60 protein-coding genes and 1 pseudogene (2 of these 61 running past the window's edge) are annotated in these 54,761 nt (G+C 67.8%); 27 read left to right on the forward strand and 34 right to left on the reverse strand.

Going from position 1 to position 54,761, the window contains the following annotated elements; translation table 11 throughout:
- Positions 1-349, reverse strand: the 5' end (the start) of a protein-coding gene (locus tag ACFXHA_RS12045) for a GlxA family transcriptional regulator (RefSeq protein ID WP_379355714.1). The gene continues 659 nt to the left of window position 1, outside the view; only the first 349 of its 1,008 coding nucleotides appear in the window; the start codon lies at positions 347-349; its stop codon lies beyond the left edge, outside the window.
- A gap of 200 nt (positions 350-549) precedes the next feature.
- Between ACFXHA_RS12045 and ACFXHA_RS12050 the strand changes: the two genes are divergently transcribed.
- Complete coding sequence (locus tag ACFXHA_RS12050) at positions 550-1,953, forward strand: MFS transporter (protein WP_379355716.1); 1,404 nt, start codon at positions 550-552, stop codon at positions 1,951-1,953.
- A gap of 69 nt (positions 1,954-2,022) precedes the next feature.
- Here the strand turns inward: ACFXHA_RS12050 and ACFXHA_RS12055 are convergent, their stop codons facing one another.
- The gene (locus ACFXHA_RS12055) at positions 2,023-2,604 is read right to left on the reverse strand and encodes a hypothetical protein (RefSeq protein ID WP_379356649.1); all 582 of its coding nucleotides are present in this window, start codon (positions 2,602-2,604) and stop codon (positions 2,023-2,025) included.
- 322 nt (positions 2,605-2,926) lie between these two features.
- Positions 2,927-4,483, reverse strand: a complete 1,557-nt coding sequence (miaB, locus tag ACFXHA_RS12060) for a tRNA (N6-isopentenyl adenosine(37)-C2)-methylthiotransferase MiaB (protein ID WP_379356651.1) — start codon at positions 4,481-4,483, stop codon at positions 2,927-2,929.
- Between the two features lie 216 nt (positions 4,484-4,699).
- On the opposite strand from miaB, the gene ACFXHA_RS12065 reads away from it, so the two are divergent.
- From ACFXHA_RS12065 to ACFXHA_RS12085, 5 genes are all read left to right on the forward strand, one after another.
- Positions 4,700-5,428 carry an amino acid ABC transporter ATP-binding protein gene (locus ACFXHA_RS12065; RefSeq protein ID WP_379356653.1) on the forward strand — a complete coding sequence of 243 codons (729 nt, stop codon included), beginning with the start codon at positions 4,700-4,702 and terminating at the stop codon, positions 5,426-5,428.
- Positions 5,429-5,444: 16 nt separating this feature from the next.
- A complete protein-coding gene (locus ACFXHA_RS12070; RefSeq protein WP_379355718.1) occupies positions 5,445-6,284 on the forward strand; it encodes a glutamate ABC transporter substrate-binding protein in 840 nt (279 codons plus the stop codon).
- A gap of 79 nt (positions 6,285-6,363) precedes the next feature.
- Complete coding sequence (locus ACFXHA_RS12075; RefSeq protein WP_379355720.1) at positions 6,364-7,044, forward strand: amino acid ABC transporter permease; 681 nt, start codon at positions 6,364-6,366, stop codon at positions 7,042-7,044.
- A complete protein-coding gene (locus ACFXHA_RS12080; RefSeq protein ID WP_379355722.1) occupies positions 7,041-7,985 on the forward strand; it encodes an amino acid ABC transporter permease in 945 nt (314 codons plus the stop codon). The genes ACFXHA_RS12075 and ACFXHA_RS12080 overlap by 4 nt, the downstream gene beginning before the upstream one ends.
- A 107-nt stretch (positions 7,986-8,092) precedes the next feature.
- Positions 8,093-8,377: a hypothetical protein gene (locus tag ACFXHA_RS12085; RefSeq protein WP_379355724.1), complete on the forward strand. Its 285-nt coding sequence runs from the start codon at positions 8,093-8,095 to the stop codon at positions 8,375-8,377.
- 147 nt (positions 8,378-8,524) lie between these two features.
- On the opposite strand, the gene ACFXHA_RS12090 is transcribed toward ACFXHA_RS12085, so the two are convergent.
- The 5 genes and pseudogenes from ACFXHA_RS12090 to ACFXHA_RS12110 all read right to left on the reverse strand — a co-directional run bounded on the left by ACFXHA_RS12090 (position 8,525) and on the right by ACFXHA_RS12110 (position 13,806).
- On the reverse strand, positions 8,525-9,172 hold the full coding sequence (locus ACFXHA_RS12090; protein ID WP_379355726.1) for a hypothetical protein: 648 nt from the start codon (positions 9,170-9,172) through the stop codon (positions 8,525-8,527).
- Positions 9,173-9,195: 23 nt separating this feature from the next.
- Positions 9,196-9,750 (reverse strand): hypothetical protein, encoded by a 555-nt coding sequence (locus ACFXHA_RS12095; RefSeq protein ID WP_379356655.1) that lies wholly within the window; start codon positions 9,748-9,750, stop codon positions 9,196-9,198.
- Positions 9,751-9,852: 102 nt separating this feature from the next.
- Positions 9,853-10,326, reverse strand: a pseudogene (locus ACFXHA_RS12100) (regulatory protein RecX); the annotation flags it as partial.
- A 1,230-nt stretch (positions 10,327-11,556) separates the two neighbouring features.
- On the reverse strand, positions 11,557-12,594 hold the full coding sequence (gene recA, locus ACFXHA_RS12105; RefSeq protein WP_379355728.1) for a recombinase RecA: 1,038 nt from the start codon (positions 12,592-12,594) through the stop codon (positions 11,557-11,559).
- A gap of 189 nt (positions 12,595-12,783) precedes the next feature.
- Positions 12,784-13,806, reverse strand: coding sequence for an Lrp/AsnC family transcriptional regulator (locus ACFXHA_RS12110; RefSeq protein WP_379355730.1), 1,023 nt, complete (start codon positions 13,804-13,806; stop codon positions 12,784-12,786).
- A 95-nt stretch (positions 13,807-13,901) separates the two neighbouring features.
- On the opposite strand from ACFXHA_RS12110, the gene ACFXHA_RS12115 reads away from it, so the two are divergent.
- On the forward strand, positions 13,902-15,170 hold the full coding sequence (locus ACFXHA_RS12115) for an MFS transporter (protein ID WP_379355732.1): 1,269 nt from the start codon (positions 13,902-13,904) through the stop codon (positions 15,168-15,170).
- A 375-nt stretch (positions 15,171-15,545) separates the two neighbouring features.
- Here the strand turns inward: ACFXHA_RS12115 and ACFXHA_RS12120 are convergent, their stop codons facing one another.
- The 3 genes from ACFXHA_RS12120 to ACFXHA_RS12130 all read right to left on the reverse strand — a co-directional run bounded on the left by ACFXHA_RS12120 (position 15,546) and on the right by ACFXHA_RS12130 (position 17,450).
- Positions 15,546-16,001, reverse strand: coding sequence for a nuclear transport factor 2 family protein (locus tag ACFXHA_RS12120; RefSeq protein ID WP_379355734.1), 456 nt, complete (start codon positions 15,999-16,001; stop codon positions 15,546-15,548).
- Positions 16,002-16,024: 23 nt separating this feature from the next.
- The gene (locus tag ACFXHA_RS12125; RefSeq protein ID WP_379355736.1) at positions 16,025-16,924 is read right to left on the reverse strand and encodes a pyridoxamine 5'-phosphate oxidase family protein; all 900 of its coding nucleotides are present in this window, start codon (positions 16,922-16,924) and stop codon (positions 16,025-16,027) included.
- A gap of 73 nt (positions 16,925-16,997) precedes the next feature.
- Positions 16,998-17,450, reverse strand: a complete 453-nt coding sequence (locus ACFXHA_RS12130; RefSeq protein WP_379355738.1) for a VOC family protein — start codon at positions 17,448-17,450, stop codon at positions 16,998-17,000.
- 154 nt (positions 17,451-17,604) lie between these two features.
- Here ACFXHA_RS12130 and ACFXHA_RS12135 point away from each other — a divergent pair, with 154 nt between their 5' ends.
- Positions 17,605-18,135 carry a CGNR zinc finger domain-containing protein gene (locus ACFXHA_RS12135; protein WP_379355740.1) on the forward strand — a complete coding sequence of 177 codons (531 nt, stop codon included), beginning with the start codon at positions 17,605-17,607 and terminating at the stop codon, positions 18,133-18,135.
- A gap of 18 nt (positions 18,136-18,153) precedes the next feature.
- On the opposite strand, the gene ACFXHA_RS12140 is transcribed toward ACFXHA_RS12135, so the two are convergent.
- The 14 genes from ACFXHA_RS12140 to pgsA all read right to left on the reverse strand — a co-directional run bounded on the left by ACFXHA_RS12140 (position 18,154) and on the right by pgsA (position 30,910).
- Positions 18,154-18,345, reverse strand: a complete 192-nt coding sequence (locus tag ACFXHA_RS12140) for a DUF3046 domain-containing protein (RefSeq protein ID WP_379355742.1) — start codon at positions 18,343-18,345, stop codon at positions 18,154-18,156.
- A 30-nt stretch (positions 18,346-18,375) separates the two neighbouring features.
- Positions 18,376-19,539, reverse strand: a complete 1,164-nt coding sequence (locus ACFXHA_RS12145) for a nucleotide disphospho-sugar-binding domain-containing protein (RefSeq protein ID WP_379356657.1) — start codon at positions 19,537-19,539, stop codon at positions 18,376-18,378.
- 328 nt (positions 19,540-19,867) lie between these two features.
- A complete protein-coding gene (locus tag ACFXHA_RS12150; protein WP_379355744.1) occupies positions 19,868-20,581 on the reverse strand; it encodes a PIG-L deacetylase family protein in 714 nt (237 codons plus the stop codon).
- Between the two features lie 223 nt (positions 20,582-20,804).
- Positions 20,805-21,956, reverse strand: a complete 1,152-nt coding sequence (locus tag ACFXHA_RS12155) for an ROK family protein (protein ID WP_379355746.1) — start codon at positions 21,954-21,956, stop codon at positions 20,805-20,807.
- Between the two features lie 117 nt (positions 21,957-22,073).
- Positions 22,074-23,495: a sugar ABC transporter permease gene (locus ACFXHA_RS12160; protein WP_379355748.1), complete on the reverse strand. Its 1,422-nt coding sequence runs from the start codon at positions 23,493-23,495 to the stop codon at positions 22,074-22,076.
- A gap of 54 nt (positions 23,496-23,549) precedes the next feature.
- On the reverse strand, positions 23,550-24,323 hold the full coding sequence (locus ACFXHA_RS12165) for an ATP-binding cassette domain-containing protein (RefSeq protein WP_379355750.1): 774 nt from the start codon (positions 24,321-24,323) through the stop codon (positions 23,550-23,552).
- 11 nt (positions 24,324-24,334) lie between these two features.
- On the reverse strand, positions 24,335-25,447 hold the full coding sequence (locus ACFXHA_RS12170; RefSeq protein WP_379355752.1) for a sugar ABC transporter substrate-binding protein: 1,113 nt from the start codon (positions 25,445-25,447) through the stop codon (positions 24,335-24,337).
- Between the two features lie 122 nt (positions 25,448-25,569).
- Positions 25,570-26,514 carry a zinc-binding alcohol dehydrogenase family protein gene (locus tag ACFXHA_RS12175; protein ID WP_379355754.1) on the reverse strand — a complete coding sequence of 315 codons (945 nt, stop codon included), beginning with the start codon at positions 26,512-26,514 and terminating at the stop codon, positions 25,570-25,572.
- Positions 26,515-26,601: 87 nt separating this feature from the next.
- Positions 26,602-26,778, reverse strand: a complete 177-nt coding sequence (locus ACFXHA_RS12180) for a hypothetical protein (protein WP_379355756.1) — start codon at positions 26,776-26,778, stop codon at positions 26,602-26,604.
- Between the two features lie 152 nt (positions 26,779-26,930).
- Positions 26,931-28,214, reverse strand: a complete 1,284-nt coding sequence (locus ACFXHA_RS12185; RefSeq protein ID WP_379355758.1) for a hypothetical protein — start codon at positions 28,212-28,214, stop codon at positions 26,931-26,933.
- Between the two features lie 24 nt (positions 28,215-28,238).
- Positions 28,239-29,078, reverse strand: a complete 840-nt coding sequence (pspA, locus tag ACFXHA_RS12190) for a phage shock protein PspA (protein ID WP_379355759.1) — start codon at positions 29,076-29,078, stop codon at positions 28,239-28,241.
- 199 nt (positions 29,079-29,277) lie between these two features.
- Complete coding sequence (locus ACFXHA_RS12195) at positions 29,278-29,724, reverse strand: helix-turn-helix domain-containing protein (protein WP_379355761.1); 447 nt, start codon at positions 29,722-29,724, stop codon at positions 29,278-29,280.
- Positions 29,725-29,805: 81 nt separating this feature from the next.
- Positions 29,806-30,300 carry a CinA family protein gene (locus ACFXHA_RS12200; RefSeq protein WP_379356659.1) on the reverse strand — a complete coding sequence of 165 codons (495 nt, stop codon included), beginning with the start codon at positions 30,298-30,300 and terminating at the stop codon, positions 29,806-29,808.
- Between the two features lie 52 nt (positions 30,301-30,352).
- Positions 30,353-30,910, reverse strand: a complete 558-nt coding sequence (gene pgsA, locus ACFXHA_RS12205) for a CDP-diacylglycerol--glycerol-3-phosphate 3-phosphatidyltransferase (RefSeq protein ID WP_379356661.1) — start codon at positions 30,908-30,910, stop codon at positions 30,353-30,355.
- A 240-nt stretch (positions 30,911-31,150) separates the two neighbouring features.
- Here pgsA and ACFXHA_RS12210 point away from each other — a divergent pair, with 240 nt between their 5' ends.
- Both ACFXHA_RS12210 and ACFXHA_RS12215 read left to right on the forward strand, forming a co-directional pair.
- Positions 31,151-31,693: an amino-acid N-acetyltransferase gene (locus tag ACFXHA_RS12210; RefSeq protein WP_379355763.1), complete on the forward strand. Its 543-nt coding sequence runs from the start codon at positions 31,151-31,153 to the stop codon at positions 31,691-31,693.
- Positions 31,694-31,727: 34 nt separating this feature from the next.
- Positions 31,728-32,012, forward strand: coding sequence for a YciI family protein (locus ACFXHA_RS12215; protein WP_379355765.1), 285 nt, complete (start codon positions 31,728-31,730; stop codon positions 32,010-32,012).
- Between the two features lie 210 nt (positions 32,013-32,222).
- Here the strand turns inward: ACFXHA_RS12215 and ACFXHA_RS12220 are convergent, their stop codons facing one another.
- A complete protein-coding gene (locus tag ACFXHA_RS12220) occupies positions 32,223-33,350 on the reverse strand; it encodes a Gfo/Idh/MocA family protein (protein WP_379355767.1) in 1,128 nt (375 codons plus the stop codon).
- Between the two features lie 104 nt (positions 33,351-33,454).
- Here ACFXHA_RS12220 and ACFXHA_RS12225 point away from each other — a divergent pair, with 104 nt between their 5' ends.
- From ACFXHA_RS12225 to ACFXHA_RS12235, 3 genes are all read left to right on the forward strand, one after another.
- Complete coding sequence (locus ACFXHA_RS12225) at positions 33,455-34,048, forward strand: TetR/AcrR family transcriptional regulator (protein ID WP_379355769.1); 594 nt, start codon at positions 33,455-33,457, stop codon at positions 34,046-34,048.
- Between the two features lie 102 nt (positions 34,049-34,150).
- Positions 34,151-35,308: an asparaginase gene (locus tag ACFXHA_RS12230; protein ID WP_379355771.1), complete on the forward strand. Its 1,158-nt coding sequence runs from the start codon at positions 34,151-34,153 to the stop codon at positions 35,306-35,308.
- Positions 35,309-35,366: 58 nt separating this feature from the next.
- Positions 35,367-35,798, forward strand: coding sequence for a TIGR03668 family PPOX class F420-dependent oxidoreductase (locus ACFXHA_RS12235; RefSeq protein ID WP_379355773.1), 432 nt, complete (start codon positions 35,367-35,369; stop codon positions 35,796-35,798).
- 1 nt (position 35,799) lies between these two features.
- On the opposite strand, the gene ACFXHA_RS12240 is transcribed toward ACFXHA_RS12235, so the two are convergent.
- The 4 genes from ACFXHA_RS12240 to ACFXHA_RS12255 all read right to left on the reverse strand — a co-directional run bounded on the left by ACFXHA_RS12240 (position 35,800) and on the right by ACFXHA_RS12255 (position 39,469).
- The gene (locus tag ACFXHA_RS12240) at positions 35,800-36,285 is read right to left on the reverse strand and encodes a peptidylprolyl isomerase (protein ID WP_379355774.1); all 486 of its coding nucleotides are present in this window, start codon (positions 36,283-36,285) and stop codon (positions 35,800-35,802) included.
- Positions 36,269-37,714 (reverse strand): glycosyltransferase 87 family protein, encoded by a 1,446-nt coding sequence (locus tag ACFXHA_RS12245; RefSeq protein WP_379355776.1) that lies wholly within the window; start codon positions 37,712-37,714, stop codon positions 36,269-36,271. Before ACFXHA_RS12245 ends, ACFXHA_RS12240 begins: the two co-directional genes overlap by 17 nt.
- Positions 37,715-37,771: 57 nt before the next feature.
- The gene (locus ACFXHA_RS12250) at positions 37,772-38,863 is read right to left on the reverse strand and encodes an FAD-dependent monooxygenase (RefSeq protein ID WP_379355778.1); all 1,092 of its coding nucleotides are present in this window, start codon (positions 38,861-38,863) and stop codon (positions 37,772-37,774) included.
- A gap of 117 nt (positions 38,864-38,980) precedes the next feature.
- Positions 38,981-39,469 carry a hypothetical protein gene (locus ACFXHA_RS12255; RefSeq protein ID WP_379355780.1) on the reverse strand — a complete coding sequence of 163 codons (489 nt, stop codon included), beginning with the start codon at positions 39,467-39,469 and terminating at the stop codon, positions 38,981-38,983.
- A 444-nt stretch (positions 39,470-39,913) separates the two neighbouring features.
- Between ACFXHA_RS12255 and ACFXHA_RS12260 the strand changes: the two genes are divergently transcribed.
- From ACFXHA_RS12260 to ACFXHA_RS12275, 4 genes are all read left to right on the forward strand, one after another.
- Complete coding sequence (locus tag ACFXHA_RS12260; protein ID WP_379355782.1) at positions 39,914-40,915, forward strand: Gfo/Idh/MocA family protein; 1,002 nt, start codon at positions 39,914-39,916, stop codon at positions 40,913-40,915.
- Between the two features lie 61 nt (positions 40,916-40,976).
- Positions 40,977-41,585 carry an ArsR/SmtB family transcription factor gene (locus tag ACFXHA_RS12265; protein ID WP_379355784.1) on the forward strand — a complete coding sequence of 203 codons (609 nt, stop codon included), beginning with the start codon at positions 40,977-40,979 and terminating at the stop codon, positions 41,583-41,585.
- Positions 41,582-42,316, forward strand: a complete 735-nt coding sequence (locus ACFXHA_RS12270) for an SRPBCC domain-containing protein (RefSeq protein WP_379355786.1) — start codon at positions 41,582-41,584, stop codon at positions 42,314-42,316. Before ACFXHA_RS12265 ends, ACFXHA_RS12270 begins: the two co-directional genes overlap by 4 nt.
- A 20-nt stretch (positions 42,317-42,336) precedes the next feature.
- Entirely contained in the window at positions 42,337-42,909 is a 573-nt protein-coding gene (locus ACFXHA_RS12275) for a dihydrofolate reductase family protein (RefSeq protein WP_379355788.1), read from the forward strand.
- Positions 42,910-42,988: 79 nt separating this feature from the next.
- Here the strand turns inward: ACFXHA_RS12275 and ACFXHA_RS12280 are convergent, their stop codons facing one another.
- From ACFXHA_RS12280 to ACFXHA_RS12295, 4 genes are all read right to left on the reverse strand, one after another.
- Positions 42,989-43,210 (reverse strand): hypothetical protein, encoded by a 222-nt coding sequence (locus tag ACFXHA_RS12280; RefSeq protein WP_379355789.1) that lies wholly within the window; start codon positions 43,208-43,210, stop codon positions 42,989-42,991.
- Between the two features lie 144 nt (positions 43,211-43,354).
- Complete coding sequence (locus tag ACFXHA_RS12285) at positions 43,355-44,302, reverse strand: diguanylate cyclase domain-containing protein (protein ID WP_379355791.1); 948 nt, start codon at positions 44,300-44,302, stop codon at positions 43,355-43,357.
- Positions 44,302-45,159 carry an SAM-dependent methyltransferase gene (locus tag ACFXHA_RS12290; RefSeq protein ID WP_379355793.1) on the reverse strand — a complete coding sequence of 286 codons (858 nt, stop codon included), beginning with the start codon at positions 45,157-45,159 and terminating at the stop codon, positions 44,302-44,304. The genes ACFXHA_RS12285 and ACFXHA_RS12290 overlap by 1 nt, the downstream gene beginning before the upstream one ends.
- Before the next feature lie 207 nt (positions 45,160-45,366).
- Positions 45,367-45,570, reverse strand: coding sequence for a cold-shock protein (locus ACFXHA_RS12295; protein ID WP_120736761.1), 204 nt, complete (start codon positions 45,568-45,570; stop codon positions 45,367-45,369).
- A gap of 274 nt (positions 45,571-45,844) precedes the next feature.
- On the opposite strand from ACFXHA_RS12295, the gene ACFXHA_RS12300 reads away from it, so the two are divergent.
- From ACFXHA_RS12300 to ACFXHA_RS12345, 10 genes are all read left to right on the forward strand, one after another.
- Entirely contained in the window at positions 45,845-46,696 is an 852-nt protein-coding gene (locus ACFXHA_RS12300) for an MlaE family ABC transporter permease (protein ID WP_379355795.1), read from the forward strand.
- Positions 46,696-47,562: an ABC transporter permease gene (locus ACFXHA_RS12305; RefSeq protein ID WP_379355797.1), complete on the forward strand. Its 867-nt coding sequence runs from the start codon at positions 46,696-46,698 to the stop codon at positions 47,560-47,562. The genes ACFXHA_RS12300 and ACFXHA_RS12305 overlap by 1 nt, the downstream gene beginning before the upstream one ends.
- A gap of 3 nt (positions 47,563-47,565) precedes the next feature.
- Positions 47,566-48,615 carry an MlaD family protein gene (locus ACFXHA_RS12310; RefSeq protein ID WP_379355799.1) on the forward strand — a complete coding sequence of 350 codons (1,050 nt, stop codon included), beginning with the start codon at positions 47,566-47,568 and terminating at the stop codon, positions 48,613-48,615.
- Positions 48,612-49,634 (forward strand): MlaD family protein, encoded by a 1,023-nt coding sequence (locus ACFXHA_RS12315; protein WP_379355801.1) that lies wholly within the window; start codon positions 48,612-48,614, stop codon positions 49,632-49,634. The genes ACFXHA_RS12310 and ACFXHA_RS12315 overlap by 4 nt, the downstream gene beginning before the upstream one ends.
- Positions 49,622-50,593, forward strand: coding sequence for an MlaD family protein (locus tag ACFXHA_RS12320; RefSeq protein ID WP_379355803.1), 972 nt, complete (start codon positions 49,622-49,624; stop codon positions 50,591-50,593). Before ACFXHA_RS12315 ends, ACFXHA_RS12320 begins: the two co-directional genes overlap by 13 nt.
- 3 nt (positions 50,594-50,596) lie before the next feature.
- On the forward strand, positions 50,597-51,697 hold the full coding sequence (locus tag ACFXHA_RS12325) for an MlaD family protein (RefSeq protein WP_379355805.1): 1,101 nt from the start codon (positions 50,597-50,599) through the stop codon (positions 51,695-51,697).
- Positions 51,694-52,755, forward strand: coding sequence for an MlaD family protein (locus ACFXHA_RS12330; RefSeq protein ID WP_379355807.1), 1,062 nt, complete (start codon positions 51,694-51,696; stop codon positions 52,753-52,755). Before ACFXHA_RS12325 ends, ACFXHA_RS12330 begins: the two co-directional genes overlap by 4 nt.
- Positions 52,752-53,723 carry an MlaD family protein gene (locus tag ACFXHA_RS12335; protein ID WP_379355809.1) on the forward strand — a complete coding sequence of 324 codons (972 nt, stop codon included), beginning with the start codon at positions 52,752-52,754 and terminating at the stop codon, positions 53,721-53,723. The genes ACFXHA_RS12330 and ACFXHA_RS12335 overlap by 4 nt, the downstream gene beginning before the upstream one ends.
- Before the next feature lie 27 nt (positions 53,724-53,750).
- Positions 53,751-54,320 carry a hypothetical protein gene (locus ACFXHA_RS12340; protein ID WP_379355811.1) on the forward strand — a complete coding sequence of 190 codons (570 nt, stop codon included), beginning with the start codon at positions 53,751-53,753 and terminating at the stop codon, positions 54,318-54,320.
- A 91-nt stretch (positions 54,321-54,411) separates the two neighbouring features.
- Positions 54,412-54,761, forward strand: the 5' portion of a protein-coding gene (locus ACFXHA_RS12345; protein ID WP_379355813.1) for a DoxX family protein. The gene runs 106 nt beyond the window's last position; the window shows 350 of its 456 coding nt (coding positions 1-350); its start codon is at positions 54,412-54,414; its stop codon lies beyond the right edge, outside the window.

The raw sequence follows: 54,761 nt of genomic DNA on the forward strand, positions 1-54,761 counted from the left end.
CGAACGCGCCGGTGCACAGGGAGGCGACGCGGGCACCTCGCTCGTAGGCGGCGCGGACGGCCTCCACGAGGTCGGCGGGCGGATCCTCACGAACGCTGGGCGTGGACGGGACGATCACGGTGTCGGCGCTGATCAGGTCGTCGTAGTCGTAGTCGGTCAAGGCCACGAAGGGATCCCGCAGGGTGGCGTGGCGGGTGTCGCGGGGGCCGCAGAGCCGGAAGTCGTACCAGTTGCCGGGGTCGACGCCGAGCGGCGGCTCGGAGAACACCTGGTACGGAATGGCCACCTCGAAGATGGGCATGCCGGGCGCGACTGCGACGGCAAGCGTGCCGGGACCGTTCGAATCCATGACTGCGACCTCTCTCCGCCGACTACGACCTCACTCCGTGCGACAACCACCGCCGCTATCACCAGCAAGCACCTGCACCCAGCAAGCACCTGCGCTCTGACGGTCGACTCCAACCTACCGCCGGGTGGTGTCAGAAATCTAGCGCAGTATGGCATTCCTGCCACTCGTGGCGGGTGCCGCACCCTCGGATAGTCGAAGACATGACCACGACGACCGAACGCACTCCCCCGGTCCCCCAACTCGATTCGGTTCCCGACGCGCGCCGCTGGCGGGTGCTGGCCATTGCGGGAATCGCCCAATACCTCGCGATCCTGGACCTTTTCGCGGTCATCGTCGCTTTCCCCGCGCTACAGCAATCCTTCGGAGGCGCCTCCACCAGCGCGGTGTCGTGGACGTTGAACGCCTACACCATCGTGATGGCCGCGCTGCTGGTTCCGGCCGGTCGGTTCGCCGACGATACCGGCCGCAAACGCGGATTCCTGCTCGGCATCGCACTTTTCGGCCTCGCGTCCATCGCCTGCGGCCTCGCCCCCAACCTGGCGGTCCTCATCGTCGCCCGCATCCTGCAGGCCGCGGCCGCCGCCCTGCTCATCCCGACCGGGCTGGGCCTGGTGCTGCCGGTGTTCCCGAAACGCGAGCACACCACCGTCATGGGCATCTGGACCGCCATCGCCGCGGCGGGCGGAGCCAGCGGACCGGTGATCGGCGGACTGCTGCTGCAGGCCGGATGGCGGTGGATCTTCCTGCTCAATGTGCCGTTCACGGTGGTGGCCTTCGTCTTCGGGCTGCGCATCCTGCCCGATATCCAGCAGCGCGCCAACCGCCGCCTCGATCTGCTCGGCGCGGCCCTCATCCTCGGCGCGACCGCCGCGTTCACCACCGTGTTCGTACAGGCCACCGACTGGGGCTTCACCGCGCCCGCCACCCTGGGCTGCCTGCTCGCGGCCGTCATCCTGACGGGGCTGTTCGTCTGGCACGTGCGCCATCACCCCGACCCGGTAGTGAGCCCGATCGTATTGCGGCACAAGCTGTTCCGCACCGCCACCGTCGGCGTGTTCTGCTACTACCTGGCCTTCGCCGCCATGATCCTGGAGGCGACGCTGTTCATGACCGAGGAATGGCATTACTCGACGCTGCGGGCCAGTCTCGGGGTGGCCGCCATGCCGATCACCTGCCTGCTGCTGTCGCCGTTCTCCGGCCGGTTCGTCGCATTGGTCGGGGCCCGCGCCTCGGCGGCGCTGGGCGGGGCGACCATCGCGCTCGGCTGCGCCTGGTGGGTGTTGGCCAGCAGCTTCTCGGATTCCTATGCGCTGGTGATGATTCCGGGCGCAATCCTCGCCGGGGCGAGTACAGCCCTGCTGCAGCCGCCGCTGTTCGGGGCCTCGACGCTGCTGCCCGCCGACCAGATCTCCCTGGGATCGGGCACGCTGATGATGGCGCGGCAGACCAGTTCCGCGCTCGGCATCGCCATCCTCACCGCGCTGCTGGGGGACGCGGCGACCCGGACCATGACGGAATTCCGGGCGGGCTGGATCTACATGGTGGTCGCGGGCCTGGCGGCCATGGCCGCCGGACTCGCCTACCGGCCGGACCGCGCAGCCTGATCGCACCCGCGTACGAAAAAGGCCCGGCGGCAATCGCATTCGATTGCCGCCGGGCCTTCCCACAGAAACTCAGTCGTCGCCGAACAAGCGGCGGCGCTGCTGCTCGTCGGCCTTCGCGGCGGCCAGGCGGCGCTGCTCCTCGGCGGCCAGGTGCACATTCGTGCGGGCCCACACGACACGGACCCAGTGGAAAGTCAGCACGATGATGGCGATGGTGGCGACGATCAAGCCGATGCCCGGTCCGGCACCGTGATAGTTGCCGATGCCCGGCGTCTGGCGATGCCAGATCGACAGCACGCCGAACACACTGCCGATCGCCGAGCCCGCGACCGCGATCCAGGCCAGCAGCCAGCGGCGGGTGATCAGGGCCAGCATGGAGAAACCGATACCGAAGATCACCACGAACCAGACGAACAGCCGAGACGGCAAGCCGATGTGATCGCCCTGGGCGACGGTGTCGTACAGCAGCACATCGAAGCCGCGGGTCTTACCCGCATGCGGCAGCACCAGCGAGGCCAGCAGCACGAACACCGCACCCGCGACCACCATGGCGCGCACGCCCGGGTCGATCTCCCCGGCGATCTTGCGTTCGACCGCCTCGAGGTCCGCGCGGAACTGCTCGAAGTCCTGATTGTTCTCCGCGGCCTTCATGCTCTCCTCGTTCGCCTCGGTCGGTTCTGCCTGTGCTGCTTGCTCTTCCGGCTGCGCAGGGTTCTCCGGATGCTCCGGCTCGGCATTCTCGCCGGCGCCGGTGGGCTGCTGCTCGGTCATTCCGCTCGCGGTCCTCGCTCACGCACCACGCTCACGCGGTACTGAATTGGTCGGCGGCGTGCGGTCGAAAGTTCCCGGCTACCGGCGAATTCTCACCACACGTACCCCAGGCATCCTGCCCTATGACGCTGCGTAGTTGACAGCGACCCCGCCGTTCCCGGCGTCCTCACCCGCGGCGAGGACGGGACAGGTCCGGGTGGGGCTAGTCGCCGCAGGTGGAACCGCAACCCGCGGCCGCGGCCTCGACCACTACGGGCGCGCCGATGCTGGGCAGGCCCAGGCCGACGCCGATGGGGGCGGTCTTGGGGGTGATGCCGCGCTCGTGGGCGTCGCCGGCGCGGGTGCGGCGGTGGGTCAGCACCTCGCCGTCGGCGATCAGATAGTGCGGGGCCGCGCCGGTGACGTCGACGGTGATGACGTCGCCGGGGCGAATCTCGCTGCCGGGGGCCGGGTTCGGGGTCGGGCGGAAGTGCACCAGGCGGCCGTCGCGGGCGCGGCCGGACATGCGGGCGGTCTTGTCGTTCTTCTTGCCCGCGCCGTCGGCGACCAGCAGCTCGACCGTGGTGCCGAGGAGCGCCTGATTGCCCTCGAGGGAAATCTGTTCCTGCAGTGCGATGAGCCGGTCGTAGCGCTCCTGCACGACCTCCTTGGGCAGCTGATCGGGCATGGTCGCGGCGGGCGTGCCGGGCCGGATCGAGTACTGGAAGGTGAAGGCGCTGGTGAATCGGGCCTGCCGCACCACATCCAGGGTGGCCTGGAAGTCCTCCTCGGTCTCGCCGGGGAAGCCGACGATGATGTCGGTGGTGATGGCGGCGTGCGGCATGGCCGCGCGCACCTTCTCGATGATGCCCAGGAACTTGGCGCTGCGGTAGGAGCGGCGCATGGCCTTGAGCACGCGGTCGGAACCGGACTGCAGCGGCATGTGCAGCTGCGGGCACACATTCGGCGTCGCGGCCATGGCCTCGATGACGTCGTCGGTGAATTCGGCCGGGTGCGGGGAGGTGAAGCGGACCCGTTCGAGGCCCTCGATGGTGCCGGTGGCGCGCAGCAGTTTCGCGAACGCGCCGCGGTCGCGTTCCTCGGTCGGGTCGGCGAAGGAGACGCCGTAGGAGTTCACGTTCTGACCCAGCAGTGTGACCTCGAGCACGCCCTGATCGACCAGCGCCTGCATCTCGGCGAGCACGTCACCGGGACGGCGGTCGACCTCCTTGCCGCGCAGCGCCGGCACGATGCAGAAGGTGCAGGTGTTGTTGCAGCCCACCGAGATCGACACCCAGCCCGCGTAGGCGGACTCGCGCTTGGCGGGCAGCGTCGACGGAAACGCTTCCAGCGCTTCGATGATCTCGACCTGGGCTTCCTCATTGTGGCGGGCCCGCTCCAGCAGCACCGGCAGCGAACCGATGTTGTGGGTGCCGAACACCACGTCCACCCAGGGGGCCTTCTTCACGACGGTGTCGCGATCCTTCTGCGCCAGACAGCCGCCGACCGCGATCTGCATCCCCGGCCGCCCGGCCTTGATCGGCGCGAGATGACCGAGGGTGCCGTACAGCTTGTTGTCGGCGTTCTCGCGGACCGCGCAGGTATTGAAGACGATCAGATCAGCGGTCGCCCCGCTGTCCGCCTTCACGTATCCGGCATCCTCGAGCAGCCCGGAGAGGCGTTCGGAGTCGTGCACGTTCATCTGGCAGCCGAAGGTACGGACCTCATAGGTCCGCGCATCGTCCTGGACTGCCTCATCACGTGCCGAAACCTGCGCCAACGAATTCACCCAACCAGGGTAATGGCTGACCTCGAACGACCCTAAAACGCGTCCAGATCTCGCAGCCGATCCGCAGGCTGTTCCCAGGGTTACGGGAGGATGTCGAATTCCCTCGGCACACCCATGTGCCGACCAAAGGCGAGCAAATCGGGCACGGTGTGGATAGGGTCACTGGTCATGACCGATGCTGCCGATTCCATCAGCACGTCCGCGCCGATGATCTCGATGCGGAATGTGGACAAGCACTTCGGCTCGCTGCACGTGTTGCGTGACATCAATCTCGAGGTGCCCCGGGGGCAGGTCGTGATCGTGGTGGGACCCTCGGGCTCCGGCAAGTCGACGCTGTGCCGAACCATCAACCGGCTCGAAACCATCGACTCCGGCGATATCGCCGTCGACGGAGTCACACTGCCCGCGGAAGGCAAGGCGCTGGCTCAGCTGCGCGCCGACGTGGGCATGGTGTTCCAGTCGTTCAACCTGTTCGCGCACAAGACCATTCTCGAGAACGTGATGCTCGCACCCGTGAAGGTGCGCCGCATCGACAAGAGCAAGGCGCGCGCCCGGGCGCTGGAACTGCTCGACCGGGTCGGCATCGCCAACCAGGCCGACAAGTATCCGGCGCAGCTCTCGGGCGGACAGCAGCAGCGCGTCGCCATCGCGCGGGCGCTGGCCATGGATCCGAAGGTGATGCTCTTCGACGAGCCCACCTCCGCACTCGATCCCGAAATGGTGTCCGAGGTCCTCGATGTCATGGTGCAGCTAGCCAAGGACGGGATGACCATGCTGGTCGTCACGCACGAGATGGGCTTCGCGCGGCGCGCGGGCAATCGCGTGTTGTTCATGGCCGACGGGCAGATCGTCGAGGACACCGAACCCGAATCCTTCTTCACCGCACCGAAATCGGATCGCGCCAGGGACTTCCTGGGCAAGATCCTCTCCCACTGAGAGAACAGGACGTTCGATGAGGATCAACCACGCGATCCGGATCGCCGCCGGAGTGGCTGCCCTGGCGCTCACCGTCACCGCCTGCGGCGGCAGCAGCAACAAGACCGCCACCCAGCACGCCGCCGACGGCAAGCTCACCATCGGCATCAAGTACGACCAGCCGGGTCTGGGGCTGCAGAACAAGGACGGCAGCTTCAGCGGCTTCGACGTCGACGTGGCCAAGTACGTGGCCGACAAGATGGGCGTGAAGCCGGAGAACATCACCTTCAAGGAATCGCCGTCGGCGCAGCGCGAGACGCTGATCCAGAACGGGCAGGTCGACTTCATCGTCGCCACCTACTCGATCACCGATGCGCGCAAGGAGAAGGTCGACTTCGCCGGGCCGTACTTCCTGACCGGGCAGTCGCTGCTGGTGCGGTCGGACAATACCGATATCACCGGGCCGGATTCGCTCAACGGCAACAAGAAGCTGTGCTCGGTGAAGGGCTCGACTCCCGCGCAGAACATCAAGGACAAGTACGTGTCCGCGCACGAGGTGCAGCTGCAGACCTACGACACCTACTCGCTGTGCGTGGAGGCGCTGAAGTCCGGCGCGGTCGACGCGGTCACCACCGACGACATCATCCTGCGCGGTTACGCGGCGCAGTCGCCGGGCGCGCTCAAGGTGGTCGGCAACCAGTTCACCGTCGAGAAGTACGGCATCGGCGTGAAGAAGGGCGACACCGAATCGCGCGGCAAGATCAACGACGCTATCGACGCCATGATCTCCTCGGGTGCGTGGAAGGCGGCGCTGGAGAAGGAATTCGGCTCCACCGGCTACCAGGTCCCGGATGCGCCGAAGGTCGACCGGTACTGATTCGCGACGCGTGCCGGGGTGATTTCCCGCTGAAATCCCCCGGCACGCTTCGTTTTCCGATCGGAGGGATGGGGCAGTCGTGTTCGACTTGATCTCCAACTATCACACCAAACTGCTCGATGCGTTCTGGGTGACCATCAAACTCACGCTGTACTCGGGATTCTGGGCGTTGATCCTCGGCACCCTGATCACGGCCATGCGGGTGTCACCGATTCCGATCGCCCGCGCGATCGGGACGCTCTACGTCAACATCATTCGCAATACGCCGCTGACGCTGATCATCGTGTTCTGCTCGATCGGCCTGTACTCGACGCTGGGGCTGCGGCTCGCGGCGGAGGGTCCGGACAGTATCTCGGAGAACAACTTTCGCTTCGCCATCATCGGATTGAGCGTCTACACGGCGGCTTTCGTGTGCGAATCGCTGCGCTCGGGCATCAATACGGTGCCGTTCGGGCAGTCGGAGGCGGGGCGGTCGCTCGGGTTCACCTTCGGGCAGAATCTGCGTTATGTGGTGCTGCCGCAGGCGTTTCGGGCGGTGATCGCGCCGCTGGGCAGTGTGCTCATCGCGCTCACCAAGAACTCCACCATCGCCTCGGCCATCGGTGTGGGTGAAGCCGCGCTGCTCATGGCGGAGATGAACGAGAACGAGGCGGCGGTGCTGAACATCGGTGCGATCTTCGCGCTCGGGTTCGTGATCCTGACCCTGCCGACCGGCCTGTTCTTCGGGTGGCTGGCCAAGCGATATGAGGTGGCGCGATGACGGCGACACTGTTCTCGAGAACGGCAACAGCGTCTGTGCTCTACGACGCGCCGGGACCCCGCGCGCGGCTGCGGTATCGCATCTACTCCGTGATCGCGGTCCTGCTGGCAGCGGTCGCGGCGTGGTTCGTGATCAAAGGGCTCGCCGACAAGGGGCAATTCAGCTCCGAGAAGTGGAAGCCGTTCACCGACGCCGAAGTGTGGAAGACCTACCTGCTGCCGGGTCTGCGCGGCACGCTGGAGGCGGCGGCGCTGTCGATCGTGCTGGCGCTGGTACTGGGCATGGTGTTCGGCATTCTGCGGATGTCGGATCATCGAGTGGTCCGGTGGGTCGCGGGAGCCATCGTGGAAGTCTCGCGGGCCATTCCCGTGCTGGTTCTGATGATCTTCCTGTTCAATCTCTTCGCCCAGAACAATATTTTCCCCTCCGACCAGCTGGCGCTGGCGGCCGTCGTACTGGCCTTGACCATCTACAACGGATCGGTCATCGCCGAGATCGTGCGCTCGGGCATCAAATCGATACCCAAGGGACAATCCGAGGCCGCGATCGCGCTGGGGATGCGCAAGACGCAGATGATGGTCACCATCCTGCTCCCGCAGGCGATCACCGCCATGCTGCCCGCATTGATCTCGCAGATGGTGGTGGCGCTCAAAGACTCGGCGCTGGGTTATCAGATCACCTACCTGGAGATCGTCCGCAAGGGCACGCAACTCGGTGCGGCCGAACAGAATCCGATTCCCTCGCTGATCGTGGTGGCGGTCATCATGATCGCCCTCAACTACGCGCTGACCATGATCGCCACCTTCGTGGAGAAGTGGCTGCGCACCCGCAAGCGGGGCGGCGGGACCGCGCTGCCCGCGGGTACGGTCGCCGCGCCCCCGGGCATGGACATCGTCATGACGGGCCAAACCAACGGCGGGATGGGGTCACAGGCAATGTGACCGCGCGACCGGTTCGGGAGCCGCGACTCCCGAACCGGGACCGGGCATTCCAAGAATGCTGCACGACCCGCAGACAATTCTCATGTCCACCTCGCATACTGAATTTCATGAACGAAGACGACAGCGCTCGAAGAGAATTCGTCTTCGGGCTTTTCCTCATCACCGTCCTCACCCCACTGGCCGCCGGCCTCACCGCCTTCGCCGCCGCCCTCGGCGCAGTCCGCGCCGCCGCGGGCCTGGCCCGCCTGCGCGAGGGCAGCCGCCGCACCACACCGCCCGACGGCGCCGCACCCGCCGCCCACATGGCCGCCTCACGCCCCCGCCGCCCCATCGGCCACCGCCACACCCGCCGAGCCCTCTCCACCCGCCGGCCAGGCGGTGTCCTGCACTGATTCCCCGGCAGCTACCTGACCAGGCGAGCACCCGACGGACCCTGGCGAGCGGCCTTTCCCCTACTCCTGGTAGCTCAGCGCTACTACCGCCACCGCTACCTCCGTGCGTTGAAAGACCTCTCACCGTGTACGCAGCAGGGCTGACAATCAGAGCGAGGCGAGATCGTGGGCGCGGGCGAACGCGTCGGACCATTCCGGATCCTCATGGTGGCGTTCGTAGGCTCGCAACAACCTGTTCCGCAACGATTTCCGGCCGATCCACGCACGTACCTCGGGGGCCAAGCGGCCGGAGAACGGGGCGCCGTTGACGAACTCGGCGAGATGGCGGTCGGCGGCCTCGCCGTGCGTGGAATCCCAGACCGTCAGAAATCCGTCCACGGGTACGGTCGCGGTCGCGACAGCCGCGAGGAAATCCGCAGGATCGGTGAAAGCGCCTATTCGGGACGGGAATTCCGACAGCAGCGCCAGCCATATCGCATCGATGACCGTGTCCACCGCCAGCCGCTCCGGTGGCGGCCACGACAGCCAATCCTGCTGTGCCAGCTTGCCCAGGACGATGCCGCCGTCGAGCTCGTCGGTGGTCACGAGGCGCTCGAACAACAGGGGTAGGAAGGCTTTGACGTCCGAAATGTCGCCGACGGTATTGCCGAGTTTGAGGCTCAACCAGAACAGATCGACCTCCGCTACCCGCACCGGCGGACCGCAATGCGGGCATCGTTGCAGGACCGGGCGCTGCGGATAGTGTTCGAATGCCGACGCGAGACCCCGTAGTGCGGCGGCGATCTCCTCGGTCATCCCCCGATTCTGTCAGGGGGCAACTATCGCCGATCCGCGAGCTCGGTCTGCACCACGGAGTAGGCGATGGACGGGGAGAAACCGCGGCGGGCGAGAAGGCCGACGAGACGGTTCATCGCTTTGGCGTGGTCCAGATTTTGGGGCAGGGTGCGGAGTTTGGCGCGGACCAGCTCGGTGGCGCGGGACTGCTCATCGTCCTCGGAGTGGTCGTCCGCGATGTCGGCCACGCCTGTATCGCGACCGTCGGGACTGTCACCGCTGCCCTCGGGACTACCGACTGGACCGGTGTCATGACTGGGAGTGGAACTCGAACGGCGAGTCAGGGATGAGTTCGTGCGCACGGAGGGCGGTTGGTCGTGATCGGCAGACTCGGCTGTTCGGAGTGCGGCTGCCGCTTCGAGTTCCGCCGACACCACGCGGTAGGCGATGCCCGCGTTGAAGCCGCGGCGGGCGAGTAGGCCGACCAGGCGGCGGGTGGCGGTGTCGCGGTCGAGAGTCGGGGAGAGGGTACGGAGCTTGGCACGGACCAGGTCGGCGGCAGAATCGGTGTCGTCAGAGGCGAATTCGCGTCGCTTCACGGCGTGGGTCGACTGCCGAGAACGGCCGGATGAGAGCGCGGGGCCGGATGCGTGTTCACCGTCGAGCAGCTCGTCCTGGGCCGGGTTCTGGCGGCGCTCCGCGGCGGCGGCGAGTTCGGCGGTGGCGACGGCATAGGCGGTGCCGGGGGTGTAGCCGCGGCGGGCGAGCAGGCCGGCGAGGCGGCTGATTACCTTGTCGCGGTCGAGGTCCGGGGCGAGAGTGGCCAGTTTTCGGCGAGCCAGCTCGGCGGCGCGGGCGGCTTCGGCTTCGGGAGTGATCGCCTCGAGAGCCGGTTCGGCGTCCTCCGGGGCGATGCCCTTGCGGCGCAGCTCCTCGGCAAGCACCTTCTTGCCCTTACCCGAGTACGTGTGCCGCGAATGCACCCACTGCTGCGCGAACGCCGCATCATCGACGAGCCCCACCTCGGCAAGCCGATCCAGCGCCCGCTTCGCCACCGCGGCCGCGAACCCCTTGTCCGCCAACCGGTCTGCCATCTCGGCCCGGCTCCGCGCCCGATCCGCCAACATCCGCAAACAAACTTCCTTCGCCTGCGCCTCGGTCCCCCCACCAATCACCCCGGCGGGCTGCGCCTCCTCCCCCGACCCACCCCGCCCCCGCCGCCCACCCCGACGACCTCGTCGCTCCCCCGAATCCCCGGCAGCATCAGCGTTTTCGTCGAGCGAACGGTGGTCGCCACCGTACTTACGACCGCCGCCACCGTAGGCGCGACCGCGCGATCGACGCACACCATCCCTATCCCGGGATTCGACGCCCTCACCGACTGAGGCGCGATCCTCCCCATCCCGCACATACCGACCTCGACGAGTTTCCCGCCGTGAGGTCTCGGTGGCGCCGTCGTCGAACCCGCCCTCGTCCGAATAGTCCCCCACCACCTTCGAATTCACGTCGCCCAGGCCACTGCTGCGGCGAGCGCGCGGAGCGATATCGTCCGTGACCGCACTCGGCTCGCGATCGGCCGAATCCAAGTCATGCCCGCGACGAAGGTCTGTCGTGCGATTGGTCTGTCGACCACGCCGATTCACACCCGGCGCAACCTCGTCCTCCGCGTGGGCGAGTTCGGCGGACCCCCGTTGGATCGCTACCGAGTCCGACACCCGCGCCCTGCGGCGGCCACGTGTCTCCGAATTCTGTGCATCTCCAGCAGCTTTCGCCGCTGCGGTCGCTTCGGCCAGGGCCGCCCGAGCCGCCCGCAACTTCTCCTCGCGACTGGCGGTGGGAGAAATCGGCGTGATGCCCGGATGATCCGTGGTCGGCGCGGGGCCCGTGCCGCCGTCGCCGGGGGCAGTGGGCGCTTCCTCTCGCCACTGCCCCGGCGTGCGGCGTTGCCCGGTGGGCGAACGGCGGTGGGGGCGGGAAGGGTTCGGGGCGGGTGTGTCACCGGCGGGTTCGAGGTCGTGATCAGCGTCGGGAGACTCCGGGCCCGCATCGTCGGAGCTGGCGCGGCGCGGGGACTGGGGGGCCGGGGCTGGCGTTTCGTCAGTGGTTCGCCAGGTGGAGCGCTGGTAGTCCGCCGAATTGTCTTCGGGGGCAGGCTGGTAGGAGGCGGGACCGCCGGTGGGGCCGTAGTTCCAGCCGGTGCCGGAGGCGTAAGGGTCGGTGGAGTCGCGGCCGAAGAGGTCGTGGCTCTGGGCGGGAGCCGAAGTCCGGGACGTGCGCGGGGCGCGGTTGGCGGCGCGGGTGTTGGTGGCTTCCAGTTGGCGGCGGAGGCGTTCTACTGCGTCCAGGCGGGGGGTGGGCCCCGGCGAGTCAGGCCGGGGCCCTTCGGAATCCCGAGGGGTCATCGATCAGAAGTCGGCGGCTGCGGCCTCGGTGGCGGTGACGTCGGCGCCGATGCCGAGCTTCTCCTTGATCTTCTTCTCGACCTCGTCGCGGACGTCGGTGTTCTCCAGCAGGAACTTACGGGCGTTCTCCTTGCCCTGGCCGAGCTGGTCGCCCTCGTAGGTGTACCAGGAGCCGGACTTGCGGATGAAGCCGTGCTCGACACCCATATCGATGATCGAGCCCTCCTTGGAGATGCCGACACCGTAGAGAATGTCGAACTCGGCCTGCTTGAACGGCGGCGCGACCTTGTTCTTGACGACCTTCACTCGGGTGCGGTTACCGACCGCGTCGGTGCCGTCCTTCAGGGTCTCGATGCGGCGGACGTCCAGGCGGACCGAGGCGTAGAACTTCAGCGCCTTACCACCGGTGGTGGTCTCCGGCGAACCGAACATGACGCCGATCTTCTCGCGCAGCTGGTTGATGAAGATGGCGGTGGTACCCGAATTGTTCAGGGCCGAGGTCATCTTGCGCAGCGCCTGGCTCATCAGTCGCGCCTGCAGACCGACGTGGCTGTCACCCATCTCGCCCTCGATCTCGGCGCGCGGCACCAGGGCGGCCACGGAGTCGATGACGATGATGTCGATGGCGCCGGAACGCACCAGCATGTCGGCGATTTCGAGGGCCTGCTCACCGGTGTCCGGCTGCGAGACCAGCAGCGCGTCGGTGTCGACACCGAGCTTGCGGGCGTACTCGGGATCCAGCGCGTGCTCGGCGTCGATGAAGGCGGCGACACCGCCGGCGGCCTGGGCATTGGCCACCGCGTGCAGGGCGACCGTGGTCTTACCCGAGGATTCCGGGCCGTAGACCTCGACGATGCGGCCACGCGGCAGGCCACCGATACCGAGGGCGACATCCAGCGCGATGGACCCGGTCGGGATCACCGAGATCGGCTGGCGCTGCTCCTCTCCCAGACGCATGAGCGCGCCCTTGCCGAAGCTCTTCTCGACCTGGGCCATTGCCAGTTCGAGGGCCTTGTCACGGTCGAAAGCCGCTGGTGCCATCGTCAGTTCCCCTTCTCAACGGGTGTGTCTCATGCTGTGGTTGGCGCCCACGTTAGAGGGAGGCACCGACAAGTTCCGACGCCGAGCTTAGACGAACAGATGTTCGACGCAAGCGACGCGCTGAACGACACGCTAAAGACCTGGCGACACACGGCAGGCAATCACCCAGCAACCGATCGGCGCGAAAGTTCAGGGCGCGACCGCGATCTTGCGGGCGTCGATCAAGCTCTGCGACTGCTTGAAGATGCGCAAGGCGGGGGTCACCTCGACATCGTTGATCCCCGGCAGCGCACCCAGCCGTTCGGTGACGAACCGGTAGAGATGGGCGTTGTCGCGGCAGACCACCGAAGCCGTCATGTTCGCCGAGCCGGTGATCGCGGCCAGATACGCCACCTCGGGATACTGGGAGATCGTCAACCCCACTTCCTCGAGATGCGCCGGGTGCACCTTCATCCACAGCAGCGCGCGCGAGGTGTAACCCATGAGCTCCAGGGCGAAGTCGAGGTCGAAGTACAGCACGCCCGACTCCATCAACTCGCTCATCCGCCGCGCCACCCGGGTCGCGCTCCACCCCGTGGCGGCAGCCAGCTGCGCGTAGGGCGCGCGGCCGTCGCGGGCCAGAATCGCCAGCATCGCCTCGTCCTCCCGCGAGAGGGTGACCGGCAATTCCGGCCCCAGCGGATCCCACATGGGCGGGCGCGGACCGAGTTCCGCCAGTTGGTCAGAGGTCAGCAGGCGGCCGTAGCGCGGCCACTCCTCGCTGAACGGGAACTGCCGCAGCACCTCGAAGACGTTCAGCCCGAGCACGGGGGTGGCGCGCGGAATCATGCGCAGCAGCAACTCGTCCCGGCGTTGGATCGATCGTGTCCGCCCCACGCACATCACGTCGAAGCCGGTGGTCAGCAGCGCCACCCAGCTCAATTCCGGTACCCGAGCCAGGGATTCGGCCAGCGCCACCGCCTTGGCAGGCGTCGAGGTGATGCGCATGATCCAGCGGGGTTGACCGAGCGGCTGGGTATTCACCTGTCCCGCCACATGGATCACGCCCCGCGCGACCAGCGACCGATACCGCCGCGCCACCGTCTGCTCGGAGACCCCGAGGATCGCCCCCAGCCGCGCGAACGGGATCCGCGCGTCACTGACCAGGCCGTGCACGATCTGCTTGTCGAGGAAATCCAGGACGGAGGAATCTTCCAGGTCGGCGTCGATCATCGGAGGATTACCCGCACTTTCTGGAGATCACTAGGTAGATACCAGCGATTCTCGCATGATTCGAGTCGAAATCGTTCATCCTTCCGGAGGTTCCCATGCGGAAATGGCTACCGCTGTTCGCGGCCTGCCTGGGCTCGTTCATGCTGCTCATCGACGTGACCATCGTGAATGTCGCGCTGCCCGACATCGCCGCGGATCTCGGCACCGGCCTGTCCGGATTGCAGTGGGTCATCGACGGCTACGCCCTGGCGCTGGCCGCCCTACTACTCATGCTCGGCTCGCTGGCAGACCGCTTCGGCGCGAAACCCACCTATCTGATCGGCCTGGCCCTGTTCGCGATCGCCAGCCTCGGGTGCGGGGTCGCCGGATCGGCGGGCGTACTGGTGGCGGCGCGCGCTGCGCAGGGCATCGGCGGCGCGGCCATGCTGGCCACCACGCTGTCGCTGCTGCACGCCACGTACACCGGCCGCGATCGCGGGATCGCCTTCAGCGCTTGGGGTGCGGTGTCGGGTGCGGCCGCCGGTGTCGGCGTGGTGCTGGGCGGAGTGCTCACCGATCTGCTGTCGTGGCGGTGGATCTTCTTCGTCAACCTGCCGATCGCCGCGGTGGCGATCACCTTGTCCGCCATCGCTTTCGGGCCTTCGACACGGCGCACGGACCGGCGGATCGACTTCGGCGGCATGCTGAGCTTCACCGTCGCCGCGACGGCCGCGACCTACGGTGTCATCCGGGCGGGTGAGCACGGCTGGGGCGATCGCGGAGCGGCGCTGGCACTGGCCGGTGGCGCGGCCGCGCTGGTGGTGTTCGTCCTCATCGAATCCAACAGTGCCGCACCGATGTTGCCGCTGCCGCTGCTGCGCAGCGCGGGCTTTACCGCCACGCTGATCGCCGCCGCCGGAATGAGTTTCGCGGCGTTCTCGACGAGTCCGCTGCTGTCGCTGTGGCTGCAGCAGTACCTGCACCTGACGCCGCTGCGAGCGGGACTGTCGATGCTGCCGATGTCGGTGTGCGCGTTCCTGGTCTCGGGCATCTTCGGCAGGACGCTGCATGATGTCGCACCGAAGTGGACGATCGGCGGCGGCCTGGCCACCATCGGTACGGGCAGCGCACTGCTGACCCTCATCGACACCGGATCCTCGTGGACCGCAACAATTCCCGGCTACCTGGTGATCGGCGCCGGTGTCGGCATCATGGCCCGCCGCTGGTGGCGGTGGGCATGGCGGCCGTCCCGCCGCAGCAGAGCGGCACCGCGGCCGGTGCGATCAACACCGCCCGGCAACTGGGCCTGGCGCTGGGGGTCGCGGTCCTGGGCACCGTCTTCCGCAACGCGGGCACCAGCAGCGCCCCTGGCCACGCCTTCGTAGACGGCCTGAACTCCGCGACGATCACGGCGGGCACCGCCGGAGTGCTCGCAGGCGCACTGGTCTTCGCTCTCTACACCCGTGCCGCGCGCACCCAGGCGATGACCGTCTCCATCGACGCCCCGCCGGAGCCTGCCCACGTCGCCTGACCCAGCTCGAATCCAAGCGCCCGTCGTGTCGTCCGCTTTGGCCGGAATCCACGCTCCTCGTTGTGGATTCCGGCCAATGACATGCCAGACCATCACCACGGGGCCAGGTCATCGCGACGAGCCCGTTACCCGGCGGGCTGCTCGCTCCCGAATGGCAGCACCAAAGTCAGGGAGTACTCACTGCGGGGATTCGGACGAATTTCCGCAGTGAGTACTCCCTGACCTTGTTCTACTGCAAGGGCAAGGGGGCGTCGGACTCTTCGGGGGTGCGGGGGCCGAAGATGCGGCGGTCACCCTCGGGGATGGGGGTGTCGTTGATGCTGGCTTCGCGGCGGGACATGCGGCCGTCGGGGGCGAATTCCCAGAGTTCGTTGCCGTAGCTGCGGTACCACTGGCCGGATTCGTCGTGCCATTCGTATTGGAAGCGGACGGCCATGCGGTTGTTGCGGAAGCCCCAGAGTTCCTTGCGCAGGGCGTAGCCGTTCTCGGTGGACCATTTGCGCTTCAGGAAGTCGATGATCTCGGCGTGGCCGGTGATGAACTCGTCGCGGTTGCGCCACACGCAATCCTCGGTGTACGCCTGGGCGACGGTTTCGGGATCGCGGGTGTTCCAGGCATTTTCGGCGGCGCGGACCTTGGCTTCGGCGGATTCCATGTCGACGAAGGGTGGGAGCGGTGGACGCATGAATGGACCTTTCGGGTCGGCGGTCAGGGGTTGACCGGGGAGAGTTCGGGTTCGCTCCAGCGCAGGGGCGTCGCGCCGGAGGTTTCCACGACCTCGGTGAGGGTGAAGTCGATGGAGCACTGCGCTCCGGTGGTGAAGGTGGTTTCGTCCCAGGTTATTTCGGCGGTGCCGGTGAGTTGGAGAGTGACGCCGGTCTGCCAGTCCGGGATCAGCAATCCGCAGCGCGGGTCGGCGGCGATATTGCCCAGTGTCATGAACATGGAGTTGCCGCGATAGTCGGGCCAGCGCAGACGGGTCGGGGAAAGTACCTGCAGGAAGCCGGGATTGCCGCCGCGGTGGGAGGCATCGGCATGGCCGTCGAGGTCGGCGGAGGCCACGAAGAAGGCGTCGGTGCGGGAGATGAGCTGCTGCTGAGCGGTATCCAGTGCCGTGCCCCGGCGGACCACCGGAGTCGTTCCGGTCACCCACTCGCGGACCTCCCGCCGGGAGATGTATTTCGGGCAGTTGGAATACACCTGCTCGGTATCGATGTGCAGCCCGCGCGCGGTCGGCGCGATCATGCCGTTGACCCGCATCCGCCGACGCAATCCTGGTTGCAGCGCGATCATGCCGACATTCCTGCTGCCGCGCAGCGATTCCGCGAGTGGGTCGCCGGCCACCGGCAGCGCGTCGACCTCGATGGCCCGATCGCCGGAGGTGTGCACGAATCCCGGCGGACCGGCCAGTTGACTAGCCCATACTCGCCCGTCCGCATCGGCCGCCGCGATCACGATCATCGGCTGCTCGGTCAGGAATTCCGCCGCGGCAGCCGGAATATCGGTGCGGATCATGCGCCCGACCCGGGCGGCGATATCGGCCTGCCCCATCCGCTGCTGCACGGCCAGCTCGCCGGCATGAAAGACACCGCTCCGCAGTGTGTTCATGTGACACTCCCCTCCGGTCGCCGGGTGGGCGGCCTGTTCCTGCGGGTTCCGTTGCCGGTGAAGGTGTTTCGGGTCAGAAGAAGCCGCAGGTGGGGGCGGCTCCGCTGGGGGCGGGGGCGGATTCGGCACCGGTGGGAGCGAAGACTTCGAGGCGGATGCCGTCGGGGTCGAGGAAGAAGACGCCGCCGGAAGTCGCGCCCTCGCGGTGGGTGACGACGCCGTCCTGGGCGAAGGTCACGTCGAGTTCCTTCAAGGCCGATTCGACTTCGCGCACCTGGTCGATGCTCTCGACCTGGAACGAGAGGTGGTGCAGGCCCGGGGTTTTCGGGGAGAACTCGCCGTCGCTCTGCTGCCAGAGGGTGAGCTGGAGTTGACCGTCGCGGCCGAGGAAGGCGAAACGCCGCGCGTCCTCACCGCCGGCGCCGAGCTGTTCGAAGCCGAGGGCCTGCCGATAGAAGGCGACCGACCGGTCGATGTCGGTGACATTGAGGCCGATGTGCCCGGTGGCGAGAACAGGTGCGGTCATGAGAATCCCCTTCGGATGATCTAACCATCATAGATTGTTTTACTAGTTAGAAGTTAACGACGAAGTCCACGCCGGGTCAACCCCTATAGTCGATTTTAGTGGTTAGAAAGGAGCCGTGGACCCGATGCCGACAGCGCGACGGTTACCCTCAGACGTGCCCGATCCACGCCCCCACCTCGGCGAACCGCTCGCCCTGGACCTGCTCAACACCCGCTGGATGTCCACGGAGGGCCTGCAGGATCTGCTCACCGAGGTGGCCGGCGTCCGACAGTGGCTCGCGGACAACGCACTCGATCTACCCGCCGACGAACCGACCAGGCAAGCCCTCATCACCGCACGGGAGGCCATCCTGCGCGCGGTGAAACACGAGACCGCCGACGACCTCAATGCCGTTCTGGCCCACGGCCGCATCCGCCGCGCCCTCACCCCGGACGGTCCGGCCGACCTCCCCGAGGTCGCCGACCCGGCCCACCTACCCGGCTGGCTCGCCGCCGACAACCTGCTACACCTGCTGGCCAGCGCCCCCGACCGCATCAAACAATGCGCGCACCCGCACTGCGTCCTGTTCTTCCTCGACACCTCGAAGAACGGCACCCGGCGCTGGCATTCGATGGCGGCCTGCGGTAATCGCGCCAAGGCCACCCGGCACTATGCGCGCAGGACTCAGCCGGATCAGAATCCGTAGCGGCTCAACGCAATTCGGTCACCAACGGTATTTGGGCACATCGAATTCCGCGCACAGCGCCCGCCAGACATCCCGGGGATCCACCCCGGACTCGATGGCCTGCGCCCCCGTCCTGCCCATGGACGGCAACACATGATCGTTCAGCAGCACGTCTCCGCGCGCCGTACCGAACTCGGTATGCAACAGCTCCTGGAACTCCGTCAACCGCACGGGCAGACCCTATCAATCCAGCAGATCCGGTCAGGGAGTGTGGGGGGACCCGGCGGCGGCATGGCAGATGGCGATCGGGTCGGAGACGACGGAGATACCGGTCGCGGCGGAGCGGGCAGCGGCGGCGAAAGCAGGGTCGTCGAGGATGCGTTTGACCGCCTCGCGCAACGCTTCCGGGGTCAGCGGGCGCACCAGGATCGAACTGCCCTGGCGGGCGGCGCGATTGGCGAGTTCCCACTGGTCACCGCCGCCGGGAACGGTGACGATGGGGACACCCGCGAGCAGGGTCTTGGCGAGCAGTCCGTGACCGCCACCGCCGATGACGACGGCGGCGTGCCGCAGCAGTTCGTCCTGGCGGCCCAAACCGGCTGTGGCCCAGGCGGGCAGGTCCGCGGGCGGGGCGTCGAGCTGGGAGATGGCGACGCGGACACCCGCGCCCTCCAGGGCCGCGAGCGCGGCGTCGGCCAGACCCACCTGACCGGTCTGCGCCGTCGAGGGCGCGACCATGACCAGCGGATCATCACCCGGCGGCAAATCCAGTATGTGATCGGTCGGCTCCCACAGCAGCGGGCCGACCAGATGTGCGTTGTCGGGCCAGTCGGGGCGCGGCACCTCGAGCGCGGGCAGGGTGGCGACCAGCCGCGCGGTGGGACCCGGATCCTGCGGCGGCAGACCGATACTCGCGCGCGCCTGCTCGCGCTGCAGTTCCCCGCGCCGGACCGCCCGCGAACTCAGGCCGCGCAGCACCGAATCCCGGGCCCGCCCGCGCATCCCCTCCCCCGCGGCGAGCCCACTGCCGATGGGCGGCAATCCCTTCGACTGCAGGTACAGCGGGTGCGGCGACAGCTCCACCCACGGCAGCTTCAACCGTTCCGCCGCCATCCCGCCGCCGGCGGTCAGCACGTCCGACACCACCAACTCCGGCAGCATGGCGCTCAGATCAGGCAGGATCTCGGTCGAAATATGCGCGGCGCGTTGATGAATCCGCGCGCCGGCGTCCTCATCGTCATCCTCGGCCCGGGGCGCCAGCCCCTTGAGCCGCCGCACCCCGATCCCGGCGTCGCGCGCGGCATCGAACCACCGCGGACTGGTGAACAACACCGGTTCGTCCCCGGCCGCCAGCAATCGCTCACACAACGCAATCGCCGGAAACGCATGCCCAGGATCCGGCCCAGCCACCACCGCTACTCGCACGCCGCCACCATGCCACACGCCGCCGACGCCGCCCACACCCACCGACCACCATGTCGCGCAGCCACTCGAGATAGCGCGCACCCGCGGTCGTCGAACAGGCCCGCTCGTGCCACCCGGCCGGCCCAATACGCGGTGTGCCATCGGCCGGGCAGCAGCCGCCAGCGAGGAGTCGTCGATGGACCCGGTCGAGCGCGGCACAATATCCGGTCAACGCAGCATGCTGCCGGGCGATGTGCCGGAGGCTTCCTCCCAAGCCGCTGCGGGACGACTGCCAGCCGCGCTGCTTACGCTCGCTCGGCCGAACGCACCGGCAGCGGCGACCTATCGGTTAGCCCGCGAAGTAGAAGAGCTCGAACGAAACCGCGTGGGCGGCGGGGAAACCCTCCTTGGGACCGGTGGTCGAGTCCAGCACGGCGCGAGCCTGGGTCGCGGCGGGCTCGGGGCCGAGGGCCTCGAGGTAGCGGCGGTGGGCGGTGAGGGATTCGACGGCCACCTCGAAAGTGTCGGTGACGTCGACGGCGTGGCTGCCGTCGGAGACGCCGCAGACGGCAGCCCAGCGGGCAGACCAGGCGGGGAGGTCGGCGAGGTCGGGGTGGATCCACTCGTTGCCCGCGTCGGAGACCGCGTCGAGGGCGGCGCGGCCGACCGCGCGGTGGTCGGCGGAGTTGGCGTAGCCGCGGGCCCAGACATCGCCGAAGTTGAACAGCACCACCATTTCAGGGCGGTGGCGGCGGATGGCGGCGGCCAGATCGCGGCGCAGGGCCAGCGATTCCTGGATGCGGCCGTCGGCGTGACCGAGGAATTCAACCTCTGTGACGCCGACGATCTTGGCGGAGGCGCGCTCCTCGTCCTCGCGCAGCGGACCTGCCTCGGCCGGAGTCAGCCCGGCGATCCCGGCCTCACCGCTGCTGACCAGCACATAGCGAATGTCCTTGCCCTGCCGCGTCCAGCGCGCGACCGCGGCCGCCGCACCATATTCGATGTCGTCGGGATGGGCGACGATGACAATGCCACGCTGCCAGTCCTCGGGTAGCTGCTCCATGCGGCCATTCAACCGCACCGCGAGGCCATTTCACCGCAGAGCCTTGCCAGCGGACCCCACAAGATGGCCGGCGCACCTGGCAGTCCTGCTGGGGCACCTCACAGCCCCGCCAACGCACTCCACGGCCCTGCCAACGCACTCCACGGCCCTGCCAGCGCATTTCGCAGCCCGCCAACGCACTTCGCAGCCCCGCCAACGCACCTCGCAGCCGTGCTTATGCACTTCATAGCATGGCCAGGACGCCCTCGAAGGCGGCCTCGGCGGCCCCGAGCAGTTTGAGATCGCCTCCCAGGCTGGACTTTTCGATCCGCACCCCGCCCATGGCGCGGCTCACCATGCTGCGGCGGCGCACCTGTTCGCCGACGCGATCGACCGCGCCGTCGGGGAGGGCGGTGAAGAGGTCGCCGAGTACGACGAGTTCGGAGCCGAGGATGTTGACGACATTCACCAGGCCGAGGGTCAGCCAGTCCAGGTATTCGCGCAGCTGGGTGTCCCAATCACCGTGCAGTTCACGCAGTTCGGCGACGATCGCGCCGCGCGGGCCGTGTTCGGGCATGCCGAGGGCGCGGCACAGGGCCGCCTCGCCCACCTCGGTCTCCCAGCAGCCCTCGTTGCCGCAGTGGCAGATTCGGCCGCCGGGGTTCACGGTCATGTGGCCGATCTCGCCGAGATACCCGGCCGAGCCGCGCAACAGCGCACCCTGCGCGATGAGCCCGCCGCCCACCCCGACATCGGCGGAGACGAACACCGCGTCGGAGGCGCCGCGCCCCGCGCCCCTGACATGCTCTGCCAACGCACCGAATTCGGCATCGTTGCCGACCACGACGGGGACGTCCAGCACCGTGCGCAACCGCTGCCCGAGTGCCACCTCACCCCAGCAGAGGTTGGCGGCGGTGTGCACCAGGCCATCGGAGCGGCGCACCACCCCGGGGATACACACCCCGGCCGCCATCGGCCGCAGATCCAGATCCTGGGCCAGCATGGCCGCAGACTCCGCGACGTGCGTGATCACCTCGTCCGGTTCCCGTTGCCGCCCACGCAGATTCCAGCTGTTGCGCCCCAGGATCTGCCCGCCGAAACCGACCAACGCGATCCCCGCGTGCTCGACCTGCACGTCCACCGCCAGCACCACCGCGGCTTGCGGTTGCGGCAGCACCAGCAGCGACGGGCGACCGGCGGTGCGCGCCAGGCGCGGCACCTTCTCCTCCACCACGCCGTCCTCGGCCAGGCCGTCGACCAGCATTTTGATGGTGGAGCGATTGAGCCCGAGTTCGGTCGCCAGCGCCGCACGGGTGGCGGGGCCTCCGGTGTGGAGCAGCCGCAGGAGGCTGGACCGGTTGAACCGGCGCACCTCGTCCGGTCGGGCGACGGTCATGGACCGGTTTCTACCATTGCGCGCCACCGCCGTCCGCTATCGCCACGGCTCGACCGACCGCCATCTCCACGCGGCTGGTAGCCCCGCCGCGTCGAATCGGCTCCCGGTCACCGGTGTTCATCGGACCGCGGTCGCCGCACGGCGTCGCGACAACGCATCCACGGTCGCGGCCAGCAGCAGCACCAAACCGGTCACGATGGACACCACCGCCGCCGGTTGTTGCAGCAGGCCCAGCCCATTGGACACCACCGCCAGCACCGCGCCGCCGATCACCGCGTCGGCCACCCGGCCTCGGCCGCCGAACAGCGAGGTGCCGCCGATCACCGCCGCTCCCACCGCGAACAGCAGCGTGTTCAACCCGCCCGCCTGCGGATCGACCGAGCCGACCTTCGAGGAGTAGACGATCGCGCCGATGGCCGCACATGCCGAACTGATCACGAAAACGCTTGCCCGCAACTGGGTCACGTTGATGCCCGCGCGCCGCGCCGCCTCCACATTGCCGCCGACCGCGTAGATGTGGCGGCCGTAGGTGGTGCGGGTGAGCACATAGGTTCCGGCGACCAGCAGCACCAGCACGATCGGAACCACATACGGCACACCGGAAATGACGATCAGCTTCGACGGCGAACGGTTCACGGTGAGCAGTGCCGTCACCACGATCGCGAACACCACCAGCGCGGCGACCTTCGCGATCACCAGCGGGGTGGGTGAGGTGACCAGACCCCGCCGGCGGCGCAACGCATGCCCGCCGAGGGTGACCCCGGCATACCCACCGGCCGCCAGCACACACAGCACCCAACTCCCCGCCGTCGACAGGTTCCCGTTGGCCACCGCGTCCAGCACGTGTGAGGAGCTGATGCCCAGCACCCCGCCCTGCCCGATGAGCTGCAGAATCACACCCTGCCAGGCCAGGAACAACGCCAGCGTCACCACGAACGACGGCATGCCGATCTTGGCGATCAGGAACCCGGTGATGGAACCGATGGCCGCGCCGACACACACCGCGAACAGCATCTCGATCCACGGATTCGCTTCCAGCCCGAGGACCGTCAGCAGAATTCCGACCAGGGAGAACGCCACCCCCGGCCAGATCCGCAGCAGGCCCGCGAGGATCGCTGCGAGAACCAGCAGCGCGATGAAGATGTAGAACACCGTGGAACCCATGCCGTGCATCAGATTCCCGTTGTCCACATAGTGCAGGGCCAGCACCGCGGCCGCCACACCCGAGGCGGTGCCCGCCGACAGATCGATCTCACCGATCAACAGCACGAACACGATCCCGATCGCGATGATCGTCTGTCCCGCACCCTGCGCCAGCAGATTGGCGATGTTGTTGAGCGAGAAGAACACATCCGACATCAGCGAGAACAGCACCACCAGCGCGACCAGGCCGAGAATCGCGGGCAGCGAACCGATCTCGCCGCCGCGCAGCCGGGCCACGTAGTCGCGCAGGGCATCCTGGGTCGACAGCGTGGTGGTGTCGATCCCGAAGTCGGTGATCGCGGTATCGGTGGCCGCGGATTCCGAAACATTGGTCATATCAGTGGTTTCCTCGCTCACAGCGCCACAACTCCCTCACAACGTCCCCGCTGATCACAACGCCACCGCTTCCGGCCGCGCCAGGCCGAGATCACCCGAGCGTCCCGCGGTGATCAACTCCACCACCTGTGCGGTGGTCACATCCGCGGTCCGCACCTGCGCCGCCATCCGCCCCAGGTACAGCACCGCTATCCGGTCCGCGACCTCGAACACATCGACCAGGTTGTGGCTGATCAGCACCACGCCGAGCCCCTGTTCGGCCAGTCGCCGCACCAGATCCAGCACCTGCCGCGTCTGCGCCACACCGAGTGCGGCGGTCGGTTCGTCCAGCAGCACCAGATTGCTGTTCCACAGCACCGCTTTCGCGATCGCCACGGTCTGCCGCTGCCCGCCGGACAGGGCTGCGACCGGAGTGCGCACCGATTTCACGGTGCGCACCCCCAACGAGGCCAGGGTGCGCCGCGCCGCCTCCTCCATGTTCGCCTCGTCCAGCAGCCACGGTTTCCCGCGCTCCCGGCCGAGGAACATATTGGCCACGATGTCGAGGTTGTCGCACAGGGCCAGGTCCTGATAGACCACCTCGATGCCGAGCGCCGCCGCGTCCTTGGCGCCACGCAGGTGAACGGGTTCGCCACGGAATCGCACCTCGCCGGAATCGGCGGCGTGGATTCCGGCAACACATTTCACCAGCGTGGATTTGCCCGCGCCATTGTCGCCGACTAACGCGGTGACCTCGCCCGCCGGCACGGTGAGGTCGACGTCGTGCAGCACGTGCACCGGTCCGAAACTCTTGTTCAGGCCGGTGATCTGGAGCAGCGGCTCACTCATGTTCTGATTCCTTAAGAGATGCCGAGGTCGGTGCAGGCCTGCTTCACGTCACCGGAGCAGACGTCGGCGGCCTTCACGAAGCCCGACTCCACCACCGACTTGACCTCGGCCTTGGTGATCAACTGCGGTTGCAGCAGCACCGATTTCACCTCGCGCTTGCCCTTGGGGTCCTGACTCACGCCCACCGCCAGCGCATCCGCGCCCGCCTTGTCGCCCTTGGCCAGGAACACGGCCAGCTTCGCGGCGTTCTCGGCCTCCTCCTTGATCGGCTTGAACACCGTCATGTACTGGTCGCCGCGCAGCACCGCCTTCAGGCCGTCCACGGTGGCGTCCTGACCGGTCACCGGCACCTTGCCGTTGAGGCCGTTCTTCTTCAGCACCGTGATCACCGCACCCGCGAGACCGTCATTGGCCGCGACCACACCGTCGACCTTGCCGTTCGCGCCGGTGAGGATCTGCTCGAAGGTGGTGCCGCCCTTCTGGTTGTTCCAGTCGTCGATGGCCTGGCTGCGCACCAGCTTCAGCGTGCCTGCGTCGTAGAGCGGCTGCAGCACCGTCTCCTGGCCCTGATGGAACAGGGTGGCGTTGTTGTCGGTGGGCGCGCCCTCGATCTCGACGACCTGCGCGCCCGGCTTGTCCTTGAGCGCGGTGGCCAGGCCCTGACCCTGCAGCGCACCGACTTTCACATTGTCGAAGGACACGTAGTAGTCCGAGGATCCGCCCAGGTTGAGGCGGTCGTAATCGATGGTCGGGATCCCGGCCTTCTGCGCCTTGGCCGCGACCGCGCTACCCACCTCGCTATTGATGGAGGCGATGACCAGCACCTTCACGCCTTTGGCGATCATGCCGTCGGCGAGGGTGGAGAACTTCTGCACATCGCCCTGCGCGTTCTGCACGTCGGCGGCGAAACCCGCGTCGCCCAGCGCCTTCTGCAGCAGCGGCTTGTCGAAGGATTCCCAGCGGGCGGAGGTGGCGGTCTCGGGGAGGATCACCCCGACCGTGCCGTTCGCGCCGCCGCCGGAGGGGGCGTTCGACGAGGACGTGCCACTGCTGGAATTGGATCCGCAGGCGGTGAGGGTGAGCAGGCCGGACAATGCCAGCGCGACAGCGAATTTCGTCCTCATCAGGGTGACCTTTCAGGCGGCAGCCGCTGGGTGCGACCACACACACGGCATATGTTGTGGGCAACAACATATGCCGTGCGAGTCACTCATATGGGACGTTTCACAGAAATCAGTGCGCCCGTTCAGGGCAGCAGGATCACCTTGCCGCCCGCATGACCGTCCAGCACGAACTCGTGCGCGGCCGTGACCTCACTCAGCGGAAAGGTCTTGGCGATGGCCAAATCCAGCTTGCCCGCCGCCAGCGACGGCAGCAGCTCCCGCCAGGCATTGCCGCGGATCTCGGTGCCCGGATCCGCGCCCGGGCCGCCGCCCAGCACCTGGAAGCCGTCGGCCGCGGCCCGCCCGAAGGCCACGATGGACGCGATCCGGTGGCGGTCGGGCACGAGCTCCAGCGAAACATCCACCGCCTCGTCGGTGCCCACGGTGTCAAGGGCGGCATCGATACCGTTGGGGGCCAAGGCCCGCACGCGATCGGCAAGACCCGGCCCGTACTCGACGGGCTCGATCCCGTAGGCGCGCAACCGTTCATGACGACTCGCCGACGCGGTGCCGATCACCCGCGCCCCACGAGCCACGGCCAGCTGCGCGGCCAATGCGCCCACACTGCCCGCGGCACCGTGCACCAGCACGGTGTCCCCCGGCCCGACACCGGTGGCGACCAGCATGTGCACGGCCGTGCCGCCCACACTCAGCACGCCCGCGGCCTGCTTCCAGTCCACATCGGCGGGCTTGGACACGACGCGCGCAGCGGGGGCGTTGACGGCCGAGGCGTAGCCACCCGACACCGGCGCGAGCACCTCGTCGCCGACCGCGATCGGACCGTCCGGACCGACGGCGTCCGGACCGACCGCGGTGACGACGCCCGCCACCTCGAGGCCCAGCCGCAGCGGCAGCTTGCTCGGATCGGTGCCGAACGCACCGCTGTAGACCTTGTAATCGAAGGGATTCACGCCGGCCGCTCGGACGGCGATGGTGACCTCACCCGGTCCCGGATCCGGGACCTCGATCTCGATGAGCGACAAGACTTCCGGTCCACCGTAGGAGGTGGCAACGACAGCAGTGGCCATGCGGTGATAATACGGAAAAAGGACCGTCCACCCCGAGCATCGGGGTGGACGGTCCTGCGGTATGCGCGTCGCGCGCGAGCCGGCGGCTCAGTACTTGCCGAGCGGCGACTTGTTCTTCGACCCCGACACCGCCTTGTACACGAGGTACAGACCGAAGATGAGTCCGGTCACGATCAGGATCGGGAACAGCGCCTTGATCAGCGCGCCCAGAATGGCGAAGGCGATCCACACGAGGACGACGACGCCGAGAATCTTCCAAAACATTTCAAGCCTCCTGGTCTCCGAACCGCCGTCCGGCAGATCCGTCACCATCCATACTGCGTCGCCAACCTGAGAAAATCACCAGGTCAAGAGCAATATCCGGGGAATTTCAGGGTTCACCCTGAGCATCGGGAACCCGCGACACCGGCCACGGATCAGGGGTTGGCACGATAGCGCTGGTCGGCCAGGTCGGTCAGGGCCTGGGCCCACCCGTCGAGCCGGTCGGCGGCATCGCGCAGATTGACCATGGCCCAGCCGAGCTGGTCGGCCACGGCCGCGCTGTCAGGGACGGCGAGCACGCGGGCGGCCGCAGCCACCATGCCCTCGTACTCGACGACACCACCATCCAGGCGAATCGATACCGCCCGGACATGCTCGCCGAGCGGCGAATTCACGCCCAGCGCACCCGAAGCCCGTTCCATGGCGACCACATCCTGCGCGAGCGCGTGCAGGGCGGCCGCACCCGAGGCCGCGGTCTCCACGGTGTCCTCGAGATCGTCCTCGGGCAACCGGCCCGAACGCGCGATCTGCAGGTGCAATCCGTGCAGCGCCCGCTCCGCCTTCACCAACCGCGCGATCGACGCCCGCGCCGCCGAGCGGATCGGCGGCAGCTTGCGGGCCACGAACGCGGCCTGCGGCAAAGGTTCCCGCCGCATCTCCAGATACCGCTTAGCCGTCACCGCAGTCCCGGTGACGAGCGCCACCGCACCGCCGCCGACAATGACCACCGCCCACGCCGGGGCCGAGATCAACATCAGCCCAACGGTTCCCGCGGTCGTCAACCCGGACGCGGTTCCCAACCGGAAACTCCGCCGCCGAGCCCGCCGCCGCTTGCGCAACTCGCGCTCCCGCGGATCGGCCCACTTCCGCACGGCCACCAACGCCTGCTCCCCCACCCCGCGCAAGGTATCCGGCAGCCGCTGCGCCAACTCCTCGGGCTCGAACCCGGTAGGCGCCAACACCTCCCGCACCGCCTCGGTAGCCCGCTCCCGCTTCCCCCGCTTACGCCGCCCACTCTTCTCCGAGCTCGCGGTCGGCGGGGGCGGGAAATGACCTGTGGCATCGAAGGTCTGGTTCGCGGCCGGACCCGGCGCAGCCGCAGCGGGCGGCCGGGCCGCCTGCGGAGTCCGCACCGCGCTGTTCTTGGAAGTCTGATTCGCCGCTGCCCGCGGCTGCGCCGATTCCACCGCGCCACCGTATCCGGAGGCACCGACAACCGGGTTCGCCTCGACGGAGGTGGGCGTCCAGTCCCAGAGCGCATCGGTTGCCGATGTCGCTGCAGCGGTGGCGGATTCGGGCGCTACCGGCGGCTGGGGATTAGCGGGTGGGCCGAACGGGGAGGGGAAACCCGGGATGGGGTCGGGGGTTTTGGTGCGGGTGCGGCGGAGGAAACGCGCAGGGGAGGTCGCGGGGTCGTGTTCGGCCCGCGATCTCCCCATCGTGCACTACCTTTCGCGCAGCAGTTACTGCTGGGCGGCCTGGCCCTTGTTGAAGTTGGGCTGGGTGGCGGGCTGCGCGGGGGCGGCCTGGCCCGGCTGGATCTGCGGCTGGGCGGCGTTGCCTCCGGCGGGGAGGGCATCGCCGCGCATGGAGGCGCGGATCTGCTCGAGGCGGCTGTGCCCGGCCATCTGGACGCTGGCCTGCTGGACCTCGAGCATGCGGCCCTGCACCGAGTTGCCCGCGAGCTCGGCGGCACCGAGGGCGTTGGCGTAGCGGCGTTCGATCTTCTCGCGCACCGCGTCCAGGCTGGGGACCGCGCCGGGCGCCGACAGGGTGGAGTCCATCTGCTGCAGGGAGGCCGAAACCTGCTCCTGCATCTTGGCCTGCTCCAGCTGGGACAGCAGCTTGGTGCGCTCGGCGACCTTCTGCTGCAGCAGCATGGCGTTCTGCTCGACAGCCTTCTTGGCCTGGGCGGCGGCCTGCAGCGACTGGTCGTGCAGCACCTTCAGGTCTTCGACGGACTGCTCGGCGGTCACCAGCTGCGCGGCGAAAGCCTCTGCGGCATTGGTGTACTGGATCGCCTTCTCGGTGTCGCCGGCGCCACTCGCCTGATCGGCGAGCATAACCGCCTGGCGCGCATTGGCATTGAGCTTCTCGACCTCGTCCAGCTGACGGTTGAGCTTCATCTCCAGCTGGCGCTGGTTGCCGATCACCGACGCGGCCTGCTGTGACAGGGCCTGATGCTGGCGCTGGGCTTCCTCGATGGCCTGCTGGATCTGAACCTTCGGATCCGCATGCTCTTCGATCTTCGAGTCGAAGAGGGCCATCAGGTACTTCCAGGCCTTCACGAACGGATTAGCCATCGATTGATCCCGCCTCCATATGACGTGCCGCGCCCCGTAGCGCGACAGTAGTGCGCGACCGTCGCGCACCCCTGCTGTCCCATATCTCCACTGTGCAACGGCCGTTCCGGAGATTTCGGCAACAGCGCGACGCCTCCGGCACGAAGCCTACAGAGAATTTATCCCTTTCGGCTCCGGAGCACAGTCTTCGTCTCCCGGCTCACTTGGCGGCCACCAGCACCAGACGATCCGACTTGGGGGCCGGAATCACAATGCGGGGACCGAACGTTCCGTCCGCGGCCATGACCATTTCGCCGTCGCCACCCCTCGGGGTCACCTTCGCGGTGACCTTGCCCGCGCCCGCCTTCGCGGGCAGCTTGGTCACGGCACCGACCTTGGCACCGGCCTTCTCGCGCGCCAGCGCGGTGGCCTTGTCGGCGTCGGCCATGGCCGAGCTGACATCGAAGAGCACCTGTGCCAGTGGCACATCCAGGGCCTGGCAGATGGCGGCCAGCAGTTCGCTGGAGGCCTCCTTGCGGCCGCGTTCCACCTCGGACAGGTAACCCAGACTCACGCGCGCGGAGGTGGAGACCTCACGCAGTGTCCGGCTCTGGGCGACCCGAGCACGACGCAGGCTTTCCCCGATCGCTTCTCGCAGCAGCGTCATCTCGTTCTCCTCACACTCGTCTCGCCGGACCCAGCGTTTGACTGGACAACGTCCGGCGTCGGCCGCGCGTTCCCGGCCTCTTCACTCGCCCCTGACGGAGCGGACGAGTTCGGCGACCGCGGCGCGGACCGCGCCCACCCTGATCGTCCACCGGTCCCCCGACAACTTCAACCGAAGTACCTCGCTGGACTGTGGACCCGCTATACCAAGGAATACCGTGCCGACCGGGCTGCCGTCCTGCGGTTCGGGTCCGGCGACGCCGGTGAGCCCGATTCCCCAGTCCGATCCGCAGCGCCGGCGGGCGCCGACCGCGAGCTGTTCGGCGGTGCTCGCGGCCACCGGTCCATCCGTGGCCAGCGTGTCCGCACTCACATCCGCGAGGGATTGCTTGAGGTCGGTGGCGTAGACGATCAGTCCACCCCGCAACACCGCGCTCGCGCCCGGAATTCCCGCGATGGTGGCGGAGAGCAGACCGGCGGTCAGGGATTCCGCGGTGGCCACGGTCTGCCCGGCCGCGGCCAGCACGGCCACCAGTTCGGCGGCATCCGTCACCGTGACGAGCGGATCCGGCGGGATGGGCCCGGCGGTCGCCACCCGCGACAGGATGCCCTCGATATCGGGCCGGACCCTACGCGGCACGGCTGCCGCCCGGGGAGCCGAACCACAACCTGCCCGCCTGCACGACATAGTCCAGGCCGGTGACGACGGTCAGCACGACCGCCACATACATCAAATCCATTCCGGCGGAGGCGAATCCGCCCGACAACGGCAGCAACAGCACGGCAATGGCCACCGATTGCACCAGCGTCTTGAGCTTGCCGCCGCGGCCCGCCGGGATCACACCGCGCCGCACCACGGCCAGCCGCATCAGCGTGATGCCGAGCTCGCGGGCCACGATGACCAGGGTGATCCACCACGGCAGGTCGTGCAGCATCGACAACCCGATCAGGGCGGCCCCGATCAGGGCCTTGTCCGCGATCGGATCCATGAGCTTGCCGAAATCGGTGATCAGGCCGTACTTCCGGGCCAGCTGCCCGTCGATGCGGTCGGTGATGGCGGCGATACCGAACAGCCCGGCCGCGATCCAACGCCACTCCGTGTCATGACCGCCCGCGGCGAACAACGCCAGCAGGAACACCGGCACGATCAGGATGCGCAGGATGGTCAGCACATTGGCGATGTTCATCAGCGGCACGGCCGCGGGCTCCACCACCACCTCCGGGCGCGGGGCGGGAACGAACCCCGGGCTCGCCGCCGGAACGGCTTCCGCCCAGCGACCCTCGATCTCGTCCGGCTGCACGGTCACCAGCGCCCCCACCGGCCGTGGCGGCGGCCCTGGTTTCCGGACCATGCCGGGCTGCGGAGGGACTGGATGTGCGACACACCGACAAGCCTATCGGTACGCGGGCCGACTACTGTGCACCCCATGACAACACGGGCACCAAACAGCGGTTCCATCGACGGGCAGGCGGCGAATACGCCGATCGTCCGTCGAGCGCGAACCTCTGACGTGCCCGAGATCAAGCACCTCATCGACATCTACGCCGGCCGGATCCTGCTCGAGAAGAACCTGGTCACCCTCTACGAGGCGGTGCAGGAATTCTGGGTCGCCGAGCGCGACGGGCAGATTCTGGGCTGCGGCGCGCTGCATGTGCTGTGGGCCGACCTCGGCGAGATCCGCACGGTCGCGGTGCATCCGGACATCAAGGGCACCGGCGCGGGGCGGTTGCTGGTGGAGCAACTCGTCGCGGTGGCGCGTGAACTCGCCCTGAGCCGGGTGTTCGTGCTGACCTTCGAGGTGGACTTCTTCGCCCGGCACGGTTTCGTGGAGATCGAGGGCACGCCGGTCACCGCCGAGGTGTACGCCGAGATGTGCCGGTCCTACGACACCGGTGTCGCCGAATTCCTGGATCTGTCCTACGTCAAGCCCAACACGCTCGGGAATACCCGAATGCTGTTGACGCTCTGACACTTCCGCATACCGTCTCCGAGAGGGATCATCCATGGCCGTCTTCGCCGTCCATTACGTCTACTCCGATGCCACCGCCCCCGCGCGCGACATCCACCGCCCCGACCACCGCGCCTGGCTCAACGGCCTCGTCGACGAGGGCACCGTCCTCACCAGCGGCCCCTACCCGGACGGCTCGGGTGCGCTGATCCTGGTGCAGGCCGCCGACCTCGATGCGGTCACCGAGCTCTTCGAGAAGGACCCGTTCAACCGCGAGGGCCTGCTGACCGACAAGCGCATCGTGGAGTGGTTGCCGACGATGGGCGCGTTCGTCAACTGACCACCACTCGCAAAGCCCCCATCCGGACCGGGCCGGGTGGGGGCTTTCGCGTCGGTGTGGCGCGATCATGTCGGGCGGCAAGCCCGTGGCCTGCACGTAGACACCGTCTACCAATCCGTAGACAACGTCTACTGAAGGCCAACTCCGTTGAGCCCCCGCCATCATGCAGCGGACCGGTGAGGCCGAACGGGCCATGGCCGGACAGGTGAATCAGGACGGGTTCGATGCGCGGCCGCCGATTTCGGCGCTGCGCCGGATAGCGTCGAGGACCCGGTGCATGTGCAGTCCGGTGGCGAAAGAGGGGACGGTGTCGGCATCCGTTCGGATGTCCTCCGCGAAGCGGGCGTAGAGCCTCGCGACATTGCGGGATTCGACGGGGAGATCGGCGATCGGCGCGGGGTCGGCGGGAGTCAGGTCCTGCCAGGAGGCGCCTGCGCCACGAGCCGCGAGAAGTCTCAGGTCGCTCATCTGGATGCCACCCGCGTGCAGGCCGGGCGCACCGGCGGCGGTGTCGTTCGCGAGTACCAGATCGCCCTCGGTGCCGGAGATCTCGATCCGGGTGTGGGCGTTGGTGAGCTTGCCGTCGTGCAGATGGGCGGCGACCACCACGTCGTCGCGGGTGCGAGCACTGAGCAGCAGGTGGTCCGGGCTGGTGACGCGCACCCGCTCCCCCGTTTCGGCGACGGTGTTGTGCGGGTTGCGGATCGCCAGATCCGCCGAGATGCGGGTGAGTTCGCCCAGTAGGAATTCCACCGGGTCGAGGGTGTGCCCGCCCGCGACTTCGAGGAGTCCGGCGGCGTTCTCGCGGTCGAGGGTGTAGGCCGCCCACTGCGGGATGACGCCGCCCGCGCCCTTGCCGCGCGAGGAGTAGACGGTGACCGAAACCGGCTGCCCGACATAGCCTTCGGCGAGGAGTTCGCGGGCCCGCAGGACGGCGGGGGCAAAGCGGGCCTGCAGGCCGACGACGTGATGGCCGGGCGCGGTGGCGGCAGCGGCGACCAGGGCCTCGGCTTCGGAAGTCGTTCGGGTGAGCGGCCATTCCGAATAGACATGCTTTCCGGCGGCGAGGGCGGCGCTGATCAATTCGGCGTGCGCGGGCACCTTCACGGTGATGACGACCAGGTCGACATCCGGATGTTCGGCCAGGGCGCTCGCGTCGGTGAAGGCGTGCTGTGCACCGAATGCGCGGGCGGCCCGGTCGGCGCTTTCGCGGCGGCTGGTGCCGACCGCGGTCAGTTCGAAGTCGGGCAGGGCGCGCAGGGCCGGGATGTGGGCTCGGGAGGCCCAGCCACGGTCGGGGCTCGCGCCGATGATTCCCACGCGGATGCGGTCGGACATCGCTCTCTCCTTCACGCTGCAATCGTCATAAACGGACTCGGCTGGTCCGTTTATGACGCTAGCCAAGCGGACCCGGAAAGTCCACTTTTGCTACAGTCCAGGTCATGACCGCCGTCGATCGCCTGCTGGCCCATGAATCCGGGCCGACCCCGCGCGCCGACGCGCGCCGCAATCTCGAACGGCTGGTCACCGCCGCCCGCTCGGCCGTCGCGGAAGTCGGGGTGAATGTCACCGCGCAGGAGGTCGCCCAGCGTGCGGGCGTCGGCAAGGGGACCTTCTATCGGCGGGTGCCCTCGCTCGAGGCGCTGCTGCAGGTCGTCCTGGAGGAGGTGCTCGAACAGGGCATTGCCGCCGCCGATCGCGCGCTCGAAAACCCGGATCCCTGGCAGGGATTCACCGATTTCGCCACCGCCTACGTGAGTTTGCGCAAAGAAAGCTGTGGCGTGAACGATGCCCTGGGCGGCGGCGGGAGCTGCGATCTGGAGCGCTGCCTCGGCGAGCTCCGCGAGCGACTGCGTGAATTGGTCGGCCGCGCACAGCACAACGGGTCCATGCGCGCCGACATCCCCTGGGAGGACATCGCTTTCGTACTGGCCGGAGTGGCGACCGCGGAGCACACCATCGGCCTGACCGCCGCCCCCGATCAATGGCATCGCAATCTGCGCATCGTTCTGGACGGCCTGTCCGCCCGGCCGTGAAGCACCCTTTACGATCCTGGTAGCGGGACATTTGCCTCTGCAAAGAAATTAGGCGCTTCGGGAAAGATCGGCTAGCGACAGGACCCGAAAGGACACATCGCAATGGCGCGAAAATCCCTGCTCCGTTTCGCCGGTCTGATTGTCGGCGCGGCACTGGTGGTCACCGGGTGCGGCGGCAATTCCGGCGACTCCGCGCACTCCACCTCCACCCCCGTGGCATCTTCCCAGGCCGCCCCCGGCAAGACCGACGACGCGGCCCCCGTACCCGGAACCCAGCCGCGCATCGCGATTCTGGCGACCGGCGGCACCATCGCGGGCAAGGCCAATGCCAATTCCGCGGTCGGCTACACCGCGGGCGAGGCCACCGCACAGGACCTGATCGACGCGGTCCCCGGCCTCGACAAGATCGCGAAGCTGAGCGCCGAGCAGATCTCCAATATCGGCAGCCAGGACATGAACGAGGACGTCTGGCTGAAGCTGGCCAATCGGATCAACGAGCTGTTCGCGAGCGATCAGGTCGACGGCGTCGTGGTCACCCACGGCACCGACACCCTCGAGGAAACCGCGTTCTTCCTCGACAATGTCATCTCCAGCGACAAGCCCGTGGTGCTGGTCGGCTCGATGCGGCCCTCCACCGCGTTGAGCGCCGACGGCCCGGCCAATCTGCGCTCGGCCGTTCAGGTCGCGGCCTCCCCCGATGCTCGTGGCCGTGGCTCGATGGTTGTCCTCAACGACACCATTCACAGCGCGAGCGATGTCACCAAGACCAATACCACCAGCGTGCAGACCTTCAAGTCGCTCAATACCGGCCCGATCGGCTCGGTGGACGCGGCGGCGGTCACCTTCACGCGACCGGCTGCGGCGCAGCAGCATTCGCACTTCCCGGTTCCCGGCGGCACTCCGCTGCCGCGGGTCGACATCGTCTACTCGCACGCGGGCATGAACGCCGATCAGGTGAACGACGCGGTCGGGCACGGCGCGAAGGGCATCGTGCTGGCCGGTGTCGGTGACGGCAATACCGCCAAGTCCGTGGTCGACGCGCTGTCGAAGGCCGCGAAGAGCGGTGTGGTCGTGGTCCGTTCGAGCCGGGTCGGCTCGGGTGAGACGGTCCGCAATGCCGAACTCAACGACGACGACCTCGGCACCTCGACCTCGATGTTCCTGAATCCGGCCAAGGCCCGGGTGCTGACTCAGCTGCTGCTGGCCAATGGCATCACCGATCCGGCCAAGGTCCAGGCGGAATTCCGTACCCGCTTCTGACTCCCCCTGACCTGGACCGCCGACGGCTCACCGCCCTCGGCGGTCTAGCGTCATATGCGTGCGATCGGATCCGTCCACCGCCCTGTCCAGGTTCCGGGCCGCCCGGGTGGCGCGCCTGGCCACCGTCGATGCCGACGGGCAGCCGCACCTGGTACCCGTCACCTTCGCCGTCTCTCCCACGGACACACCGCTGCTGGTGGTCATCGCCATCGACCACAAACCCAAGTCCACGACCGATCTGCGGCGGCTGCGCAATATCGCGGCGCAGCCGAAGGTCTCACTGCTGGCCGATCACTATGACGAGGACTGGACCCGGCTGTGGTGGTCACGCCTGGACGGGGCCGCCGAAATCCTCACCACCCCAGCCGATCTCGTCGATCCGCTGGCCTGGTTGACCGCCAAGTATCCCCAATACACCGCCGACCCACCGACCGGCCCGGTGATCCGGGTGGCGGTCGAGTCGGTGCGCGGCTGGTCTTACTCGGGGTGAATCAGTGCTCGTGGTCGTCGTCGCCGTGCGGGTGGCCGTGTTCGAGCTCGTCCGCGGTGGCGTCACGGATGTCGATCACCTTCACGGCGAAGTGCAGGCGCTGCCCCGCCAGCGGGTGGTTGGCGTCGATGGTCACCTCGTCGCCGTCGACGGCGCGCACGACCACGATCTGCGAGTCGCCGTCCGGCGCCTCGGCCTCGAATTCCATGCCGACCTCGAGCTCGTCGATGCCGACGAACGCGTCCCGCTCGACGGTGCTGACCAGTTCGGCCAGGTATTCGCCGTAGCCGTCCTCGGGCTCGACCACGACCACGACCTCGTCGCCCGCATTGCGGCCCTCGAGGGCCTTCTCCAGCCCGTCGACGATGTTCTCCGCACCGTGCAGGTAGATCAGGGGCTCGTCGCCAACGGAGGTGTCCAGCACCTCACCGTCGTCGTCGGTCAAGGTGTATTCGATGGAAACGACCTTGTCAGCGGCAATCGACATGGTGGTGGGCCTTTCGCGGAGGAATTCGTACCGGGTCAATGTATCGCCTGAGCACCACCGCGCTCGTCACCAGCTGCACCAGCACATAGCACCCGGCGTAGGTCGGCACGGTGAAATACGCGAACCACACCGAATTGTCCGCGCGGGGCAGCATGAACAATCCGATTCCGATCGGGTGCGGCGAGTCCTCGAAGGGCAGCCGGTCGGCGAAGGTCCACCACCAGCAGAAGCCGACCGCCACGATGGCCGCCGGGGCCAGCCACGCCCAGCCGGTGGTGGCGGTGCGCGCGTACTGCCAGGCGAGGATCACCAGTGGCACGAACCACACCCAGTGATGTCCCCAGGAGAACGGTGAGGCGCACGCGGAGGTCATGCCGACCACGGTGACCGCGAGCAGTTCCCGCCCGGCCCGATGCGCGACGGTGGCCGCCGCGAGGCCCAGCCCGATCACCGGCACGACGGCCAGCAGCCACAGCCAGGTGGGCGGCTGGAAGACGGTCCCGCCGAAGACGTTCGAGGTGAAGCGCTGCACGTCGAAGAAGCGCAGCAGTTGCGCGACCAGGCCGTTGACCGACTGATTCCCCGGTGAGTCGACGGCCCCGACCCGCCCGGCCGCGGCGACCTGACCCCGCCAGTACGTGTACGCGTCGTGCGGGCGCAGCAGGAAGCCGACCGCGATGGTCGCGGCGAACGTCCCACTCGCGATGCCGAGGCTGCGCCACTGCCGGGTGCAGGCGAGGTAGATCAGGAACAGCGCCGGGGTCAGCTTCATCCCGGCGGCGATGCCGACACCCACCCCGCGCAGTCGTGCCGTCGGCGGCCGGGTGAGGTCCCAGACGACCATCAGCACCAGGAACACGTTGATCTGTCCGAGCCACAGCGTGGTGCGCACCGGTTCGAGCACCGTGCACAACACCGCCAGCAGCGCCGCGAACACCCACGTGCGCATCGTGTTCCGGTATTTCAGCACCAGCAGGCAGCGCCCGGTGAGGGCGACCAGCGCCAGCATGGTCGCCGCGAACCACACCATCTTGGCCTTGGCCAGCGAGATCACCGTGAGCGGCGCGAAGGCCAGTGCCGCGAACGGGGTGTAGGTGAATTCCATCCCGAATACGACCGGCCCGTCGTAGAGCCCGCTGCGCTCGCGGATCACCTCGCCGCCCGCGCGATAGACCTCCAGGTCGAGCCCGTTGTGGAACAGCCCGTAGTACGGATTGCCGATCGGCAGCGCGTACACATGCCACACCAGCGCCGCCACCGCGAGCAGCCCGCCGACGATCAGCATCCGGGTGGTGACCTCGAATTTCGCGCGGCCCGGACCGGGCCGCGCGCTTTCGTCGCTGCTGTCCGCGGTGGGTGCCCGCAGGCAGGCGACCGCGCCGGTATTCGCTTCCGCGGCACCGGAAATCCCATCTGCCCCCGAAATCATCCGCCTACGATAACCAGCTCGGCCCGGAACTCACGGCAATGGCGGTCTGTGATCCGTTCAGCGCTCCGGACCCACATAGGTGCGACTCCACTGTCGGCTCCAGCGGACCAGTTCCTGTGCCGGGCCGAGCCGCAGCCGTTCGAACGAGGCCATCGCGGCGGGCCCGGCGCTGCCCGCGACACCGCCACGGACACTGTCGCGCAAGGCGATCGCGTCCTCGACGCTGGAGTTGTAGCCCTGCCCGGTGGCCGGGGCCACCGCGTGCGCGGCGTCCCCGATCAAACCGATCCGGCCTCGAGACATGCGCTCGGGCAGGTAGTTGCCGATCGGCGTGCCGAAGGCGATGCCCTGCTCGAAGCATTCGACGATGGCTTCCCGCCACGGTGTCGGCCACATGCGCCCGGCGTTGCCGATCATCTCCTGCGCCAGGCCCGGTGGGAACATGCCGCTTTCGAGTCCGCGCAGGATCTTCCCGTCGCGCACGCAGCCGGCGTCTTCGAGCAGCCGGGTGCGGGTCGGGTCGTGCCAGGCGAAACCGATGGTGCGCAAGCCTTTCGACAGGTCCCGGTTGTTGAGCCCGGGCAGCGGGAACGCCACCAGCATCTGCCGCCCGAACCCGAAGCTGACCAGGTCGTCACTGGGGAGCGGGGTGCCGTCGGGCAGGTCGGATTCCGCGAGCCAGCCGCGCCAGGCCATGAATCCGGCGTAGTCGGTGAGCAGTTGGTCGGGGTTGACCTCGCCGCGCACGATGCTGCGATAGCCGTCCGCGCCGATCAGGATGTCGGCGGCCAGTTCCTCGGAACCGGTGATGGCGTATGCCTTGTCGTCGTCCTGATGGACCTTGGTGACGTCGACGCCCAACCGCAGCTCGAGCCCTTCGACGCGCGAACCGACCTCCGCCAGCCACGCGTAGAGCGCGTTGAAACTGGTGGAGCGTCGGTACCCGTAGATGTAGGCGAGGCTGTCGTCGGGATGCTCGCCCGTGGCCTCGCACAGCATCCGATAGTCCACGCCGATCCCGCCCCGTCCCTCGAACGAGTCCCGGCATTCCAGCACCGTGGTGCGAACCCCGGTGCGCGCCATCGCGATCGCCGCGGTCAGCCCGCCGATCGATCCGCCGACGACGATCGCACTGCCCTGTCCTGCCATATTCGCCTCCGACGCCCGGTTCCGCCGACCTCAGGACCTATCGAAACGCATGGAGAAGACCGCGGCTCGAACGCTACACCGCAGGATCTGACCAGCGGTTTCCGGTGGCGTGATCGGTCAACTGGTGGGGACCGGTGCGGTGGTGGGGGTCGCGTCGCAGACCGCGGGGACGCCGCCTTCGATGCGGAGCAGGTCGCAGAAGGTGGCGGCGGCCACCTTCCAGGTGCCGTCGAGTTGGAGGGCGGTGCCGTGGCGGTTGGGGAGCAGCGGGATGCCGTGCTTCTTGATGGTGAAGGTGACGGACGCGCGGCCGGGGCCGTCGGCGTCGACCTGCGACACGTTGGCCGACGCGCCGCCCGCGATGGACGAATGTGCCTGGTGTTCCAGGGTTTCGGTGAAGGCCTGGCCGTTTTGCAGCAACGCCATTTTCTGGTCGACGGGCAGGGAGCTGTCGAAGAAATGCTCGAAGGTGGAGGTGATGGCCTGGACCTCGGCGGCGGAGGTGCCGGGGGAGGCCGCGGGTGGTCCGTCGTTTCCGCAGGAGGTCAGCAGTAGGGGCAGGGCGCAGGCCGCCGCCGTTCGCAGTGCCACGGTGCGCGTGACCATCTCCTCGATGCCTCCTCCGGCCGGTATTCGACGAGTACAGCACAGTGGTGTCCGAAAGTTAGCCAGCGGGGCCGGGTTTCCGACCGGTCGCGTCGGCGCTATGTAAATGGCCGTTTCGCTCCGCGCGCAGCGGGCATCCCGACTGCGGATGTCATCGACAGCGGAGGGGAATTCCCATGCCCGACAGTCGCCCCATGCCCACCACTCGCCAGCAGCCCCCGGAAACCATTCTCGACGGCGTCGACTGGCCCGGCCCGGCGCTGCTGCTGGCCGGTGTCACCTTGCTCGCCTGGACGTTCCATCATGCCGACGGCCGACTATTCGGCGGCTCGGTCGCGACGGTGATCATGCTGGTCCTGGGGTTCACCTGGATCACCGTCGAGCACTTGCGTTTTCGGGCGAGACAGGGTTCAGCGACGCCGGATCCGCTGTTAGTGTCGGATGATGAGCGACGACACGCACCCCAGCCTGCGGATCGGGATTCTCGGGGCGGCGAACATCGCTCCGACCGCGCTGATCGACCCGGCCCGGCGCAATCCGGAAGTAGTGGTGGCGGCGGTCGCGGCCCGCGATGGCGCTCGTGCACAGGAGTTCGCCCGCGCGCACGGGATCGAGCGCAGCTATGACAGCTACACGGCGCTGATCGAGGCGCCGGATCTCGACGCGATCTACATCCCGCTGCCCAACGGCCTGCACGGGCGCTGGATTCGCGCCGCGCTGGCGGCCGGCAAACATGTGCTGTGCGAGAAGCCGTTCACCGCCAATGCCGAGGAGGCACGCGAAATCGCCGCGCTGGCAGCGGCTTCGGATCGGGTGGTGATGGAGGCGTTCCACTACCGGTATCACCCGCTCACCCGGGAGGCCGAAAGGATCATCGCCGCAGGGGAATTGGGCAAGCTGGTGCGGGTGGACACCGCGCTGTGCTTCCCGCTGCCGAAGTTCGGCGATATCCGCTACAACTACGAACTGGCGGGTGGCGCGCTCATGGACGCGGGCTGCTACGCCGTGCACATGGCGCGCACCTTCTCCGGCGAGGAGCCGGAAGTCGTTGTCGCGCGGGCGAAGCTGCGCGATGCGCGGATCGACCGGGCGATGCGCGCGCAATTGCGCTTCCCCTCCGGCACGATCGGCAGCATCCGCTGCTCGATGTGGTCGAAGGATCTGGTGCGCATCTCCGCGACGATCGTCGGCGAGCAGGGCAGCATCCGGCTGCTCAATCCGGTGGTTCCGCAGCTCGGGCATCTGCTCGCGGTGCGCACGGACTCGGGTCGCACGCTGCGCACGCTCAGCCGCCGTCCGTCCTACGACTATCAGCTCGACGCGTTCGCCGACGCGGTCCTGCGCGGCAAGCCGGTGCTGACCACGCCGGAGCAGGCCATCGCGAATATGACCGCGATCGACACCATCTACCAGGCCGCCGGTCTGCCCTTGCGCCTGCCGAGCTGAGCAACTCACCGACAATTTCGGTTGTCTTGACAAATTTTCTTGTCGGTCGCATGCTGGACCGGTGCTCGACATCGCAGTAATCGACGAACCCGCCGCGGCCGGGGCCTCCCTGGATCCGATCCGATCCCGGATCCTGGCCGCGCTCGCGGAACCCGGGTCGGCGTCCATGCTGGCCGCCCGGCTGGATCTGCCCCGGCAGAAGGTCAATTACCACCTCAAGGAGCTGGAACGGTTCGGCCTGGTCGAGCTCGAGGCCGAACGCCGCAAGGGCAATGTCACCGAGCGGGTATACCGCGCGACCGCCGCCTCGTACGTCATCTCCCCCGGCGTGCTCGGGGCCGTCACGCCGGATCCGGCGAAGTCCCCGGATCAGCTGTCCGCCCGCTGGCTGCTCGCCCTGGGTTCCCGGCTGATTCAGGAGGTCGGGGCCCTGCTGACCGGGGCCGCCCGGGCGCAGCGGCGGGTGGCCACCTTCGGCATGGACGCCCAGGTCCGCTTCGCCTCGGCGGACGACCGGGCGGCGTTCGCCGAGGAGCTGGCCGCGGCCGTGGCGACCCTGGTCGCCCGCTATCACGACGAGTCCGCGACCGATGGCCGTGACCACCGCGTCATCGTCGGACTCCACCAAATCCCCGCCGAATCGCAAGCCGCACAGGAGAATCGAGAATGACGAATCCATTCGAGATCGAATTGGAGACGACCCTGCAGGCCAGTCCGGAGCAGGTATGGGAGGCGATCGCGACGGGACCCGGCATCGATTCCTGGTTCATGGGACGCAATGAGGTCGAACCCCGCGAGGGCGGGACCGCCGCCATGGACACCGGTGGGCGCCGCGAGGAATCGACGATCACCGCCTTCGATCCGGGCAAGCGCTTCGCCACCCGGACCGGGACCGCCGAGGACGGCCGATTCATGGCCTTCGAATATCTACTCGAGGGCCGTGCCGGCGGCAGCACCGTGCTGCGGGTCGTGCACAGCGGCATGCTCGGCGACAACTGGCAGGACGAATACGATGCCCTGCGCCGCGGCTGGCCGTTCCACCTGCACACCCTGGGCGAATACCTGCGTCACTTCGCCGGGCGCACCGGCGTTCCGGTCTTCGCTGTCGCGAACGGCTCCTCGGCGCAACAGGTTCGGGCCGCCCTGACCGATGCTCTGTCGCTGCCGACGCCACTCGTGGTCGGCGCGCGGGTGCAGGCCCGGCCGGACGGCCTGCCGCCGCTGGACGGCGAGGTGGTCTGGGCGGACGACGAGCGCTTCGAGATCCGCACCGCCGATGGGCTTTACAGCTTCCACCAGGGACCGACCGGTCTCACCCTGATGTTCCATCACCTCTTCGGCACCGATACCGACGGCGCCGAAAGCGCCTGGCAGCACTGGCTCACCGCCCTCGTGGCCTGACAAAAATCAAGGAGAAAAACATGCGCACCCTGATCACCTCGGCCTTCATTTCCCTCGACGGCGTCGTGGAGGGTCCGGGCGGCGAACCCGGCTACCGCAATTCCGGCTGGACCTTCAAGAACGTCGAATTCGTGCCCGAGGCTTATGAAATCAAGGGCACCGAGCAGGAGGAGGCGTCCGCGATCCTACTGGGCCGGGTCAGCTACGAGGCGTTCAGCCCGGTGTGGCCGGACATGGCCGAGTTCGCGGGCTACAAGGTGATGCCCAAGTACGTCGTCTCCACCACCCTGAAAGAGGCCGACCTGGTGTCGAACTGGGGCGAGACCACGATCCTGCGCTCCCTCGACGATGTCGCCGCGCTGAAGGAAACCGAGGGCGGCCCGATCATCGTGCACGGCAGCGCGTCGCTGAACCGGGCCCTGTCGGAGGCGGGCCTGATCGACCGCTACCACCTGCTCGTCTACCCGCTACTGCTGGGCGCCGGCAAGCGCCTGTTCAGCGACGCCGACAAGGATGTCCAGCAGTTGCGGCTCGTGGAGTCCGCGACGTACTCGAACGGCTTGCAGAAGAACGTCTTCGACGTCGTGCGCTGATCGACGTCGTGCGCTGAAACCGGAAAAGCCTGCCGCGCAACGCTGTACGTTGCGCGGCAGACTGCTGCCGGATGCGGGGTCAGTGGGTGGGCGCGGAGGACCCCAGCGCCACACCGACGGTGTTGACGATCTGGGTCCAGAAGTTACCCAGCGGGGTGGTGATGGCGCTGGAGCTGAGGCTGGAGGAACCGGTGGTGGAGGAACCGGAGGGGGTGTCGGCGAGGGCGGGGCCGGCGGCTCCGACCAGGAGGGCGGCGAGGGCGATGGTGACGAATCCGGCACGACGAGTGTTTTGGATCATGGGCGCGAAGCGTAGTGAAACTCAGTCATTTCAGACCCTGTTCGGAGACATTGGTTCCGGAAAGCTTCACGCCCGTAGAATCTTCGTCGATCCTTCGTTTTTCCAGCCGATTGCACACCGAACTACCCACTCACCTGGGCTTTTTCATCCCATCAGCGGATGAACCCGGTGGCCGCCGCCGGATTTCGCGGTGTACATGGCCCGATCCGCGGCGTGGATCAGGCTCTCGGCATCACGATTACCGGCCGCGGTGGTGGCGATGCCGATGCTGGCCCGGACCTGCACCGGTCCGGCCGAGAGCGGGAACGGCTGGGTGATATCGGTGAGGATGCGGTCGGCGATCGCGCGTGCCACATCGTCCGCGCCGGTGATGGCGATGACGAATTCGTCACCGCCGTAACGGCATACGCAATCGTCGGGCCCGGTCACCGCGCGCAGCCGATCGGCGACGGCGATGAGCAGTTCGTCACCGACGCGATGGCCGTGCCGGTCGTTGATCTGTTTGAAGCCGTCCAGATCGACCACCAGGATGGCCATGGGCCGCGGCCCGGACAGCGTCTCGGCGCAGTGGGCCTCGAGCATGGCCCGATTGGGCAGTCCGGTGAGCCGATCATGGGTGGCGGCGTGGTGCAACCGGTCCTGCAGCTCACTGATCCGGTGCTCACGCGCGGCGACGGCGGCGCGCAGGATCGTCTCGTGCTCGCCGAGCGCCCGCTCGGACAGCGACTCGGCATATCCCGCGACCGCGTGTCCGGCGTGCAATGCCCAGGTATCGGCGGCCTCGGCCGGGGCGGCCAGCAGCACCGCGCTGGCCAGGGGGCCGACGAAGCGTGAACTGGTGGGCAGCCCGGGCACACCGGTCGCCAGTTCGGCTCCGAGAATCCTTGCCGCGTCGATGTTCTCGGTGCGCTGGTGACTGATGCGGTCGAGTTCGCGCAGGAACTCGGTGGCCCGTTCGGTGGCCACCGCGAGATCGGTCGGGTGGTACCCGGCGGCGGCCAGCAGGCGCAGGTACTCGGCAGCGGCCCGCCGAAGGGCGTGTTCACGGTCGGGTGACCCCGACCGCGTCACGCCCACCGGCCGCATGGTCATCACAGGCGTCCCACCCCGGCGTACCCGGGGCTGCGTAGGTGTGGCGGTGTGCCGGGTGGTTCGGGCCGCCACTCCGACGGCCCGATCAAACCCGGTTCGACGAGTTCGAATCCGTCGAACAGGCGCAATATCTCGGCGCGCGGGCGCATGGCGACCGGGCTCGGCGTGCGCCGGTACATGTCCTCGACAGCGTGATGGGCTTCGGCTTCGGCGCTGGCGTGCACGATGACAAGGTGACTGCCGGGGGCCAGCCGATCACGAATCCCCGCCACGATCGCCCACGGATCGTCGGCATCGGGAACGAAATGCAGGACCGCGAGGAGCAGGACCGCGACCGGCCGGGTGAAATCGATCAGCTGACCGGCACCGTCGGCGCCGAGGAACTCGGCGGGCCGGCGCAGGTCGCCCTCGAGCACGAGGGTGTCCGGATCATCCTGCAGCAGTACGCGGCCGTGGGTGACGGCGACCGGATCGTTGTCCACGTAGACCACGCGCGACCCGGGCCGGGTCGCGCGCGCGGCCTCGTGCACATTGCCGACCGTGGGGATGCCGGAACCGATGTCCACGAACTGGGTGATGCCCTGCTCGCCGAGGAAGCGGACCGCCCGCCGCAGGAAGGCCCGGTTCTCGCGGGCGACCACGGGCGCGTGCGGCATCTGGGTCATGATCTCGCGGGCGAAGGCGCGGTCGACCTGGAAGTTGTGCGATCCGCCCAGAAAGTAGTCCCACACCCGCGCCGCGCTGGGCCGGTCCAGATCAACGGTCAGCGGTGCCCACTCCGGGCGGATATCGGCGTTTTCGGATTGCCGTGCATGGCTGTTCTCGGGTTGTTGCGCATGGGCACTCTCGGGCGTCATCGACACGCTTCCTCCCCACCATTGACCAACTGTCCCCACAGAAAAACCACACTCGCCCTGCCAGTTGATCAGCCTACCGAGAAACGCACCCGCGCGCAGGCGGGCAACACGGCAGTGATCCCGCACACACCGCAGGTGGAAGCGGGTTGTCGGCCCCGGAAAGCACGGAACCCGCGCCGAGTGGCGCGGGTTCCGGGTTGCGGGCTCTCAGATGGCGCGGACGCTCTGGGCCTGCGGGCCCTTACGGCCCTCACCGATCTCGAACTCGACCCGCTGACCCTCTTCGAGGGACTTGAAGCCGGAGCCGGAAATCTCGGAGTAATGAACGAAAAGGTCGGGGCCGCCGCCGTCCTGCGCGATGAAACCGAAACCCTTTTCGCCGTCAAACCATTTCACACTGCCTTGCGACATACTTTTTGTCTTGCTTTCTGTTGCGAGCCGAGCGATCACATCAACTACCCGTGCTCGCCATCCAGCATCGCATACCGCGCACCGGGGGCCCGCGTGGCCGTCGGGAACTGTCAAGGCAATGGCGGGGTAGGTCATTGTGCGGTCCGGCATCACCGCGGGGGTGGCGCACAGCCGCCACGGGGGGCGTGCAGATATGGCCACAGCTGAGCGTTTTCGCTCGCGGCGATGGGCGAAGTGAGATCGTGAAGTGGGGCGCGATAGGGAGGAGGTATCAATGAAACCTGTTCCAGCGGTGCGGCGTTCCGCCGCGCCGACCGCGCTCGCGATCGTGCGGCAGAACTTCTCCGACGTGGCGATCGGGAGCCTGCGCACCTTCGGGCGCACCGTCTCCCTCGGCCTCGAATCCGTGCGCGGCGGCATCACCGATGTGCTCGGGCGCAAGTTCCAGTGGCGCGAAATGCTGTATCAGGCTTGGTATCTCATCACCGTGACCACGCTGCCCGCGATTCTGATGGCGGTGCCGTTCGGGGTCGTGGTGTCGGTGCAAGTGGGCAACCTCATCCACCAGCTGGGTGCGGATTCACTCATCGGCGCGGCCGGCGGGCTCGGCGTCATCCAACAGGGCGCACCCATCGCCACCGGACTACTCCTCGGCGGCGCGGGCGCCTCGGCCATCGCCTCCGATCTGGGCGCACGCACGGTCCGCGAAGAGATCGACGCACTACGCGTAATGGGCATCGATCCCGTACACCGCCTGGTGATTCCACGCGTGGCGGCCATGCTGCTGGTCGCTCCGCTGCTCAATATTCTGATCATCTTCGTCGGCGTGGTCGCCGGGTATTTCGTGGCGATCGGCGCGCAGAACGTGACCCCGGGCAGCTACTGGGCGACCTTCGGCGCGTTCACGGTGCTCGACGATGTGTGGATTTCCCTCGGCAAGGCATTGCTTTTCGGATTTCTGGTGGTGATCGTGGCCTGCCAGCGTGGGCTGGAGGCACGCGGCGGACCGCGCGGGGTGGCCGATGGCGTGAACGCGGCGGTGGTGCTGTCGGTGGCCGCGATCATCGTGGCCAATCTGGTGATCACCCAGGTGGTGACGATGTTCCTGCCGATGCGGGTGGCCTGATGCCGCCGACTCCGTACACCCCCAAGGGTTTTCGCCTCGCGCCACGCGCGGTGCGGGACCGGGGTGCGGTGCTTGCACCGCTGGAGACGGCCGGGTTCATGCTCGGCTTCGCGTGGCAGGCGCTGGCCGGGATCCCGCTGACCCTGCGCCGGTATCGCGGCCAGACGCTGAGGACCATCACCGATATGACCTGGGGCCGTGGGTCGTTGATCGTGGGCGGCGGCACGGTGCCGATGCTGGTGGTGCTCGGGCTGGCGATCGGCGCGGGTGTCGGCATCCAGGCGTTCGCGGCGCTGGATCTGATCGGGTTGGGTTCGGCGACCGGGGTGGTGTCGGCGTTCGCGAATACCCGTGAGCTGGCGCCGATCGCGGCGGCCATCGGGTTCGCCGCGCAGGCCGGGTGCCGGATGACCGCCGAGATCGGGGCCATGCGCATCTCCGAGGAGATCGACGCGCTGGAATCGCTCGGCCTGCGGTCGGTGCCGTTCGTGGTGACCACCCGCATCATCGCCGGCGCGGTCGCCATCGTGCCGACCTTCCTCATCGCGCTGATTCTGACGTATCTGTCGTGTTCGACGGTGGTGGTGCTGCTGCACGGTCAGGCGAGCGGCATCTACGGGCATTATTTCGCCCAATTCGCCAGCGGTTACGACATTTTCGCGGCGGTGGTCAAGATTCTGGTTTTCGGCGTCGCGGTGATTCTCATCCACTGCTATTACGGCTTCTTCGCCAGTGGCGGTCCGGAGGGTGTCGGCATCGCGTCGGGCCGGGCGGTGCGGGCCAGCTTCGTCGCCATCATCGCGCTCGACATGGTGTTGACGCTGCTGCTGTGGGGCGTCAATTCCGCGATCGAATTCCCGGGGTGAGGCATGCCGAACTATTCGATACCCGGGGTGACGGTGGGCCGCACCGGCGCGCGCGTGCTGGGCGTCGTGGTGGTCGCGCTGGTCGCGGCACTGGTCGTGGCCTGGTACGCCTACTCGCACGCGCCGGTCCCCGACCGGGTTCGAATCCAGTTGCGCACCAGTGAGATCGGTGACGGCATCGTGCCGGGTACGACGGTGCGGCTGGACGGGGTGGCGGTGGGCCGCATCACCGCGGTACAGCCGGTCGATCAGGGACGGCAGTTGCTGAGCCTGGATCTCGACCGGTCGCAGACCTCCGAGCTGACCGACGCGTTGAGCGTGGATTACGCCCCGGAGAATCTCTTCGGCATCAGCGCCGTCACGGTGCACCCCGGGACCGGCGGCACCCCGTTGCGGTCGGGCATGGTCATCGATCTGGGCGGGCGTGTCGACGATGTCACCATGGGCGCGCTGCTGCGCAGCCTCACCGACACCTCCACGCAGGTGCTCACCCCGAAGCTCACCGCGTTGCTCACCCAGTTCAGTTCGGATCTACGGGCATTCGCGCCGATCCTGCGGGCGGTGGTGACCCTGGCGCGGACGGTGTCGGACACCCAGCGCTACGCCTCGTCGTTCCTGATCGACCAGTACGGGTCGTTCCTGCGCGGCTTCGGCGACTTCAGTTCCTCAACCTTCAAGCTCTTCGACACCATCATGAATATCGAGGTGTTCGTGAATGATCGGGCCAAATACGACGCATCGGTCAATATGATCGCCAATCAGACGTTTCCGGCCATCGGATCGCTCGCCGACGCCTTGGGCACCTATTTCGGCTCGGCCGCCGACATGTTCGCGCCGCTGCTGTCGGCGATGGCGGCCATGGTCCCGGATCCGGCCGCGGCGCAGGCGAATTTGTCGGAGCTGATCGGCCGGCTGGACCGGATGTTCACCACCGGACCGGACGGGACCTCGATCGATGTCGCGGTGACTCTGCGCGGGGTGCCGGGTTTGGCGGTACCGCTGCTGGGTCAGCAGGCGTTCGCCGCGCTGACCACACCGGGAGCGGGCCGATGAAGCGGCCCACCTTGCGGGGAGTGCTGGTGCGACTGGGGGTGTTCACCGCTGTCATGGGCGTACTGCTGGCGGTCGTGATCACCGCGATCACGCGCCCGGTCGGCGGCCGAACCGACGGCTACAGTGCCGCATTCACCGATGCCAGCGGGTTGAAGTCCGGTGACGACGTGCGCATGTACGGGGTGCAGGTCGGCAAGGTCACCGGTATCGACCTGCGGGGCAATCAGGCGCGGGTGCGGTTCACGGTGCAATCGGATCGGCCGATCTACACCGCCAGTGTGCTCGCCATCCGCTATCAGTCACTGACCGGGCAGCGGTATATCGATGTCCGGCAACCGGATTCATCCGGCACGCGACTGCCCCCCGGTAGCGCCATCGATGCCGACAAGACCGTGCCGTCCTTCGACATCACCCAGTTGTTCAACGGTCTGCAACCGGTGCTGCAGGAGTTCTCCCCCGGTGCGCTCAACAAGTTCGCGGAGAGCGTCCTGGCCGTCATCCAGGGTGACGGCACCGGGATCGGGCCCGCCCTGGACGCTTTCGAGAAGCTCAGCCGCTATGTCACCGATCGGCAGACGGTGCTCAGCGCCATCGTGTCGAATCTGCGGTCGATCTCCGATCAGATCGGCGGCAAGTCCCCGTACCTGATCACCCTGCTCAAAGGGCTGGCGGATGTGTTCACGGTTTTCCAGGATCAGGTGGACGGACTGCTGCAGCTGGCCGCCGTGACCCCGTCCACGCTCGCGCCGCTCAACAGCATCATGTCGATTCTCGGGCTCACGGTCTTCGACAATCCGAGTCTGGACAAGGATTTCCGGCTGCTGTTCCCCGATCCGCAGGCCGCGCTGGATCTGCTCGGCACGCTGCCCGGGCTGCTGCAGTCGATGAGCAATCTGCTGCCGCCGGCCGATGTGCCGCCCGGCCAGTTGCAGCTGTCGTGTTCCAAGGGACAGGCCCAGCTGCCCGACCCGCTGTCGATTCTCATTGCCGGCCAGAGGATCTCGATATGCAATGGTTGAGCGCCCGCAATGATCGGGACCTGCGTTTCGGCCTGTACGGCGCGGCCGCACTGGTGGTGCTGCTCATCGCGGTCGGCGTGCTGTACGTGCTGCCGATCGGGAAGACCACCTACACCGCCGATCTGACCGAGGGCCGCTCGGTGCAGGCGGGCGACGAGATCCGCATTGCCGGGGTGCATGTCGGGAGCGTGAAATCGCTACGGCTGCTGCCGGATCGGGTGCGGATGACGTTCACCGTCAGCGACAATGTCGTGCTGGGCGATCAGACCACTTTGGAAGTCCGCATGCTGACCGTCGTGGGCGGCCATTATGTGGCGGCATTCCCGGCCGGGGACAAGCCGCTCGGCAAGTCGGTGATCGCCCCGGATCGGGTTCGCCTGCCCTACAGCCTCATTCGCACGCTCCAGGACGCCGCCACCCCGGTCGCGCAGGTCGACGGTGACACGCTGCGCAAGAACCTGGCCGCCCTGGAGGGTTCGCTGACCGGCAGCCCGGATGCGCTGCGCCGCATCGGCAATGCCACCCAGGCCTTCGTCGGCATCCTGGACCGCCAGAACGCGGAGGTCTCGCGCGCACTCACCGTCACCGACGAATTCCTCACCGCCATCGATCGGAACAAATCGCTGCTGGGCACGTTCGTGCGCAAGATCGGCCTGCTCGAGACCGAGGGTCTGGGTCAGGCGGCGGGCATCAAGGAGGCGCTGCAGGTGGCGGGTGAACTACTCGCCCGCATCGCCGGGCTCGAACCGACCTGGCGCACCCAGCTGGAACCATTGGTGGACAAGCTGCTCGCGGCACTGCCGCAGCTGAAGGATCTGGGTGCGCGACTCGACACACTGGTCGCGACCCTCACCGGATTGCAGTTGCGCTTGAAGCAGGACGTGACGCCCGCGAGCGGGATCGTGGTGGACCAGTCGGCGGTCACCGTCTGTGTCCCGGTCCCCGGCCGGGGGTGCTGAGGCATGAAACGCGTCCTGGGATCGCAGGGTTTCCTCACCGCCGTCGGCGTCACCATGGCGGTGCTCGTCGCGCTGGTGGCCTACCTGATCGCCTTCGATCCGCTGAAGAAGACGCAGAGCTATTGCGCGATCATGCCCGACGCGGTGGGCCTCTACCCCGGCAATCACGTCACCATGCTCGGCATCCCGGTCGGCACGGTGCGCGCGCTGCGCGCCGAAGGACCGAGTGTGCGCGTCGATTTCGAGGTGCAGGCCGACCATCCACTGCGCGGCGAGGTCATGGCCACCACCGTCTCCGACACCCTGCTCGCCGATCGCGATCTGGAAGTGCTGGGCGACACCAAGTCCCGCACCGACTGGCCGCGATCGACCTGTATCACCAAGACCTTCACCCCCAAGAGCATCACCGAGACGCTGCACGCCTTCACCGGGCTGGCCGATCAGCTCAACGGTTCCGGCGATCCGGCCGAGAGCACCCGGGTGCGCGACGCGGTAGCCGCCTTCGCCCAGGCCACCGACAACACCGGGCAGCAACTCAATCAGCTCATCAAAGATCTCGGAACCGCGCTGCGGCAACCCGACGCCGCCATCGGGCATCTGGGCGATCTCATCGACGCCTTCGCCTCGCTGACCGCGAGCGTCTCGGTCAACTGGTCCGATATCAAACACACCCTCACCGATTTCGCGCCGGGCCTGACCCTGGTCAACGAGGTGTGGGCCAGCGCCGTGCAGCTGTTGAACGGGCTGCTGGTGGATTTCCCCATGTTCAACAATATTTCGCACAAGTACGGGCACGAGATCCTCGACGGGCTCGACGAGATCATCCCGTATCTGAAGTTGTTGTCGGCGAATATCGGCACGCTGAAGAAGATCATCGACATGATTCCGTCGCTCGCCGACGCCTTCCGGCAGGCTGTCGATCCGGATACCGGCCAGGTCCGGATCACCTATGCCGCACCGAAGATCGCGTTGCCGCAGGTGCTCGCCGACCAGGTGTGCGCCGCCGTCGACGCGGCGATGCCCGGGCAGTGCCACAGCGCGGCGGGCGGGCTGGCATCGGTGAATCTCGTTCCCCTCGTGCTCGGACTGGCAGGTGCGCGATGAGCATTTCCCCCCTCCGACACCGGATCCTGTGTGCCGGACTCGCGCTCGGCCTGGCCGCCGCCCTGACCGGCTGCACGCTGGACCCGGCCAAGGTCCCCATGCCCGGCGCGACGGTATCGGGCCCGACCTATCCGGTCACCATCGAATTCGCCAATGCCCTGAATCTGCCCGCGCAGGCGAAGGTGGTCGCCAATGGCGCCAAAATCGGCAGCCTGCGGTCGGTGCGGGTGATCGATCCCTCCCCCACCGGACCGGGCCGGGTGGAGGCGGTGGTGGAGATCTCCGATTCCGTCCGGTTGCCCGCCACCACTACCGCGCAGTTGCGCCAGAACACCATTCTGGGCGATATCTTCATCGGCCTGACCACGCCCACAACGGGTTTCGATCAGACCATTCGTCCGGGTGGCGTGATCCCCCTGGCGCGGACGAAAGCGCCACTGCAGGTGGAGGATCTGCTGGCCGGGCTCTCGCAGTTCATCGGCGGGGGCGCGCTGCACCAGGTGCAGCAGATCATCGACCAGTCCAATGCGGTGCTGCCCGAGCAGCCCGCCGACACCGCCCGCATCTTCGGCACCCTGGGCCGCGATGTCGAGGACGTCAGCGGCAATCTCGATACCGTCGACCGCTTCCTCGACGGCATTCAGGCCGATCTCGGTTCGGTGCTGGACAATCCGCGTCAGCTCGCCGAACTGCTGAGCCCGCGCGGGTCGGTGGAGATTCCCGCCGACGCCAACTCGCTGATCCAAACCCTCGGCGTGGTCGGCAATCTCAGCATCATCGCGCAGGCGATCCGCTGGCTGGGGCCGCTGCTCACCGTCGGTGATGCCACCGCGAAAGCATTCGTGCCCTTGCTGTTCGGATCCAATCCGCTGGATCTGAGCGCGCCCTCGAACCTGAATCGGTTCGTGGCGTTGGTGCGCGACAAGGTGGTTCCGTTCGCCGCGAAACCCGAGGTGAACATCACCGGGGTGACCGTCGAGGGTGCCCCGCCGCTGGCCGGTGATGTGCAGGTCGATGCCGTCGCGCGGGCGTTGCGCATGATCGGAGTGGTGCGGTGAAGCCGAATGCCCTGGTCTCGCTGGGCAGCATCCTCGTCATTCTGGTCACCGGCAGCCTCTACCTGGGTTTCGGTGTGGCGGGGGTGGATTGGTTCCGGCACGAGATCCGCGTGACCCTGTCGGTGCCGGAATCCGGTGGCCTGCTGCCCCGGTCGAAGGTGCTGCTGTCAGGTATCGAGGTCGGCCGGGTGACGGGTGTCCGGCACGTCGGGCGGGGCGTGCGGGTGGATTTTCGAGTGGACGCGAAATACCGCATCCCGGTGGCGAGTCCGGCCCGCATCGAGGATCTGTCCGCGCTCGGTGAGCCCTCGCTGGACTTCCGGCCCACCGGGGACGCGGGACCGTATCTGCGCGACGGGCAGACCGTGCAGGCCGACCAGGTCACCCGGCCGCTGTCGATCCCGGAGGTCGCCAAGACGCTGACAGCCCTACTGCGGCAGGTGGATCCGGCCGCGCTGACCTCCATCGTGGACACCTTCAGCCGCGCCCTGGCCGGGACCGAGCAGATCGTGCCGCAACTCTCGCACGCCACCGATCTGCTGGCCGCCACTCTCCTGAGCCGCACCGACGCGCTCCGGCGGCTGCTGACCTCGCTGCAGGACCATGCCACCGATATGTCGTGGGCGGGACCGGCATTGGTGGACGCGGCCGGACCGTGGGCGGATTTCGGGCCGCGGGTCGCCGATGTGGCCGAGGCCATCGCCCGGGTCATCCGGGTGGGCGATGTGCCCGGCGACTATCTCGTGGACACCCCCGACACCATCGGGCTGGTGCCGCTGCTCAATCAGCTCACCACCCGGTTGCATCAGCTGGGACCCGCTCTCGCGCCGTTCATTCCGCTGTTCCAGCCCTTGGCCACGGCGGGCATCGACGCCGCGGGCAAGCTCGATCTCGGCGCGCTCATCGCGCAGGCCTTGCACACCACCAGCCCCGACGGGACGCTGCGCTTGCAGATCTCGGTGAAGTAGCCGCCACACGAAAACCTGGGAGCAGCAATGGAAAAGGACGCGGACACCGACTCCGAGCAGATCCGGCCGCAACCGCGGACCGTGTCGCTGTCGGTGTCGTCGCTCGGGTGGACGGCCGCGGTCGCGGTGCTCGCGATCGCGGTCGTGACGCTGGCCGGATTCCTGATCGCCGCCCGGAGCGACATCTCCCATCGCGAGGCTCGAGCCTCCGACGACCGGCATGCCGAACAGGTCGCCACCGATTACGCGGTCGGCGCGTCCACGGTCAACTTCGCCGACTTCAACTCCTGGGTGGGTCGTTTGAAGGCGAATACCGCGCCCGCCCTCTCCAGCAAGTTCGATACCTCCGCACCGAAACTGCAGGAGATCCTGACTCCCCTGAAGTGGACCTCCACCGCCGCACCGATCACCGCCAAGGTGATGTCGGAGTCGGGTGGCGTCTACAAGGTGAACGTCTTCATCAATGTCACCTCCACCAATGCCCAGAACCCCGACGGCGCGCAGACCACGGTCACCTACAACGTGACCGTGGACCGCGGCTCCGACTGGAAGGTCACCGATGTCGGCGGCATGGACGGCGCACTCCCCCTCAAGTAGCTCGGTCCGCTGAACGTTCCCGTGCGCTGTCTCGTGGTATCAGTCCAGGTGAGGCCCCTGCTCACCCGAGATCCCGACTCGGAGATGTGTCATGCACCTGCTGACCACGGAGACGCGCCCCCGGACCGAACCCACCGCGCTCGGCGGGATCGTGCTCGGGCTGTTCCGCATACTCATCGGCGTTTCCTTCGCCCTGCACGGCTATTCCGAACTGTTCGGGAAGCCGGTCCACCCCTACGGCCATCTCCCCGCGCTCTTCAGTTGGCCGCACTGGTGGGCGGGCATCATCGAACTGGTGGCCGGGGCCGCCGTGGCCTTGGGCCTGGGCACCCGGCTGGCCGCTCTGCTCTGCTCGGGTGCCATGGCCTACGCATTCCTGACCGTGCACCTGAAACACGGCATCCTGCCCATCGTGAACGGTGGCGAGCCGGCGGCCCTATT

Origin of the sequence: Nocardia sp. NPDC059240, from assembly GCF_042753865.1 — a bacterium.
In the GTDB taxonomy this organism is placed as follows: domain Bacteria; phylum Actinomycetota; class Actinomycetes; order Mycobacteriales; family Mycobacteriaceae; genus Nocardia.

Excerpts from the sequence above, each read along its gene's own strand:
- ACFXHA_RS12280 (WP_379355789.1), bottom strand. The coding sequence starts at position 43,210 with ATGATCCAAAACACTCGTCGTGCCGGATTCGTCACCATCGCCCTCGCC.
- ACFXHA_RS12245 (WP_379355776.1), bottom strand. The coding sequence starts at position 37,714 with ATGATTTCGGGGGCAGATGGGATTTCCGGTGCCGCGGAAGCGAATACC.
- ACFXHA_RS12315 (WP_379355801.1), top strand. The coding sequence starts at position 48,612 with ATGAAGCGGCCCACCTTGCGGGGAGTGCTGGTGCGACTGGGGGTGTTC.
- ACFXHA_RS12170 (WP_379355752.1), bottom strand. The coding sequence starts at position 25,447 with ATGAGGACGAAATTCGCTGTCGCGCTGGCATTGTCCGGCCTGCTCACC.
- ACFXHA_RS12180 (WP_379355756.1), bottom strand. The coding sequence starts at position 26,778 with ATGTTTTGGAAGATTCTCGGCGTCGTCGTCCTCGTGTGGATCGCCTTC.
- ACFXHA_RS12185 (WP_379355758.1), bottom strand. The coding sequence starts at position 28,214 with ATGGGGAGATCGCGGGCCGAACACGACCCCGCGACCTCCCCTGCGCGT.
- ACFXHA_RS12155 (WP_379355746.1), bottom strand. The coding sequence starts at position 21,956 with ATGACCGTCGCCCGACCGGACGAGGTGCGCCGGTTCAACCGGTCCAGC.
- ACFXHA_RS12195 (WP_379355761.1), bottom strand. The coding sequence starts at position 29,724 with ATGACGCTGCTGCGAGAAGCGATCGGGGAAAGCCTGCGTCGTGCTCGG.
- recA (WP_379355728.1), bottom strand. The coding sequence starts at position 12,594 with ATGGCACCAGCGGCTTTCGACCGTGACAAGGCCCTCGAACTGGCAATG.
- ACFXHA_RS12285 (WP_379355791.1), bottom strand. The coding sequence starts at position 44,302 with ATGACCATGCGGCCGGTGGGCGTGACGCGGTCGGGGTCACCCGACCGT.
- ACFXHA_RS12220 (WP_379355767.1), bottom strand. The coding sequence starts at position 33,350 with ATGTCCGACCGCATCCGCGTGGGAATCATCGGCGCGAGCCCCGACCGT.
- pspA (WP_379355759.1), bottom strand. The coding sequence starts at position 29,078 with ATGGCTAATCCGTTCGTGAAGGCCTGGAAGTACCTGATGGCCCTCTTC.
- ACFXHA_RS12295 (WP_120736761.1), bottom strand. The coding sequence starts at position 45,570 with ATGTCGCAAGGCAGTGTGAAATGGTTTGACGGCGAAAAGGGTTTCGGT.
- ACFXHA_RS12255 (WP_379355780.1), bottom strand. The coding sequence starts at position 39,469 with ATGGTCACGCGCACCGTGGCACTGCGAACGGCGGCGGCCTGCGCCCTG.
- ACFXHA_RS12090 (WP_379355726.1), bottom strand. The coding sequence starts at position 9,172 with ATGACCGAGGAGATCGCCGCCGCACTACGGGGTCTCGCGTCGGCATTC.
- ACFXHA_RS12055 (WP_379356649.1), bottom strand. The coding sequence starts at position 2,604 with ATGAAGGCCGCGGAGAACAATCAGGACTTCGAGCAGTTCCGCGCGGAC.
- ACFXHA_RS12085 (WP_379355724.1), top strand. The coding sequence starts at position 8,093 with ATGAACGAAGACGACAGCGCTCGAAGAGAATTCGTCTTCGGGCTTTTC.
- ACFXHA_RS12110 (WP_379355730.1), bottom strand. The coding sequence starts at position 13,806 with ATGATCGACGCCGACCTGGAAGATTCCTCCGTCCTGGATTTCCTCGAC.
- ACFXHA_RS12160 (WP_379355748.1), bottom strand. The coding sequence starts at position 23,495 with ATGACCAATGTTTCGGAATCCGCGGCCACCGATACCGCGATCACCGAC.
- ACFXHA_RS12310 (WP_379355799.1), top strand. The coding sequence starts at position 47,566 with ATGCCGAACTATTCGATACCCGGGGTGACGGTGGGCCGCACCGGCGCG.
- ACFXHA_RS12320 (WP_379355803.1), top strand. The coding sequence starts at position 49,622 with ATGCAATGGTTGAGCGCCCGCAATGATCGGGACCTGCGTTTCGGCCTG.
- ACFXHA_RS12340 (WP_379355811.1), top strand. The coding sequence starts at position 53,751 with ATGGAAAAGGACGCGGACACCGACTCCGAGCAGATCCGGCCGCAACCG.
- ACFXHA_RS12240 (WP_379355774.1), bottom strand. The coding sequence starts at position 36,285 with ATGTCGATTGCCGCTGACAAGGTCGTTTCCATCGAATACACCTTGACC.
- ACFXHA_RS12070 (WP_379355718.1), top strand. The coding sequence starts at position 5,445 with ATGAGGATCAACCACGCGATCCGGATCGCCGCCGGAGTGGCTGCCCTG.
- ACFXHA_RS12210 (WP_379355763.1), top strand. The coding sequence starts at position 31,151 with ATGACAACACGGGCACCAAACAGCGGTTCCATCGACGGGCAGGCGGCG.
- ACFXHA_RS12325 (WP_379355805.1), top strand. The coding sequence starts at position 50,597 with ATGAAACGCGTCCTGGGATCGCAGGGTTTCCTCACCGCCGTCGGCGTC.
- ACFXHA_RS12065 (WP_379356653.1), top strand. The coding sequence starts at position 4,700 with ATGATCTCGATGCGGAATGTGGACAAGCACTTCGGCTCGCTGCACGTG.
- ACFXHA_RS12120 (WP_379355734.1), bottom strand. The coding sequence starts at position 16,001 with ATGCGTCCACCGCTCCCACCCTTCGTCGACATGGAATCCGCCGAAGCC.
- ACFXHA_RS12080 (WP_379355722.1), top strand. The coding sequence starts at position 7,041 with ATGACGGCGACACTGTTCTCGAGAACGGCAACAGCGTCTGTGCTCTAC.
- ACFXHA_RS12225 (WP_379355769.1), top strand. The coding sequence starts at position 33,455 with ATGACCGCCGTCGATCGCCTGCTGGCCCATGAATCCGGGCCGACCCCG.
- ACFXHA_RS12125 (WP_379355736.1), bottom strand. The coding sequence starts at position 16,924 with ATGAACACACTGCGGAGCGGTGTCTTTCATGCCGGCGAGCTGGCCGTG.
- ACFXHA_RS12115 (WP_379355732.1), top strand. The coding sequence starts at position 13,902 with ATGCGGAAATGGCTACCGCTGTTCGCGGCCTGCCTGGGCTCGTTCATG.
- ACFXHA_RS12300 (WP_379355795.1), top strand. The coding sequence starts at position 45,845 with ATGAAACCTGTTCCAGCGGTGCGGCGTTCCGCCGCGCCGACCGCGCTC.
- ACFXHA_RS12305 (WP_379355797.1), top strand. The coding sequence starts at position 46,696 with ATGCCGCCGACTCCGTACACCCCCAAGGGTTTTCGCCTCGCGCCACGC.
- ACFXHA_RS12290 (WP_379355793.1), bottom strand. The coding sequence starts at position 45,159 with ATGACGCCCGAGAGTGCCCATGCGCAACAACCCGAGAACAGCCATGCA.
- ACFXHA_RS12165 (WP_379355750.1), bottom strand. The coding sequence starts at position 24,323 with ATGAGTGAGCCGCTGCTCCAGATCACCGGCCTGAACAAGAGTTTCGGA.
- ACFXHA_RS12050 (WP_379355716.1), top strand. The coding sequence starts at position 550 with ATGACCACGACGACCGAACGCACTCCCCCGGTCCCCCAACTCGATTCG.
- ACFXHA_RS12215 (WP_379355765.1), top strand. The coding sequence starts at position 31,728 with ATGGCCGTCTTCGCCGTCCATTACGTCTACTCCGATGCCACCGCCCCC.
- ACFXHA_RS12330 (WP_379355807.1), top strand. The coding sequence starts at position 51,694 with ATGAGCATTTCCCCCCTCCGACACCGGATCCTGTGTGCCGGACTCGCG.
- ACFXHA_RS12130 (WP_379355738.1), bottom strand. The coding sequence starts at position 17,450 with ATGACCGCACCTGTTCTCGCCACCGGGCACATCGGCCTCAATGTCACC.
- ACFXHA_RS12270 (WP_379355786.1), top strand. The coding sequence starts at position 41,582 with ATGACGAATCCATTCGAGATCGAATTGGAGACGACCCTGCAGGCCAGT.
- ACFXHA_RS12150 (WP_379355744.1), bottom strand. The coding sequence starts at position 20,581 with ATGGAGCAGCTACCCGAGGACTGGCAGCGTGGCATTGTCATCGTCGCC.
- pgsA (WP_379356661.1), bottom strand. The coding sequence starts at position 30,910 with ATGAACATCGCCAATGTGCTGACCATCCTGCGCATCCTGATCGTGCCG.
- ACFXHA_RS12175 (WP_379355754.1), bottom strand. The coding sequence starts at position 26,514 with ATGGCCACTGCTGTCGTTGCCACCTCCTACGGTGGACCGGAAGTCTTG.
- ACFXHA_RS12260 (WP_379355782.1), top strand. The coding sequence starts at position 39,914 with ATGAGCGACGACACGCACCCCAGCCTGCGGATCGGGATTCTCGGGGCG.
- ACFXHA_RS12275 (WP_379355788.1), top strand. The coding sequence starts at position 42,337 with ATGCGCACCCTGATCACCTCGGCCTTCATTTCCCTCGACGGCGTCGTG.
- ACFXHA_RS12250 (WP_379355778.1), bottom strand. The coding sequence starts at position 38,863 with ATGGCAGGACAGGGCAGTGCGATCGTCGTCGGCGGATCGATCGGCGGG.
- ACFXHA_RS12230 (WP_379355771.1), top strand. The coding sequence starts at position 34,151 with ATGGCGCGAAAATCCCTGCTCCGTTTCGCCGGTCTGATTGTCGGCGCG.